This is a genomic window from Pseudofrankia saprophytica, assembly GCF_000235425.2.
GTDB lineage: Bacteria > Actinomycetota > Actinomycetes > Frankiales > Frankiaceae > Pseudofrankia > Pseudofrankia saprophytica.
Window position 1 is genome coordinate 7,578,324 of sequence record NZ_KI912266.1, and the last position, 56,317, is coordinate 7,634,640.

Annotated in this window: 52 protein-coding genes and 1 pseudogene (2 of these 53 only partly in view); 35 read left to right on the forward strand and 18 right to left on the reverse strand. The window is 70.9% G+C overall.

Going from position 1 to position 56,317, the window contains the following annotated elements:
- Together FRCN3DRAFT_RS0231955 and FRCN3DRAFT_RS0231960 are read right to left on the reverse strand one after the other, a co-directional pair.
- Positions 1–79, reverse strand: the 5' portion of a protein-coding gene (locus tag FRCN3DRAFT_RS0231955) for a FadR/GntR family transcriptional regulator (protein ID WP_007508410.1). The gene continues 1,658 nt to the left of window position 1, outside the view; the window shows 79 of its 1,737 coding nt (coding positions 1–79); it begins with the start codon at positions 77–79; its stop codon lies beyond the left edge, outside the window.
- Between the two features lie 121 nt (positions 80–200).
- Positions 201–992, reverse strand: coding sequence for an enoyl-CoA hydratase/isomerase family protein (locus FRCN3DRAFT_RS0231960; protein ID WP_007508412.1), 792 nt, complete (start codon positions 990–992; stop codon positions 201–203).
- Positions 993–1,325: 333 nt separating this feature from the next.
- Here FRCN3DRAFT_RS0231960 and FRCN3DRAFT_RS0231965 point away from each other — a divergent pair, with 333 nt between their 5' ends.
- Positions 1,326–2,096, forward strand: a complete 771-nt coding sequence (locus FRCN3DRAFT_RS0231965) for an SDR family NAD(P)-dependent oxidoreductase (RefSeq protein WP_007508414.1) — start codon at positions 1,326–1,328, stop codon at positions 2,094–2,096.
- A 105-nt stretch (positions 2,097–2,201) separates the two neighbouring features.
- Here FRCN3DRAFT_RS0231965 and FRCN3DRAFT_RS0231970 read toward each other — a convergent pair whose 3' ends face one another.
- Positions 2,202–2,966, reverse strand: coding sequence for a TetR/AcrR family transcriptional regulator (locus FRCN3DRAFT_RS0231970; protein WP_007508415.1), 765 nt, complete (start codon positions 2,964–2,966; stop codon positions 2,202–2,204).
- Between the two features lie 162 nt (positions 2,967–3,128).
- On the opposite strand from FRCN3DRAFT_RS0231970, the gene FRCN3DRAFT_RS0231975 reads away from it, so the two are divergent.
- The 4 genes from FRCN3DRAFT_RS0231975 to cysN are packed head-to-tail and all read left to right on the forward strand — an operon-like array spanning position 3,129 to position 8,232.
- A complete protein-coding gene (locus FRCN3DRAFT_RS0231975; protein ID WP_007508418.1) occupies positions 3,129–4,295 on the forward strand; it encodes a sulfotransferase family protein in 1,167 nt (388 codons plus the stop codon).
- A gap of 16 nt (positions 4,296–4,311) precedes the next feature.
- A complete protein-coding gene (locus FRCN3DRAFT_RS0231980) occupies positions 4,312–5,349 on the forward strand; it encodes a hypothetical protein (RefSeq protein ID WP_007508420.1) in 1,038 nt (345 codons plus the stop codon).
- Positions 5,346–6,293: a sulfate adenylyltransferase subunit CysD gene (gene cysD, locus FRCN3DRAFT_RS0231985; protein ID WP_007508422.1), complete on the forward strand. Its 948-nt coding sequence runs from the start codon at positions 5,346–5,348 to the stop codon at positions 6,291–6,293. The genes FRCN3DRAFT_RS0231980 and cysD overlap by 4 nt, the downstream gene beginning before the upstream one ends.
- 16 nt (positions 6,294–6,309) lie before the next feature.
- Positions 6,310–8,232, forward strand: a complete 1,923-nt coding sequence (gene cysN / locus FRCN3DRAFT_RS0231990; RefSeq protein WP_007508424.1) for a sulfate adenylyltransferase subunit CysN — start codon at positions 6,310–6,312, stop codon at positions 8,230–8,232.
- 65 nt (positions 8,233–8,297) lie between these two features.
- On the opposite strand, the gene FRCN3DRAFT_RS0231995 is transcribed toward cysN, so the two are convergent.
- On the reverse strand, positions 8,298–8,834 hold the full coding sequence (locus FRCN3DRAFT_RS0231995) for a methylated-DNA--[protein]-cysteine S-methyltransferase (RefSeq protein WP_007508426.1): 537 nt from the start codon (positions 8,832–8,834) through the stop codon (positions 8,298–8,300).
- A gap of 53 nt (positions 8,835–8,887) precedes the next feature.
- A complete protein-coding gene (locus tag FRCN3DRAFT_RS0232000; protein WP_269799840.1) occupies positions 8,888–10,366 on the reverse strand; it encodes an AlkA N-terminal domain-containing protein in 1,479 nt (492 codons plus the stop codon).
- Positions 10,367–11,242: 876 nt separating this feature from the next.
- Here FRCN3DRAFT_RS0232000 and FRCN3DRAFT_RS54450 point away from each other — a divergent pair.
- The 3 genes from FRCN3DRAFT_RS54450 (at position 11,243) to FRCN3DRAFT_RS0232015 (ending at position 13,905) form a co-directional block, all read left to right on the forward strand.
- Complete coding sequence (locus FRCN3DRAFT_RS54450; RefSeq protein ID WP_007508430.1) at positions 11,243–11,962, forward strand: hypothetical protein; 720 nt, start codon at positions 11,243–11,245, stop codon at positions 11,960–11,962.
- Positions 11,963–12,299: 337 nt separating this feature from the next.
- On the forward strand, positions 12,300–12,617 hold the full coding sequence (locus FRCN3DRAFT_RS50025) for a helix-turn-helix domain-containing protein (RefSeq protein WP_007508432.1): 318 nt from the start codon (positions 12,300–12,302) through the stop codon (positions 12,615–12,617).
- Positions 12,610–13,905, forward strand: a complete 1,296-nt coding sequence (locus tag FRCN3DRAFT_RS0232015) for a type II toxin-antitoxin system HipA family toxin (protein ID WP_035925444.1) — start codon at positions 12,610–12,612, stop codon at positions 13,903–13,905. The genes FRCN3DRAFT_RS50025 and FRCN3DRAFT_RS0232015 overlap by 8 nt, the downstream gene beginning before the upstream one ends.
- A gap of 54 nt (positions 13,906–13,959) precedes the next feature.
- Here the strand turns inward: FRCN3DRAFT_RS0232015 and FRCN3DRAFT_RS0232020 are convergent, their stop codons facing one another.
- The 3 genes from FRCN3DRAFT_RS0232020 to FRCN3DRAFT_RS0232030 form a co-directional block, all read right to left on the reverse strand.
- Positions 13,960–15,663, reverse strand: coding sequence for an AMP-binding protein (locus FRCN3DRAFT_RS0232020; RefSeq protein ID WP_007508435.1), 1,704 nt, complete (start codon positions 15,661–15,663; stop codon positions 13,960–13,962).
- A gap of 158 nt (positions 15,664–15,821) precedes the next feature.
- A complete protein-coding gene (locus tag FRCN3DRAFT_RS0232025; RefSeq protein WP_007508437.1) occupies positions 15,822–17,105 on the reverse strand; it encodes an amidohydrolase family protein in 1,284 nt (427 codons plus the stop codon).
- 96 nt (positions 17,106–17,201) lie between these two features.
- Positions 17,202–18,575, reverse strand: coding sequence for a thiamine pyrophosphate-binding protein (locus tag FRCN3DRAFT_RS0232030; protein WP_007508439.1), 1,374 nt, complete (start codon positions 18,573–18,575; stop codon positions 17,202–17,204).
- Between the two features lie 53 nt (positions 18,576–18,628).
- On the opposite strand from FRCN3DRAFT_RS0232030, the gene FRCN3DRAFT_RS0232035 reads away from it, so the two are divergent.
- From FRCN3DRAFT_RS0232035 to FRCN3DRAFT_RS0232045, 3 genes are all read left to right on the forward strand, one after another.
- The gene (locus tag FRCN3DRAFT_RS0232035; protein ID WP_007508440.1) at positions 18,629–19,378 is read left to right on the forward strand and encodes a hypothetical protein; all 750 of its coding nucleotides are present in this window, start codon (positions 18,629–18,631) and stop codon (positions 19,376–19,378) included.
- A 64-nt stretch (positions 19,379–19,442) separates the two neighbouring features.
- Positions 19,443–20,549 carry an acyl-CoA dehydrogenase family protein gene (locus tag FRCN3DRAFT_RS0232040; RefSeq protein WP_007508442.1) on the forward strand — a complete coding sequence of 369 codons (1,107 nt, stop codon included), beginning with the start codon at positions 19,443–19,445 and terminating at the stop codon, positions 20,547–20,549.
- Positions 20,550–20,685: 136 nt separating this feature from the next.
- Positions 20,686–21,657 (forward strand): threonine/serine dehydratase, encoded by a 972-nt coding sequence (locus FRCN3DRAFT_RS0232045; RefSeq protein WP_007508444.1) that lies wholly within the window; start codon positions 20,686–20,688, stop codon positions 21,655–21,657.
- A gap of 38 nt (positions 21,658–21,695) precedes the next feature.
- On the opposite strand, the gene FRCN3DRAFT_RS0232050 is transcribed toward FRCN3DRAFT_RS0232045, so the two are convergent.
- The 3 genes from FRCN3DRAFT_RS0232050 to FRCN3DRAFT_RS0232060 form a co-directional block, all read right to left on the reverse strand.
- Positions 21,696–22,523: an enoyl-CoA hydratase-related protein gene (locus FRCN3DRAFT_RS0232050; RefSeq protein ID WP_007508446.1), complete on the reverse strand. Its 828-nt coding sequence runs from the start codon at positions 22,521–22,523 to the stop codon at positions 21,696–21,698.
- 61 nt (positions 22,524–22,584) lie between these two features.
- Complete coding sequence (locus FRCN3DRAFT_RS0232055; protein ID WP_007508448.1) at positions 22,585–23,418, reverse strand: SDR family oxidoreductase; 834 nt, start codon at positions 23,416–23,418, stop codon at positions 22,585–22,587.
- A 159-nt stretch (positions 23,419–23,577) separates the two neighbouring features.
- On the reverse strand, positions 23,578–24,441 hold the full coding sequence (locus FRCN3DRAFT_RS0232060; protein WP_007508450.1) for a mycofactocin-coupled SDR family oxidoreductase: 864 nt from the start codon (positions 24,439–24,441) through the stop codon (positions 23,578–23,580).
- Positions 24,442–24,662: 221 nt separating this feature from the next.
- Between FRCN3DRAFT_RS0232060 and FRCN3DRAFT_RS56705 the strand changes: the two genes are divergently transcribed.
- On the forward strand, positions 24,663–24,833 hold the full coding sequence (locus FRCN3DRAFT_RS56705; protein ID WP_232794217.1) for a hypothetical protein: 171 nt from the start codon (positions 24,663–24,665) through the stop codon (positions 24,831–24,833).
- Positions 24,834–24,904: 71 nt separating this feature from the next.
- On the opposite strand, the pseudogene FRCN3DRAFT_RS57970 reads toward FRCN3DRAFT_RS56705, so the two are convergent.
- Together FRCN3DRAFT_RS57970 and FRCN3DRAFT_RS55505 are read right to left on the reverse strand one after the other, a co-directional pair.
- Positions 24,905–25,069: pseudogene (locus FRCN3DRAFT_RS57970) on the reverse strand (PIN domain-containing protein); the annotation flags it as partial.
- Positions 25,066–25,290 carry a hypothetical protein gene (locus FRCN3DRAFT_RS55505; RefSeq protein ID WP_007508454.1) on the reverse strand — a complete coding sequence of 75 codons (225 nt, stop codon included), beginning with the start codon at positions 25,288–25,290 and terminating at the stop codon, positions 25,066–25,068. The gene FRCN3DRAFT_RS55505 and the pseudogene FRCN3DRAFT_RS57970, both read right to left, overlap by 4 nt.
- 483 nt (positions 25,291–25,773) lie before the next feature.
- Here FRCN3DRAFT_RS55505 and FRCN3DRAFT_RS0232075 point away from each other — a divergent pair, with 483 nt between their 5' ends.
- From FRCN3DRAFT_RS0232075 to FRCN3DRAFT_RS0232110, 8 genes are all read left to right on the forward strand, one after another.
- On the forward strand, positions 25,774–27,840 hold the full coding sequence (locus FRCN3DRAFT_RS0232075; protein ID WP_007508456.1) for an ABC transporter permease: 2,067 nt from the start codon (positions 25,774–25,776) through the stop codon (positions 27,838–27,840).
- Positions 27,837–29,708, forward strand: coding sequence for an ATP-binding cassette domain-containing protein (locus tag FRCN3DRAFT_RS0232080; protein ID WP_007508458.1), 1,872 nt, complete (start codon positions 27,837–27,839; stop codon positions 29,706–29,708). Before FRCN3DRAFT_RS0232075 ends, FRCN3DRAFT_RS0232080 begins: the two co-directional genes overlap by 4 nt.
- 65 nt (positions 29,709–29,773) lie before the next feature.
- Positions 29,774–31,039, forward strand: a complete 1,266-nt coding sequence (locus FRCN3DRAFT_RS0232085; protein WP_007508460.1) for an ABC transporter substrate-binding protein — start codon at positions 29,774–29,776, stop codon at positions 31,037–31,039.
- A gap of 305 nt (positions 31,040–31,344) precedes the next feature.
- Positions 31,345–31,725, forward strand: a complete 381-nt coding sequence (locus tag FRCN3DRAFT_RS0232090; RefSeq protein WP_131803592.1) for a hypothetical protein — start codon at positions 31,345–31,347, stop codon at positions 31,723–31,725.
- Positions 31,726–31,897: 172 nt separating this feature from the next.
- Entirely contained in the window at positions 31,898–32,827 is a 930-nt protein-coding gene (locus FRCN3DRAFT_RS0232095) for a TIGR03619 family F420-dependent LLM class oxidoreductase (RefSeq protein WP_007508464.1), read from the forward strand.
- Positions 32,828–32,832: 5 nt separating this feature from the next.
- Positions 32,833–33,393 (forward strand): nuclear transport factor 2 family protein, encoded by a 561-nt coding sequence (locus FRCN3DRAFT_RS47220; RefSeq protein ID WP_007508466.1) that lies wholly within the window; start codon positions 32,833–32,835, stop codon positions 33,391–33,393.
- 87 nt (positions 33,394–33,480) lie between these two features.
- Complete coding sequence (locus tag FRCN3DRAFT_RS0232105) at positions 33,481–34,278, forward strand: SDR family NAD(P)-dependent oxidoreductase (RefSeq protein ID WP_007508468.1); 798 nt, start codon at positions 33,481–33,483, stop codon at positions 34,276–34,278.
- 8 nt (positions 34,279–34,286) lie between these two features.
- Positions 34,287–35,060, forward strand: coding sequence for an SDR family NAD(P)-dependent oxidoreductase (locus FRCN3DRAFT_RS0232110; RefSeq protein ID WP_007508470.1), 774 nt, complete (start codon positions 34,287–34,289; stop codon positions 35,058–35,060).
- 74 nt (positions 35,061–35,134) lie between these two features.
- Here FRCN3DRAFT_RS0232110 and FRCN3DRAFT_RS0232115 read toward each other — a convergent pair whose 3' ends face one another.
- The gene (locus FRCN3DRAFT_RS0232115; protein ID WP_007508472.1) at positions 35,135–35,656 is read right to left on the reverse strand and encodes a MarR family winged helix-turn-helix transcriptional regulator; all 522 of its coding nucleotides are present in this window, start codon (positions 35,654–35,656) and stop codon (positions 35,135–35,137) included.
- 904 nt (positions 35,657–36,560) lie between these two features.
- Between FRCN3DRAFT_RS0232115 and FRCN3DRAFT_RS47225 the strand changes: the two genes are divergently transcribed.
- From FRCN3DRAFT_RS47225 to FRCN3DRAFT_RS0232145, 5 genes are all read left to right on the forward strand, one after another.
- Positions 36,561–37,844: a cytochrome P450 gene (locus FRCN3DRAFT_RS47225; protein WP_007508474.1), complete on the forward strand. Its 1,284-nt coding sequence runs from the start codon at positions 36,561–36,563 to the stop codon at positions 37,842–37,844.
- Complete coding sequence (locus FRCN3DRAFT_RS0232130; protein ID WP_007508476.1) at positions 37,829–38,590, forward strand: SDR family oxidoreductase; 762 nt, start codon at positions 37,829–37,831, stop codon at positions 38,588–38,590. The genes FRCN3DRAFT_RS47225 and FRCN3DRAFT_RS0232130 overlap by 16 nt, the downstream gene beginning before the upstream one ends.
- A 103-nt stretch (positions 38,591–38,693) precedes the next feature.
- A complete protein-coding gene (locus FRCN3DRAFT_RS0232135) occupies positions 38,694–39,047 on the forward strand; it encodes a DUF4286 family protein (protein ID WP_007508479.1) in 354 nt (117 codons plus the stop codon).
- A 72-nt stretch (positions 39,048–39,119) separates the two neighbouring features.
- The gene (locus tag FRCN3DRAFT_RS0232140) at positions 39,120–40,424 is read left to right on the forward strand and encodes an amidohydrolase family protein (protein ID WP_007508481.1); all 1,305 of its coding nucleotides are present in this window, start codon (positions 39,120–39,122) and stop codon (positions 40,422–40,424) included.
- 47 nt (positions 40,425–40,471) lie between these two features.
- Positions 40,472–41,407: an arabinose dehydrogenase gene (locus FRCN3DRAFT_RS0232145; protein ID WP_007508483.1), complete on the forward strand. Its 936-nt coding sequence runs from the start codon at positions 40,472–40,474 to the stop codon at positions 41,405–41,407.
- A gap of 77 nt (positions 41,408–41,484) precedes the next feature.
- Here FRCN3DRAFT_RS0232145 and FRCN3DRAFT_RS0232150 read toward each other — a convergent pair whose 3' ends face one another.
- Genes FRCN3DRAFT_RS0232150 through FRCN3DRAFT_RS47235 form a run of 3 tightly spaced genes read right to left on the reverse strand, consistent with a single transcriptional unit; the run spans position 41,485 to position 45,076 of the window.
- Entirely contained in the window at positions 41,485–42,387 is a 903-nt protein-coding gene (locus FRCN3DRAFT_RS0232150; protein ID WP_007508485.1) for an enoyl-CoA hydratase-related protein, read from the reverse strand.
- Positions 42,384–43,454 carry an LLM class F420-dependent oxidoreductase gene (locus tag FRCN3DRAFT_RS47230; protein WP_007508487.1) on the reverse strand — a complete coding sequence of 357 codons (1,071 nt, stop codon included), beginning with the start codon at positions 43,452–43,454 and terminating at the stop codon, positions 42,384–42,386. The genes FRCN3DRAFT_RS0232150 and FRCN3DRAFT_RS47230 overlap by 4 nt, the downstream gene beginning before the upstream one ends.
- Entirely contained in the window at positions 43,451–45,076 is a 1,626-nt protein-coding gene (locus FRCN3DRAFT_RS47235; RefSeq protein ID WP_007508489.1) for an acyl-CoA carboxylase subunit beta, read from the reverse strand. Before FRCN3DRAFT_RS47235 ends, FRCN3DRAFT_RS47230 begins: the two co-directional genes overlap by 4 nt.
- 143 nt (positions 45,077–45,219) lie before the next feature.
- On the opposite strand from FRCN3DRAFT_RS47235, the gene FRCN3DRAFT_RS0232165 reads away from it, so the two are divergent.
- Positions 45,220–45,999 (forward strand): SDR family NAD(P)-dependent oxidoreductase, encoded by a 780-nt coding sequence (locus FRCN3DRAFT_RS0232165; protein WP_007508491.1) that lies wholly within the window; start codon positions 45,220–45,222, stop codon positions 45,997–45,999.
- A 323-nt stretch (positions 46,000–46,322) separates the two neighbouring features.
- Here the strand turns inward: FRCN3DRAFT_RS0232165 and FRCN3DRAFT_RS50035 are convergent, their stop codons facing one another.
- Positions 46,323–47,021 carry a TetR/AcrR family transcriptional regulator gene (locus FRCN3DRAFT_RS50035; protein WP_007508492.1) on the reverse strand — a complete coding sequence of 233 codons (699 nt, stop codon included), beginning with the start codon at positions 47,019–47,021 and terminating at the stop codon, positions 46,323–46,325.
- Positions 47,022–47,275: 254 nt separating this feature from the next.
- Between FRCN3DRAFT_RS50035 and FRCN3DRAFT_RS0232175 the strand changes: the two genes are divergently transcribed.
- From FRCN3DRAFT_RS0232175 to FRCN3DRAFT_RS0232215, 9 genes are all read left to right on the forward strand, one after another.
- Positions 47,276–48,763, forward strand: coding sequence for an aldehyde dehydrogenase family protein (locus FRCN3DRAFT_RS0232175; protein WP_007508494.1), 1,488 nt, complete (start codon positions 47,276–47,278; stop codon positions 48,761–48,763).
- Positions 48,753–49,025, forward strand: coding sequence for a ferredoxin (locus FRCN3DRAFT_RS0232180; RefSeq protein ID WP_232794218.1), 273 nt, complete (start codon positions 48,753–48,755; stop codon positions 49,023–49,025). Before FRCN3DRAFT_RS0232175 ends, FRCN3DRAFT_RS0232180 begins: the two co-directional genes overlap by 11 nt.
- Positions 49,022–49,513, forward strand: a complete 492-nt coding sequence (locus tag FRCN3DRAFT_RS0232185; RefSeq protein ID WP_007508498.1) for a nitroreductase family deazaflavin-dependent oxidoreductase — start codon at positions 49,022–49,024, stop codon at positions 49,511–49,513. Before FRCN3DRAFT_RS0232180 ends, FRCN3DRAFT_RS0232185 begins: the two co-directional genes overlap by 4 nt.
- Before the next feature lie 38 nt (positions 49,514–49,551).
- Positions 49,552–50,808, forward strand: a complete 1,257-nt coding sequence (locus tag FRCN3DRAFT_RS0232190; RefSeq protein ID WP_007508501.1) for a cytochrome P450 — start codon at positions 49,552–49,554, stop codon at positions 50,806–50,808.
- Entirely contained in the window at positions 50,805–51,413 is a 609-nt protein-coding gene (locus FRCN3DRAFT_RS56710) for a Zn-ribbon domain-containing OB-fold protein (protein WP_007508503.1), read from the forward strand. The genes FRCN3DRAFT_RS0232190 and FRCN3DRAFT_RS56710 overlap by 4 nt, the downstream gene beginning before the upstream one ends.
- Entirely contained in the window at positions 51,400–52,560 is a 1,161-nt protein-coding gene (locus FRCN3DRAFT_RS0232200; protein ID WP_007508504.1) for a thiolase family protein, read from the forward strand. Before FRCN3DRAFT_RS56710 ends, FRCN3DRAFT_RS0232200 begins: the two co-directional genes overlap by 14 nt.
- Positions 52,561–52,666: 106 nt before the next feature.
- Positions 52,667–53,821: an amidohydrolase family protein gene (locus FRCN3DRAFT_RS0232205; RefSeq protein WP_007508506.1), complete on the forward strand. Its 1,155-nt coding sequence runs from the start codon at positions 52,667–52,669 to the stop codon at positions 53,819–53,821.
- A gap of 117 nt (positions 53,822–53,938) precedes the next feature.
- Positions 53,939–55,153 (forward strand): CaiB/BaiF CoA transferase family protein, encoded by a 1,215-nt coding sequence (locus FRCN3DRAFT_RS0232210; RefSeq protein ID WP_007508507.1) that lies wholly within the window; start codon positions 53,939–53,941, stop codon positions 55,151–55,153.
- 202 nt (positions 55,154–55,355) lie between these two features.
- Positions 55,356–56,317: the 5' portion of an ABC transporter substrate-binding protein gene (locus tag FRCN3DRAFT_RS0232215; RefSeq protein ID WP_007508509.1), read on the forward strand. The gene runs 409 nt beyond the window's last position; only the first 962 of its 1,371 coding nucleotides appear in the window; its start codon is at positions 55,356–55,358; its stop codon lies beyond the right edge, outside the window.

Sequence of the window (56,317 nt, forward strand, 5' to 3'; positions counted from 1 at the left end):
GCGGGCTACGCCGGACTGGCGGCCGCAACGTCCCGGCGGCGGGGACACGTCCCGTGACCGCCGCCGCCGACGGTGTCATCGCGCCGGCCAAGCCTTCGCGAGCGCGTCGCGCGGGCCCACGGGCTGGCTCACGGCGAAAGGCTTGGTCACGGCTACGGGTTGGGTAACCGCGACGGGTTGGGTAACGGCGGCAGGTTCGCTCACAGCGGCCCGTCCTGGGCGAACTGCTTCGGGACCCATTCCGGCGAGCGCTTCTCCATGAAGGCGCGCATGCCCTCGCGCGGCTCCGGCGAGTTCTCCAGCGCGAAGAACATCGTCTGGTAGTCGATGAAGCCGTAGCGCTCGTTGAGCATCCGCTTGACCTGCGTGCGGGCCATCGGCGGCGTCATCAGCACCTGCCTGGCAGCGTTGACCGCCTCCTCGCGCAGCCGCTCGTGCGGGACGACCCGGGAGATCAGGCCGATCCGCTGCGCCTCGGCCGCGTCGAACTTACGGGCCGACAGGAGCAGGTCGCGGGCGACGGCGATGCCGACGTGCGCCGGCAGGGTGGCGGCGTAGGTCGCGTCCGGGATCCCGCGCAGCAGCTCGGGCACCCGGAAGGTCGAACGGTCGCTGGCGACGCAGATGTCGGACATCATCGCGATCAGCAGGCCGCCGGCCTGGCAGATGCCGTTGACGGCCGCGATCACCGGCGCGGTGCTGTCGCGGATGGTCAGGAACGGCAGCATGTGGGCGCCGATGTTCGGGGGCTGCTCGTCACCCGGGTCACTGCGGCCGGCCAGGTCACCGCCGGGGGCGAAGACGTCACCGGTGCCCGTGATGATGAGGGCGGCCAGGTCCGGGTCGGAGTTGACCAGGTGCACGGCCTTCTTGATGCCGAAGTACATGGCCGGGGTGAAGGCGTTGCGCGCGTGCGGCCGGTCGATGTACAGCCACCCGAGGGCGCCGTCCCGCTCGAACCGCAGACCGCCCGCGCCAAGCTCGTCCGCCACTCGTCCTCCTGAGATGTCGACGGCCCGGGCGCCGCACCGCGACCGGGTCAACTGTATAGGGAGACCGGCTCGCCCCAGCCCGGCTTCGCCGGGTCGCCGCCCCTGGCCGGCAGCCCTATCTCCAGCCTCGCCTAACCTGGCCGCACACGCCATCGGTATACCGGACTGGACCGGCGCGCCGTGGACAGCGGACCAAGTCAACTATATTTTCGTAGCCGGAGCCGAGGGTGGCCCAGGGCACGTCACGTCACCGCCTCCTGGCATGGCGTCCGCACGATCCTCGAGACAAGAATTGACTTCGACGTCGACAACGATTCGGACGGAGGGCGCCCGATGAGGACTCCTGCGGAGCTGTTCGACCTGACTGGCCGGGTCGCGATCGTCACCGGCGGCAGCCGTGGCATCGGCCGGGCGGTGGCCGAGGGCCTGGCGACCGCCGGCGCGGACATCGTCATCGCCAGCCGCAAGCTCGAGGCGTGCGAGAAGGCGGCCAAGGAGATCGAGGTGGCCACCGGCCGGCGCGCGCTTCCCGTCGCCTGTCACGTCGGTAGTTGGGACGACTGCGACCGGCTCGTCGAGACCGTCTACGCCGAGTTCGGCAAGGTCGACGTGCTGGTCAACAACGCCGGCATGTCGCCGCTGTACGACAAGCTCTCCACGGTCACCCGGGAGCTCTACGACAAGGTACACGCCGTCAACGCCAGCGGGCCGTTCCGGTTGTCCGCGCTCGTCGGCGAGCGGATGGCGGTCGGCGACGGCGGATCGATCATCAACGTCACCACCGCCGGCTCGCTGCGGCCCGGCCCGCACGACATTCCCTACGCCATGGCGAAGGCGGGGCTGAACGCGCTCACGCTGGGGCTGGCCGGCGAGTGGGCCCCGAAGGTGCGCGCGAACCTGGTGCTGCCGGGCGCGTTCGACACCGACATCTCCAAGGCATGGGGTGAGGAGGCGCAGCGCCGCGCCGCCGAGATGAACCCGATGGGACGCATCGGCGTCCCGGAGGACCTGGTCGGCGTCTGCGTCTTCCTGGCGAGCGACGCGTCCGGCTACATCAACGGCGCCCAGATCCTCGCCGACGGCGGACTGTTCCGCACACTGTAGGCCCGTTCCGCACGCTGCAGGGCCGCGCCGCCGTACGCGCGGCGGGGCAGGGCCGCGCCGCGCGTCGCACGACCGCGCCGCGCGTCGCAGGACCGTCCGGTCCGCTCAGGCGGTGGCGGGTGGCTCACGCGGCGGCGGGCGGCGACCCTCACGGATCGCGTCGGCGAGCTCCCCGATCGCCCAGGTGATCGCCCTGGTGGCCTGCTCGCCGTCGAACTGCCAGGCCGTCAGCAGCCGCTGGTAGGACGGCACGCTCCACAGCACGTCGAGCATGGCCGCGGCCATCCGCCGTTCCTCGTCGCCCCAGTCCGCGGCCGGCCCCGCGACCGCGCCGATGACGGCCTCCCGGCGGACCGCGTCCGCCTCCACCAGTGTCGGCTGAGACGGCGTCTCGTCGCTCCACCGCGTGACCGCGTACGACGGCAGCGTCGCGAACAGCCGCGCGCTGATCGGGCCCATCCCGTCGAGGCTGAGCCCCTCGTAGCTGATCCCCGACTCCTCGCCGAGGCGGCGCATGACGGCGTCGTGCAGCTCCCGCTCGGTGGCGAAGTACCGGTAGACGGTGCGCTCCCCCACGCCGGCGCGCTCGGCGACGGCGCGGAAGGTCAGTCCCTTCCAGTCCCACGTGGTGAACTCGTGCACCAGCTCGGACCCGGCGGCGAGAATGCGATCTCGCGTCCGCGCCGCGCGCTCGCGCCGCAGCGGGCTGTCGTAGCGGCGGCGGCCGCGGCCCGCCGCCGCGTCGTCGCCGACGTCGCCGACGTCGCGGGGCTCCGGGTCGGGCGTCGTCTCCGGTCGCCCGTCGAGCCGGTCGTCACCCACCTGCCCGCCCGCCTCCTCATTGGGTGTTGCCGGGACGCTGGTATTCATGGCACCCTACTGTCACGAAATAGGCCGGGCCAGCCGGCCGACCGTTCTCACCCATACACGGTCCCCACTCCCCCGCGCGGCACCGGCCACCCACCAGGCGGGCGCCGACCGTGCCCACGTATCCGTAGGGCGTGGGAGTGGCCGCGAGAAGGGAGCGCTCACGTGCGATTAGCCGACGGCCTCATCGACGAGGCACGCACCTCGACCGGTCTCGACGACTTCGGCGGTGACTCCTTCCGAGAGGGCCTGGAGCGGGTCACCCAGGCCCTGGAGACCGAGGCCCAGCTCAACGCGACCGGCCAGGCCGCGCTGCGCGGCATGATGCTCGGGGCGCTCCGGACCCGGCTGCACATCGAGCAGTGGTACAAGGACCATCCCGAGACCGACGATGCGCCGATCATCGGGCCGCTCATCGCCCTCGGCCTTCCCCGGACCGGCTCGACCGCGCTGGCGGGCCTGCTCGCCGAGGACCCGGACATCCGGTACCTGCGCCGCTGGGAGGCCACCGAGCTCGTCCCGCCGCCGGCGTCGGTGCGGGAGTCCCCCGACCCGCGGCTGCTGCGCCAGATCGAGGTCCAGTCCCGGCGCACCGAGCTCGACAAGGCTCTCGTCCCGTCCTTCCCCGACGGCCCGCAGGAATGCCACGAGCTGATGCTCCTGGACTTCAAGGTGCACTACTTCGAGTGCTTCGCCCACGTCCCCTCCTACGCCGCCTGGCTGCTGGACGCGGATCTCACCGAGACGTTCCGGTACATGCGTCGGGCACTGAAGTACCTGCAGTGGGGCCAGCCCGCGAAGCCGTGGCGGCTGAAGAACCCCAACCACCTCGCCCACCTGGTCGACATCGACAGAGCCTTCCCCGAGGCCAGGTTCGTGATGACCCACCGCGACCCGACCGAGGTCCTGGTCTCGGTCTGCGACGTCTACGCCAACGTCGCGCTGCGGTTCAACGACACCGTCGACAGGCACTACATCGGCACGCTGAACACCACGGTCCTGGCGACTGGAATGGACCGGACGCTGGCGTTCCGCGACGACGGCAACTCCCACCGGTTCCACGACATCGACTTCAGGGCCATGCAGCGCGACCCGATCGGCGAGATCCGCGGCCTCTACGACTGGCTCGGCCAGCCGGTCACACCGGCGTTCGAGGAGAACATGCGCCGCTGGTGGAAGGAGAACTCCGAGGACCGCGTGCGCGTCAAGCACTCCGACCCCGCCGACTACGGACTCGACCTCGACACCATCCGGCCGCTGTTCGCGGAGTACACCGCCCGTGCGGGGCGTTGGACCAGCCACGGTCAGCCCACCGACGCCGGCACGAGCTAGGAAGGACACGATCTCCATGGCGATAGACCTCAGCGGTGGCCTGCCCGTCGAGCGGGAGTTCTTCTTTCCCTCCCGGCCGGAGAATCCCGAGATGCGGGACTCGGCGAGCTTCTGGGTGACGGACGACAAGGGCGAGATCGGGCTGCCCCGGTTCGGGATCGAGGCCGTCGCGTCCAGCTGGGACACGCACGTCGTCACGCTCAACGTGGTGTTCGCCGACGGCCGGGTGTATCGGCTGCGCAGCCCCGGTGCGGCGCGTTCGCCGTTCAACGCCGCCGGGCAGCCCGCGATCCTGGGGGCCGGCGGGCTGGCGTTCGAGGTGATCGAGCCATACCGGCGGTGGCGGATGACCTACGACGGCCCGGCGATCGAGACGACGTCACAGGCGTTGGTGGAGGGCAGGCAGGACGGCCCGACGGTCGACCTGCGGGTCGAGGTCGAGACCACGATGGCCGTGCCGCCCTGGGAGCAGGGCTCGCTGCGCGCCGACGCGGCCGAGCAGCTGAAGAACACCAGCGACGGCGACATGATGGGCCACGGGCCCCGTATCGAGCAGTTGTTCACCGCGACGGGTGTCGTCGAGGTGCCGGGTGAGGAGAAGACCTTCACCGGATCCGGGTTGCGGATCAAGCGGCAGGGGGTTCGCCACCTGGAGGAGTTCCGGGGCCACACGTGGCAGTCGGCGGTGTTCCCGAGCGGGCGGGGGTTCGGGTACATCACCTACCCTCCGCACCCGGATGGCCGCGAGGTGTTCAACGAGGGGTTCCTGTATCTGGGTGAGGGGAAGCTCATTCCGGCGCGTGTGGTCGAGGCTCCGTGGCTGCGGCGGCTGGTACCGTCGGGCGACCCGGTCCCGGTGGTGTTCGAGTCGGAGTTGGGGATCACCCGTATCGAGGGTGTGACCGTGAACACCACCCACGACACGGTCCACCGGCCGGAGCTGCCGAACTTCCCGGTGCTGTTTCAGGGCGAGTGCAGGTACTCGTGGGACGGAGAGGAGACCTACGGCATGCTCGAACGGTCTACTGTGCGCGACCAGATCCAGTGGGCATGAGCGCGCCGACCGACGGTGGTATCCGGGGCCCGCTCCCGAGCACCACTCGCCTAAGCCACCTGCAGCGCCTCGAGGCGGAGAGCATCCAGATCTTCCGGGAGGCCGTCTCGGAGAGCGAGCGGCCGGTGATGCTGTATTCGGTGGGCAAGGACAGCGCGGTGATGCTGCACCTGGCGAGGAAGGCGTTCTACCCGTCGAAGCCGCCGTTCCCGTTGTTGCACGTCGACACGACGTGGAAGTTCAAGGCGATGTACGAGTTCCGCGACACGCTGGTCACGGACCTGGGCCTGGACCTGTTGGTCCACCAGAACCCGGAGGCACTGGCGCGGGGCATCAACCCGTTCGACCACGGCTCCGCGGCGCACACCGACATCTGGAAGACCGAGGGCCTCAAGCAGGCGCTGGACAAATACGGCTTCGACCTCGCGTTCGGTGGGGCGCGTCGGGATGAGGAGAAGTCCCGGGCCAAGGAGCGGGTTTTCTCGATCCGCTCCGCGGCGCATCGGTGGGATCCCAAGCAACAGCGCCCCGAGTTGTGGCGGTTGTACAACGCGCGCAAGGGGCCGGGCCAGTCGGTGCGGGTGTTCCCGCTGTCGAACTGGACCGAGCTGGATATCTGGCTCTACATCCACCACGAGAACATCCCGATCGTCCCGCTGTACTTCGCCGCGCCGCGGCCGGTCGTCGAGCGCGACGGCACGTTGATCATGGTCGATGACGAGCGGATGCGGCTGGCGCCGGGCGAGGTGCCCGAGCAGCGCGAAGTCCGGTTCCGCACGCTGGGCTGCTACCCGCTGACCGGGGCGGTGGAAAGCTCCGCGACGACGCTGACCGAGATCATCCAGGAAATGCTGCTCACGACCAGTTCGGAACGCCAGGGCCGGGTCATCGACCACGACTCGTCGGGGTCCATGGAGAAGAAGAAGCAAGAGGGGTACTTCTGATGGCGGGTGAGCGGTAGTGGCGCACGCGGCGGGCGACCTCGTCGCCACCGACATCGAGGAGTACCTACGCCAGCACGAGAACAAGTCGATGCTGCGGTTCATCACCTGCGGCAGCGTCGACGACGGTAAGAGCACGCTGATCGGCCGGTTGCTCTACGACTCGAAGCTGGTGTTCTCCGACCACCTGGCGGCGCTGGAGTCCGACTCGAAGAAGGTCGGCACGCAGGGCGGTGAACTGGACTTCGCGCTGCTCGTCGACGGCCTGGCGGCCGAGCGCGAGCAGGGCATCACGATCGACGTCGCCTACCGGTTCTTCTCCACCGAGCACCGCAAGTTCATCGTCGCCGACACCCCGGGCCACGAGCAGTACACCCGCAACATGGTCACCGGCGCGTCCACGGCCGACCTCGCGGTGATCCTGATCGACGCCCGCAAGGGCGTGCTCACCCAGACCCGCCGCCACAGCTACCTGGTCTCCCTGCTCGGCATTCGCCACGTGGTGCTCGCCGTCAACAAGCTCGACCTCGTCGACTACTCGAAGGACGTCTTCGACGCCATCGAGGCCGACTACCGCGCCTTCGCGGAGAAGATCGGGCTGACCGACATCGCCTGCATACCCCTGTCGGCGCTGCGCGGCGACAACATCACCGAGCCGAGCCCGAACATCCCGTGGTACACCGGCCCGACCCTGGTCGGGCACCTGGAGACCGTCGAGGTCGCAGGCGGCCAGGCCGGCGGGCCGTTCCGGCTGCCGGTCCAGTGGGTCAACCGGCCGGACCTGGACTTCCGCGGCTTCTCCGGCCAGGTCACCGGTGGCACGGTCCGCCCGGGCGACCGGGTCCGCATCGTCCCGGCGGGCACCGAGAGCACCGTCGACCGGATCGTCACCGCCGACGGCGATCTGGCCGAGGCCATCGCCGGCCAGTCGGTCACGATCACCCTTACCGACGAGGTGGACGTGAGCCGCGGCGACGTGCTCGCCGCCGCGAGCGACCCGCCGGCCGTCGCCGACCAGTTCGAGTGCCACCTGGTGTGGATGAGCGACGAGCCGATGCTGCCAGGCCGGTCCTACCTGCTCAAGCTCGGCACCCGCACCGTCGGCGCGACCGTCGCCCAGCCCAAATACAAGATCAACGTCAACACGCTGGAACACACCGCGGCCCGCACGCTGGAGCTCAACGAGATCGGCGTCGCGAACCTCAACCTGGACCGGCGGATCGCGTTCGACCCCTACACGGTGAACCGCGACATGGGCGGTTTCGTCCTCATCGACCGGTTCACCAACGCCACCGTCGCCGCCGGCCTGCTGCACTTCGCGCTGCGCCGGTCCGACAACATCCACTGGCAGGCCGTGGAGGTGAACAAGGCGGCGCGGGCCGCGGCCAAGGGCCAGCGTCCGGCGGTCGTCTGGTTCACCGGCCTGTCCGGCGCCGGCAAGTCCACCATCGCGAACCTCGTCGAGAAGAAGCTCCACGACGAGGGCCACCACACCTACCTCCTCGACGGCGACAACGTCCGCCACGGCCTGAACAAGGACCTCGGCTTCACCGAGGCCGACCGCGTCGAGAACATCCGCCGCATCGCCGAGGTCGCCCGGCTCATGGCCGACGCCGGACTCATCGTGCTCACGTCGTTCATCTCGCCGTTCCGCGCCGAACGCCAACTCGCCCGCGGGCTCCTCGACGACGGCGAGTTCGTCGAGGTCTTCGTCGACACACCGCTCGAGGTGGCCGAGTCCCGCGACCGCAAGGGCCTCTACGCCAAGGCCCGCCGCGGCGAGCTCACCAACTTCACCGGCATCGACTCCCCCTACGAACCGCCCATCCACCCCGAACTCCACCTCGACGCCTCCGGCGCCGTCACCCCCGAGGCAAGCGCCGAACAGGTCGTCAGCTACCTCCGCGAGACCGGCCTGCTCACCCCGCCGCCGGCCCCATAGGCGGCGCTCGCGTCACCCGGGTCCGGGGCCGGCCCTTTCGGCCGCCCCGGACCCGAGCCCTGGGCTCACCACAACGTGCGGCGCACGTCCGTCCCGGCCGCGGCCGGGACACGGCTCCCCCCGAACGCCAGCAGGTGCCGCTTGCGGTCGAGGCCGCCGCCGTAGCCGGTCAGGTCGCCGGTGGACCCGACGACGCGGTGGCACGGCACGATGATGCCGATCGGGTTGCGGCCGTTCGCGAGGCCGACGGCGCGCGCCGCACCCGGCCGACCGACGCGGTCGGCCAGCTCGCCATACGAGATGGTCCGCCCGTAGGGGATCTCGCGCAGCCCGGCCCACACGGCGCGCTGGAACTCGGTCCCGCGCGGGGCCAGCGGCAGGTCGAAGGCCGTCAGCTCCCCGTCGAAGTAGGCCCGCAGCTGGGCGACGACGTCGCCGAACGCGGCCGGGTCGCGATCCCCGAACGTCTCCGGCCCGGGACGATGCCGCTGCTGCTCCATGTACAGGCCGGCGAGCACGCCGTCGACGGCGACCAGGGTGAGGTCCCCGACCGGGCTGTCGACCACCGTGTGGGTCACGTGTGCTGACTGGTGGGCACGCATCTTCTTTCCTTCGGTCAGTCGGGCGGGTCAGTCGGATGGGTCGGTCAGTGGGGTCAGTCGGCCGGAAGCCGGTTGATGGGGTGGTCGCCGGTCGCCCAGAGGTACTGGACCGCGTAGGCGCGCCACGGCCGCCAGGGCGCCGAGCGCTTCGTCAACGCCGCGGGCGTCGACGGCAGGCCGAGATCGCCCGCCGCGCGCCGCACACCGAGATCCGTGGCGGCGAACGCGTCCGGGTCGCCGAGCGCGCGCATCGCGACCATCTCGACCGTCCAGGGCCCGACGCCCGGCACCGCCGCGAGCTGCGCCCTCGCCCGCTCCCAGTCGCCACCGACATCCAGCTCCACGTCCCCCGCCGCGAGGGCGGTGACCAGCGCGCCCACGCCCGCCCGCCGGGACCGGGGCATCGCCAGCGTCTCCGGGTCCAGCTCGGCCAGCGCCGACGTGGTCGGGAACAGGTGGGTCAGCCCGCCGTCGGCGTCCTCGACGGGCTCGCCGTGTGCGGCCACCAGCCGCGCGGCGAGCGTTCGCGCGGCGGCCGTCGACACCTGCTGGCCCAGCACCGCGCGGATCGCGAACTCCGCCGGGTCGGTGGTGCGCGGGACCCGCCGGCCGGGGCTCTTGGCGACCAGCGGGGCCAATGCCTCGTCGGCGCCGAGCTGGGCGTCGACCGCGACCGGGTCGGCGTCCAGGTCGAGCAGCCACCGGCACCGGTTGATCGCCGTCGTCAGGTCGCGCAGGTCGGACAGGGCCAGCCGGCACTCGATGTGCTCCGGCGCCGGGCGCAGTGCCACGACGGCATGTCCGTGCGGCAGCCGCAGCGTCCGGCGATAGGCGCCGTCGTGCCACTCCTCGATCCCCGGCACCGCCGTGGCCGCGAGGTGGCCGAACAGGTTGTCCGGGCACAGCGGGCGGCGGAACGGGAGCCGCACGACGATGGTGCCGGCCGTTCTCGTACCGGCCGTTCCGGTGCCCGGTGCTCCCGGCCCGTCGACGGCCTTCGCCCGCGTCCGCAGCTCGCTGGGCGCGAGCGCGAAGACCTCCTGAACCGTCTCGTTGAAGGCGCGCACGCTGGCGAAGCCAGCCGCGTACGCCAGGTCGGCCATCGGCAGCTTCGTGGTCTCGATCAGCAGGCGCGCGGTCTGCGCGCGCTGCGCACGGGCCAGGGCGAGCGGCCCCGCGCCCAGCTCCGCCATCAGCTGCCGTTCGAGCTGGCGGACGCTGTAGCCGAGCCGGTGGGCGAGCCCCGGCACGCCCTCGCGGTCGACGAGCCCGTCCGCGATCAGCCGCATCGCGCGGGCGACGAGGTCCGCGCGCTCGTTCCACTGTGGCGAGCCCGGCACGGCGCCCGGCCGGCAGCGTTTGCAGGCCCGGAAGCCCGCCTGCTGCGCCGCGGCGGCACTCGGGAAGAACCGCATGTTCTCCGGCTTCGGCGGCGTCGCCGGGCAGCTGGGGCGGCAGTAGATCCCGGTGGTGAGCACAGCGGTGAAGAACCAGCCGTCGAAGCGCTCGTCCCGCGCCTGAACAGCCCGCACACACCGCTCAACGTCCATGTACACACGTCTAGCCTGCTCGCCACCCGGCGCCAGGTCTCGCGGAAATACGACATGACGGTGCGGCCACATCTGACACCAGCCGGCCCAGCCGGCCCAGCCGGCCTGGCTGCTGGCTGCTGGCTGCTGGCTGCTGGCTGCTGGCTGGCAAGAATCGTGATCACATGGCCCCAGGTCGTACCCGTGGCCATCCGGCACTCCGCGTGAGGATCTCGTGGGGGCACATGCCCCCGACGCCGTCCTGGTGCGCTGTCCGGCAACGTCCGGCCGCCCTCACCAGGGAAGATCGCCATGTGTGTACTCACATCCGAGTTCCGGCGGGCCGTCAGCTCGGATTCCAGTACACATCTGCTGATCAAGCTCGTGGCGAGGCAGCACTACCGGACCGACTGCCGCGGACAACACACTGGTGCGCTGACCACGAGCGTGTACCGAGGTAGGTCAGGCGGCGTGTGATCGTGGTCGTCCCAGCGCGTTGTTGGCGCTCGCTGCGGATGCGGGCGCGTCCGCGGCATTGGGCGGCCAGGACGGTGGGGTGGCGCTGGGGTGCCCAGCCGCCAGTCAGTACCGCCTTCACCAACGTGCGGCCCTTGATCACCGCCGACGTGCTGCCAGCGTCGTGATTTCGGCAGATTCACGACGACGGCAACACGTCCGCGCGGATCTTTCGGGGCGAACGTCTGAGACCCACAGGACGGGCACCGAAATGACCGACGTCAGCCCATGGTGTCGATCATGAGACGCCACGCCGCGCCTTACACCCCAGATGCAGACACTGCCAGTTGACACTATCTGTACGATAGCTGCAGCGCGAATAGGGGGCGCCAAAATCGACGGGCAGAATGTCGAGGCGATTCGATGTCAGGAAAATTTGACGAAGAGTTTGACCGGCGCGTTCGCGCAGCAAGAGAACGTCAGGATGAGGCGGCTCGGGCCGAGCACCTGCGGAAAGCCGCCGAGGGGCCGGCGCGCGCTCGACTAAAGGAAGAGAAAGCCAGGTTCATCGCGAGCCTGCCACCCGAGCTATCGGACCCTCACGCATATATTCAAGCTAGGGTGCAGAGGGTTCGCAACATCGCAGAACAAACGGCGCATCTAGCTACGGCCGGTGGCGATGCAGGCGTTCCGATTGTACTGACGAAACGTCGGCGGCGGACCGAGGCGATTCTCTCGGGGTGGGTCCTCGACACCTCGAAGACGGGGACGAGAGAATTCTACCCAGTCACGAATGGAGTAAGCACCGACTTACCGACAATAAATGATATCTATCGAACGATCATATTGAGCAGCCACGGAATGCTGCTTGAGCACACCACCGAGACCCGATCTGGCGAAGGTTTTGGTTTTCACCCGTTCTACGCGTACGGGAACCGGAACCCACTACCGCCCCTCTCTCTAATAGCTCCTGAACCGCAAGCCCTTGTCCGGTCGTTCCGGAGTAGCCGACCGATGAGCGAACAGGAGGAGAGTTGGTTTGTGTGGCACATCCGAGACGCCTTTCTGCACCCGACGGTCGTCAGCACCGACTACATCGAAGATATTCTGGTGGAGTTTACTGCGCAGCATCTCGGGAGATAAAGGGCCGACTGGGGTGTCACAGACGGCTGCCGCGATCCTTTGACCGCGCCCCGTACCTGGCCACACAGAGCTGAAATGCGACTCCGCGAGGCTAGTCGCAAAACCCCTCGCGCAAAGCTCGCATACACCGCTCAACGTCCATGTCCACCCGTCCAGCGGGCTCGCCGCCCGGCGCCAGGTCTCGCGGAAAAGCGACATGACAGTGCGGCCCCGCGGTCCCTGGCGGTAGGTCACCGGCCGGGCGACTGTGCGCGTCCATGCACAGTGGAGTCGATGCGCACGTACATGCGCAGAGGAGCCGATGTGCACGGACGCGCACATCGACTAGAGTGTGCACGTGCGCGCACACGACCAGGCCGGAATACGGCTTACGGATGCCCAGAGCCTCGGGCTGTTCGTGCGGGCGGAGCGCCGGCGACGGGGCATGACACAGATCCAGCTGTGCGCTGAGGCGCTGGTAAGCCGTCGGTGGCTCTCGGACATGGAGGCCGGCAAGCCCACCGCCGAGATCGGGCTCGTCTTCCGGGTCATGGACGCGCTGGGTCAGATGTTGCTGGCCGCGCCCATCGTGTTGGGCCCCGACGACATCGACCTGGACGAGGTCCTCCGACGCTACGAGAATCCAGGCGGCCCTCATGGTGACGCCCATGCCTGACGATCGCCTTCTCGTCGTGTTGCTGGGGGGACGGCGTGTCGGCGAGTTGGCAATGGACGCTACCGGCAAGTTCCGCTTCACCTATGACGAGGCCTGGTCGGCCGACCAGAACGCGACTCCCCTGTCCCTGTCCATGCCCGTAGGCCAGCCCGAGCATGGTGACGGTCCGGTGCGGGCCTTTATCTGGGGCCTGCTTCCGGACAACGAAAGAGTGCTGGAGCGGTGGGCGGCGGAGTACCAGGTCTCGCCACGCAACCCGTTCGCGCTGCTGCGGCATGTCGGCGAGGACTGCGCTGGCGGAGCGCAGTTCGTGATTCCAGAACGCGTCGACGCGCTACTCGCCGGCAAGGGTTCGGTCCGGTGGCTCGACGAAGCCGAGATAGCCGACCGGCTGCGCATTCTGCGTGCGGACCCGACCGCGTGGCACGCGCATAGCACGGGGCAGTTCAGCCTCGCTGGCGCGCAGGCGAAGACGGCGCTGCACTATGACGATTTCACTGGGCGGTGGGGCGATCCTGCTGGCGCGACCCCGACCACGCACATCCTCAAGCCCGCGATCAGCGGACTGGACGACCACGACCTCAACGAGCACCTTTGCCTGTCAGCCGCGAGATTGCTCGGTATGTCGGTCGCACACACGGAGGTGCTGTCCTTCGGCGCCGAAAGGGTTATCGCCGTATCCCGCTATGACCGGGTCCAGAACCCCGCGGGACGAGTCATCCGCGTCCACCAAGAAGACATGTGCCAAGCGGCCGGTGTATCGCCGACCATCAAGTACCAAAACGAGGGCGGGCCCGGCCCCGAGCAGATCATCGATATTCTGCGCAGATACGTCCGGCCGGCGGCCTCGGCCGCCCAGCACGTGGACCGGTTCGTCGACGCGCTGGCGTTCAACTGGGTCATCGGGGGAACGGACGCGCATGCGAAGAACTACTCCGTCCTGCTCGCCGGCGCCCAGGCCCGCCTCGCGCCGCTCTACGACGTCGCCAGCGTGCTCGCCTACGACGACGTCTACCTACCAAAGCTCCGGCTGGCCATGAGGATAGGCGGTGAGTACCGCGTGGCGGCGATTTACGGTCGTCACTGGCGCCGATTCGCGACAGCCAACGGTCTGGACCCCGACGAGATCATCGCCCGAGCCCGCCGCATCATCGAGCGAGCCCCCGACGCGTTCGCGACCGTCGCGACCGCCCCGTCCGTCCAGGTCCTGGACAGCGGACTGCCGTCCAGGCTCGCGGACCGAGTCGCGCAGGCCGCGCAGGCTCGCGGCCGCGCGCTCGACCACTGACCCTCCGGGGAGCCGTACGCGGCGCCCACCGACGACGGCGACCGACCGCACGGATCAGGGCAGGTAGCGCTTCCGCAGGGCGTTCTTGGCGATCTTGCCCATGTCGGTGCGGGGGAGGTCGTCGACGATCTCGAGCTGCTCGGGGAGCTTGAACTTCGCCAGGCCGGCGGCCAGGGCGTGGGCGGCGAGGTCGGCGAGGGTGACGGGCGCGGCGCCTTCGGCCAGGCGGATGACGGCGCAGCAGCGCTCGCCGGTGCGCTCGTCGGGGAGGCCGATGACGGCGACCTCGGCGACGGACGGGTGGGTGACGAGGATGCCCTCGACCTCGGGCGCCGCGATGTTCTCCGCGTTGCGGATGATGACGTCCTTGCGGCGGCCGGTGATGCGGACATGGCCGCGCGGGCCGACGACGCCGAGGTCGCCGGTGCGGAAGAAGCCGTCGGCGTCGAAGAGGTCGGCGGTCTCGGCGGCGGGGACGCCGAGGTAGCCGGCGAAGAGCTGCGCGCCGCGGACCAGCAGCTCGCCCTCCTCGCCGGGGGCGCACGGGGTGCCGTCGAACGCGACCACCCGCAGCTCGACGCCCGGGGCTGGGCGGCCCTCGGTGACGGTGAGCTCGTCGTCGGAGTCGTCGAGGCGGGCGTGCGTCGCCAGCGGGAACTCGGTCATGCCCCAGCTGGAGAGCACGCCGCGGCCGCCGAGCTCGGCGGCGACCTCGGCATGCAGGCCGGGTGGCTTGGGCGCGCCGCCGCTGAACGCCGCCCGCAGCTTCGGGAACAGCACCGCGTCGGGGTCCTTCGCCCGGTCGGCGGCCGCGGCGGCGATGTACGCCCGCAGGAACGGCAGGGCCGAGCCGAGGAAGGTCGCGCCGAGCGCCGCCATCGTCCGCGGGGACGCCTCGGCGTCGAAGCTGTCGAGCAGCAGCAGCCGCATCCCGGACAGCAGCGACGCGGAGAGCATGACGGCGCCGCCGATGTGGGCGATCGGGAACGCGATCGGATAGAGGTCGGCGGGCGTCGACGCGACGCCGGAGACGCTGCCGCGGGCCGCGACCGACACCGAGACATCGGTGTGCAGCACGCCCTTCGGGTCCGCGGTGGTGCCCGAGGTGCTGTAGATCCAGCGGGCCTCCCGCGGCCCGGCCGGCGGCGCCGGGGGTGGGACCGGCTCGGACTCGGCGGCCATCGGCAGGGCAAGACTCGGCAGGGCAAGGTGGTCGTTCGGCGAACCCGCCGCCGCGGCACCGGGTTCGCCGAGCGCGATCGCGCGATGGTCGACGAGCAGTACGTCGATGGCGGGTTCACCGGCGTCGACGCGCGCGGCGCTGATCGCGGAGATCATCGCCTCGTGGTCGAAGCCGCGCCAGCGCGGCACCGTGACGAACAGCGAGGTAGCCGCCTTCGCGGTGACGTAGGCGACCTCGCGCTCGCGCAGCGTCGGGATGATCGGGTTCTGGGTGGCGCCGAGGCGGGCGAGCGCGACCATGAGCACCGCCGACTCCAGCGTCGTCGGCAGCTGCCAGCTCACCACGGTGCCGACGCCGACGCCGCGCGCGGCGAGCGCGGCCGCGACCCGCTCGACGGCACGCCGGAACTGCGCGGCGGTCAGGCTCCGGCCGAGATCGTCGAGCAGCAGCTCGGTGTCGGGCGTGGCCGCCGCCCGGCGCTGGACCAGCTCCCAGAAGGAGCTCGCATCCCAGACGGGTGCGGGCGGGCCCGCGTACACGCCGTCGGTCCGCGCGCTTTCCGCCGTGCCGCTCACCCGATCAACCGCCTTCTTCTCGCAGGTCAGCCCAGGCGAGGGGCCCCGCGACCACGGGTTTCCTCGTGTACCCGGAGCCCGTTCCAGGGGTCAGGAAGCCGCCGCCGACGGCCGTCCGCGCGAGGCGGACGACCGTCGGCGGCCGGAATGAAACAGCGTCAGGCAGTAGCCTTCGAGGCCATCTCGGCGAGGGAGATGCCGTCGTGCTTGATCTCGAAGCGGCCCTTGTCGAACGGGCGGATCTCCACGTCGTGGCCGGCGACCTCGGCGCGCAGCGCCCCGACGGTGCTCTTCTCCTTCGGCCGGTGCGCGAACGGGTCGAACGAGTACCAGCGCATCGCGTTCTCGTACGACATCTTGTTGACGTCCTCAGCCGGCACCCCGACCGCGGACCTGAGCAGCTCCTCGCCCGGCCACGGCCAGCTGGAGTCCGAGTGCGGGTAGTCGCACTCCCACGCGATGTTGTCGATACCGATCTTGTGGCGCAGCTCCACACCGACCGGGTCCTCGATGAAACACGTCAGGAAATGCTCCCGGAACACCTCGCTCGGCAGCTTCCCGCCGAAGTTCTGACCGGTCCACAGGTGGTGCATGTCGTAGGTCCGGTCCAGGCGCTCCAGGAAGTACGGGATCCACCCGGTCCCACCCTCGGACAGCGCGATCTTGATCGTCGGGAACTCCTTGAGCACCCGCGACCAGAGCAGGTCAGCCGCCGCACTGCAGATGTTCATCGGCTGCAGGGTGATCAGGACGTCCATCGGGGCGTCGGGCGCGGTGAACGTGAGCTTGCCCGACGAGCCGAGGTGGATCGAGAGCACCGTGTCGGTCTCGACCAGCGCCCTCCACAGCGGATCCCAGTGCGCGTCGTGGAAGCTCGGGTAGCCCAGGGTCGCCGGGTTCTCGGTGAAGGTGATCGAATGGCAGCCCTTCGCCGCGAGCCGGTGGACCTCCGCCGCGGCCAGCTGCGGGTCCCACAGCACCGGCAGGCCCATCGGGATGAACCGGCCGGGGTAGGCGCCGCACCACTCGTCGATATGCCAGTCGTTGTACGCCTGGACGACGCTCAGCGCCAGGTCCTTGTCGTCCGCGGCCGCGAACAGCCGAGCGGAGAAACCCGGGAACGACGGGAAGCACATCGAGCCCAGCACCCCGCCCGCGGACATGTCCTTGACCCGCTCGTGGATGTCGTAACAGCCAGGGCGCATCTCGTCGAAGGCGGTCGGCTCGACGCCGTACTCCTCCTTCGGCCGCCCGGCCACCGCGTTCAGACCCACGTTCGGGATGATCGAACCGTTGAACGTCCACACATCCGAGCCGTCCTCGCGGTGGAGGACCTTCGGCGCCTGATCGGCGAACTTCGCCGGCAGGCGGCCCTGGAACATGTTGGGCGGTTCGACGAGATGGTCATCAACACTGATCAGGATGAGGTCTTCCACGTTCATGCCGAGCCTCCGCTCACGAGCAAGTCCGTCAGAGGCAACGTGTCCTCTTGACAACTGATTGGATCCAATATGCCGCCCATCGGCAAGTAGCCCGAATCACATGGGACCAGCCGGCGGGCTGAGAGTCCAGGCGACCAGCGGGCCGGCCGCGGCGATCAGTTCCTGAGTGGCGGCGTAGTCGACGGGCAGTTCGAGGACGTGCACGCCCGGGGTGGCGAGCGCGTCGAGGAGCCATTCCCGGTGCTGGCTCGACGATCGGGGCGCGCCCCGATCGCCCCAGACCTCGACGACGAGCGTGACACCGAGGCGCCCGGCCCAGTCCAGGCAGGCCGCGGCGACGCCCGCGCGGGGCGGGTGGTCGACCACCGCCACGCCAACGCCGCCCTCGCCGCCAACGCCGCCCTCGCCGGCGAGGGCGGCGGACAGCGCGCCCGCGATCGCCACGCCGTCCCGTCCGGCCGCCGGCACCCGGACGCTACCCAGCCGGACCGTCGAGAACGTCCGGCCGATCCAGTGCGCGGCCGGGCCCGGCTCAGTCCACACGGAGCCGCCCGCCGGCAGCACCGCGGCGAGGTCGGCCGCCGCGCACGCCGGGTTCAGCGGCGCGCCGGTGGCCGCGTACAGCGGGCCCGCGACGGCGGCGAGCTCCCGGTAGAGCGCGGGACGCGGGCCGCCCTCGACGACGGGAACCCGTGCCCGCATCGTCGCGGCGGCGGCCGGCAGGTCGGCGGGGTCGACGGTGACCAGCCGCGCCGGGTCGATTCCGGCGGCGGTGAACAACATGGGGGCACACTCGTCGGCGTCCAGCCCGACGGCGACGACCACCGCGTCCGGGTGCGCGCCGGCGAGCGCGAGGTCGCGTTCCTGCAGGCAGCCGGTGCCGAGATGGTGCGGGCTGTCCCAGCGGAACACGCCCTTGGCGGTGAAGGCGTTGAGCACGCCCAGCTCGCCGCGCGCGGCGAGCTGGGCCAGGTCCGGCACCGCGCCCGCGCGGACGACGCCTCGGCCGGCGAGCACCAGGTCGACCTCGGTCGGCCCCGTGGAACCCGGCCGCCAGGCGGCGCCCGACAACCGCGGCGCGAGGCTCGGGTCGCCAGGTGTCGTCACGGGAGGCCGGGCCGGATCCGGGTCGGTCATCAGGTTGAAGTGGAGGCGGACGGCGACCGCGCCAGCGCCCGCCTTCCTCGCCCGTAGGACGGCGGCGGCGAGTTCGGACGCGTCGCGGGCGGTCACCGGCTCGCCGGGATCCATCCGCCGGGAGAGGAGGGTCAGCGTCTCGCCGTCCCACAGGGCGCCGAGACCGCCGCCCATCGTCCCCTCGGCCTCGGCGAGCGCGAGCGCGCACTCCAGGTCCGGCGCCGGCACGGCTCGGATGCCGGGGATCGCCCGGGCGGCGCCGCCACCCGGGCCGTCGGGCGTCTCGATCACGTATTGGAGGCCCTGGCGGCGCAGCCAGTCACCGACCGTCATGCTCCCCCTTCGATCCTTCCACCGGTGAAAGGTATGTTATATACAATCTGCGTGTGACGACGAACACCAAGGTCTACACCCACGAGTTCATCGACATCGTGGGCACGAACCGGGCGAACTACGTCCACCACATGACCGCGAACTGGAGCCCGATCGCCCAGGAGGAGCGCAACCAGCTCTGCTACGGCGTCTGGGGCGTGATCGGTACCACCGGGCGCTGGCCGCAGGTGATCAACATGTGGGAGGAGGACGGCTTCGACGGCCTCGCGGCCGGTCTCGAGCACGAGACGAAGTCCGCCACCTTCCAGGACCCCAAGCTCGCCAAGTGGTGGCAGGAGGCGTCCGGCTACCGCAGCGGCGGTCTCGACCGGATCGTCGTCCCGGCACCGTGGGCGCCGACCATCGAGCAGCTGTGCGCCGAGGGCGTGCGCGGCGACGTGTACGCCCACGAGCTGGTCAAGGTCCCGCGCGGGACCGCCAGCGACTTCCTGGAGATCGCCGCCGACGAGGCGGCGCCGGTGTACGCGCCGTTCGGCTGGAAGCTCGTCGGCGCGTTCCGCACCGCGCTGGCCGACGAGTCCGAGTGCCTGCTGCTGTGGGGCATCGAGAGCATGCAGGCCTGGGCCGAGCTGGAGAAGGCGGCCACCTTCGGCGGCGAGGCGGTGAACGGCTGGCGCAAGCGGCTGTTCGAGGTCAGCGAGTCGTCCGGCCGTTTCCTGATGCGCGACGCGCCACTGTCGCCGATGCGTATCGGCCGCCAGCCCAGCCGTTCCGACCGGCACGAGGGCTGGACGGACCTGTAGGCACAGGTCCATGAACGTCGCAGGATCTGTAGCCGTCGAGGAAGGCGTCCGGGAGGGGTCTGGCGTGAGCGTGTCGTTCAGCGAGGAACGCGAGCAGTTGCGCGGGGTCGTGCGCGAGTTCCTCGCGGACGTCGCGGGCGAGGAGGCGGTGCGCGCGGCCATGGTCTCGCCCGCCGGCTGGGACCCGGCCGTGTGGCGCGGCCTGGCCGAGGATCTCGGCGTCCTGGGCCTGGGCATCCCGGAGGAGCTCGGTGGTGTCGGCTACGGCTTCGCCGAGATCGGTGTCGTCTTCGAGGAGAGCGGCGCCGCCCTGCTGTGCGCACCCCACCTGGCCACGGTCACCGCCGCGCAGGCGCTGCTCGCCGCCGGCGACGACGCCGCGGCGGCCGACCTGCTGCCGCCGGTCGCCGCCGGGACCGTCGCGACGCTCGCGGTGACCGAGGCCGACGGACGCTTCGAGGAGTCGTCGGTGCGGGCGACCGCCGAGCGCGCCGCCGTCGGCTGGCGGCTGACGGGTACCAAGATGTTCGTGCTGGACGGCGCCACCGCCGAGCTCGTCCTCGTCGCCGCTCGCACCGGCGCCGGGGTGAGCCTCTTCGCGGTCGACGGCGCCGCGGACGGGCTGCGCCGCACCGGCCTGGCGACCCTCGACCAGACCCGCCGGCAGGCGCGCCTCGACCTCGCCGGCGCGCCCGGGCGGCTCATCGGCGCGGAGGGCGGCGCCTGGCCCGCCATCGAGCGGGCGGTGCGGCTGGCGATTGTGGCGCTGGCCGCCGAGCAGGTCGGCGGCGCGAGCCGGGCGCTGGACATGGCCGTCGAGTACGCCAAGACCCGCGTCCAGTTCGGCCGGCCGATCGGCTCGTTCCAGGCCATCAAGCACAAGTGCGCGGACGTCCTCGTCGAGGTCGAGTCGGCCCGCTCGGCGGCCTACGCCGCGGCGGCGGCGGCGCAGCGGCCGGACGACCCGGAGCTCGCGCTGGTCTCGAGCCTGGCCAAGGCCTACTGCTCCGACGCCTACGTGCACGCCGCCGCCGAGAACATCCAGATCCACGGCGGCATCGGCTTCACCTGGGAGCACCCGGCCCACCTCTACTTCAAGCGGGCGAAGAGCTCGCGGGTGCTGTTCGGTGACCCGGTCCACCACCGGGAGCTACTGGCCCGTCAGCTATAGCCAACTCAGCTATAGCCAACAAGGACGGAGGGCCGTCCCACCAGCGGCTTCACCAGCGACGACCCGTCGGGCATTACGCGGCCGCGCGGCACGGTAGGTTTGTGAACAGCCTCAAGCTCCGGATCGGAGTCCCGCTGTGAGCGATACCGCCGCCCGCGACATCACCACGACGGACGCCGTCACCCGCGAGGTCATCGCGTCGGTGGACGAGATCCTGCGGCCGTACATACGGCGGACTCCGGTTCTCGAGATCGACCGGGCCGACTTCGGGCTTCCGCCGGGGCCACTCACCCTCAAGCTCGAACACCTCCAGCACTCCGGGTCGTTCAAGGCACGCGGAGCATTCGCCAACCTGCTGCTGCGCGACGTCCCCGGGGCCGGGGTCGTCGCGGCCTCCGGCGGCAACCATGGCGCCGCCGTCGCGTACGCGGCCCGTGTCCGGGGAGTTCCGGCGCGGATCTACGTGCCGGAGGTCTCCTCGCCGGCGAAGATCGCCCGGATACGCGGCTACGGCGCCGATCTCGTCATCACGGGCGCGACGTATACCGAGGCCCATGGGGCCAGCGGCGTCTGGGCGGCCGAGTCCGGCGCCTTGCCGGTACCGGCCTTCGACCAGGTCGAGACGATCCTCGGCGCGGCGACGCTCGCCGTCGAACTCGAACGACAGGCTGGCCGGACAGCGACGGTGATCGCATCCGTCGGGGGTGGCGGGCTGCTCGCGGGCATCGCCGGCTGGTGCGCTCGCCGAACACGCGTCGTGGGAGCCGAACCCGAGGAGGCGCCGACCCTGACTCGCGCGCTGGCCGCGGGACGCCCGGTTGACGCCCCCACCGGCGGGGTCGCGGTCGACTCTCTCGCCCCGCGCCGGGTCGGTGAGCACACCTTCCAGATCATCAGCCGCTACGTCGACCGGGTGGTTCTGGTGACCGACGACCAGATCCGGCTGGCCCAGGAGATGCTGTGGGACCGGCTGCGCCTCGTCGCCGAACCGGGTGGTTGCGCCGCGCTCGCCGCCGTTGTCTCGGGCAGGTACACACCCTCGCCCGACGAGGCCATCGCCGTCGTGATCAGCGGCGCGAACACCACCGCGGTGAGCTTCGCCTCCTGACCGTCGGCGTGCGCGGCTAGCTCGACCGATCTCGCCAATCAGTCTGGCCGGCGCGCGGTCCTAGCCGCCTTCGCCTCTCTGGCCGCGCGCAGCCGGTCGCGCAGCTCCCGGACGTGGTCAGCGAAGCCGGGCCGGGCGACCGACCATTCCTGGGCGGCCAGCTCCAGGGCGACGGCCTCGTCCGACGACGTGACCGCGAGGCTCGCTCGCAGCGTCTCCTTGGTACGCGCCACCAGGTCGCGCTGGCGGCCGGCGGCACGGGCGGCCAGCGCGCAGGCCTGGTCCAGCAGCTCGTCGTCCGGCACGCAGCGCCACGCGAGCCCGGTGGCGGCCGCCTCCTCGCCGGTCAACCGGTCGCCGCACAGCACCAGCGCCGCCGCCCCCTGCGGCCCGACCCGGTGGGCCAGCCGCCACAGATGGCCGCCGCCGGGGTGGATGCCGACGTCGAGGAAGCGGGGGTCGAACGTCGCCGACGGCGCGGCGAGCACGACGTCGCAGGCAAGCGGCAGGTTCACCCCAGCGCCGATGGCCGGCCCGCCGACGGCCGCGACCGTCGGCACCGGGGCGTTCGCGAGGGCGAGCATCCCCGCGTACAGGTCACGCAGCGGCGCCTTCGGGGTGATCAAATCGTCCAGGTTCCCACCGGAGGAGAACACCGGGGGGCATGCGGCCAGCACGATCGCCCCGGCGCCCGCCGCCAGCGCCGCCGCCACCGCGGCGGCGAGGGCGTCGGAGAGCTCCAGCGACAGCGCGTTGCGGTGCGCCGGGTCGTCGAGCGTCAGCACCGCATAGCCATCCCGGAGCTCGGTCGCGACCAGCGGCCGAGCAACCGCCGCATCCGGGGCCTGCTGGGTTTCTGCCGTCACGGCAACCTCCGACGAGCTCGGCGCGGTGGGACATCGGTGCGGGGCGGCTGGGCCCCGGCGGTCAGAGCGGCAGCTTCCCGTCCGCGTCGAGAAGTTGACCTTCGGCGGCGCGCTGGCCCAGCTGGCCCAGGGTCGAGGCCTCCAGTGGCGCGCTCGCCGGGTTGAAGGTGACGTCGTCGACGGCGATCTTCGGGTGCGCGAGCGCGAAGGCGGTCAGCTCGGCGACCGCGACGCCCACGTCGTCCACGTGCATGAAGTCGGCGGTGACGACGCCGGTGCCGGCCCACTTGGGCAGCACCTCGCTGAGCACCTCACCGGAGAAGTCGCGGTGGATCTCGGTCGGCATGGTCGCGCCGATGGTCAGCCGCAGGAAGCGGTGCTCGGGGTGCTCGAGGCGCCAGGTGCGGATCGAGTGCTCCAGCGCGGCCTTGCTGGCGCCGTAGGCGCCCATGCCCTGCAGCGGCTGGGCGACGTTGGCCGAGGAGACGTAGAGGAACAGCCCTGGCTCGGTCCTGGCCTTCACCGCGGCGGCCGTGACCAGCGCCGGGCCGACGACGTTGGTGGCGAACGCGCCCCCCCAGGTGTCGGCCGTCAGCCTGGTCATCAGCTGCAGCGGGGAGACGCCGACCGGGAAGAGCACCGCGTCCAGCCCGCCGAGCGCCGCGATCGCGTCCTCGACGACCCGGGCGCAGTCGTCCTCGCGGTGCAGGTCCGCGGGGATCGCGACACCGCCGCCGGCCGTGGCGACGACCTCGTCGAGCTGGGCGGCGCGCCGGCCGGCGACGGCGATCTCGCCACCGCGCGCGGCGACCGCCAGGGCGGTCGACCGGCCGACGCCGGACGAGGCCCCGACGACCAGGATCCGACGACCCTTCAGATCGATCTCGATACCCATGCGGCGCGCTCCCTGAGCTGGCGGACGACGGCGTCAGATCGGATACTATATCCAACCATGATCTTGCACGTCCAGCCAGCCCCGCAATGACGCGGGGCGCTGCCCGGCTCGATTCTCACCGTGCCGGGCAGCGCCCCACGCTGCCGCGCTCGCGCTACGTCAGATGGCGCGCTCGCCCTTGAGCATCGAGCCCGCGTCGAGCCGGATGTTGAGGCCGGTGATGTAGCGGGAGTCCTCGCTGGCCAGGAAGGTGATCAGCGCCGACACGTCACCCGGCTCGATGTACGGGATCGGCATCGGCTGCATGAACGGGAAGGCCGCCTCCGCGTCCTCGCGGGTGGGCGTCTTGCCCTCGGCGACGAGGTCCGGGCGGAACGAGCGGTAGATGTCGTCGTTCATCAGCAGGCGGGTGTTGACGTTGGTCGGGTGGACCGCGTTCAGCCGGATGTTGTGCGGGGCCAGCTGCAGCGCGAGCGTCTCGACGTACTGGAAGACCAGCCGCTTGGCGAACGAGTACGCCACGCCGCCGGTCTTGCCCATCGCCTCCGTCGTGTTCTTCATCAGCCCGGCGGTGGAGCCGGTGATGATGACCGAGGCGCCGGCCTGCAGGTGCGGAGCGACGACGGCGACCGTGTTGTGGGCGCCGACGAAGTCGACGTCCATGCCGTCGATGAAGCCCTCGATCAGGGTGTTGTCGGTCATCGGCAGGATGCCGGCGTTCGCGAGGACGATGTCGACCTTGCCGAAGCGGGCGAGGCCCTGGTCGAGCGCGGCCTTCAGCTCCGCCTTGATCCGCACGTCCGCCTTGACCGCGACGATGCCGCGGCCGAGCGCCTCGACCTCCTTGACGGTCTGCGCCAGGTCATCGGCGCTCGCCATCTCGTAGTTGACGGACGGGATGTCCTCACAGATGTCGACCGCGATGATGTCCGCACCCTCGCTGGCGAGCTTGATGGCGTGACTACGCCCCTGCCCCCGCCCGGCGCCGGTGATGAAGGCGACCTTGCCGTCCAACTTGCCCATGTATTTCTTCCTCCTCAATCGCGATCTCGGTCGCGACCGTGGCCTGGGACGCGATCGTGGCGGCTGCGCCTACGACGCCGGTCGTCATCGTAGTTCTCCGTCGGGGAGAGACGCATTCCGTAACGATCCGATGCGGATCGAGGAAAGAGCTGCTAGATGGGGCCAAGCTCCTCATATCAGGGGTACGGACCACCCGCGCCGCTCAAGCGAGGCCTGCGCCGATGAGCGGGGCCCGGGTCACCGACCCACCTGGCCCAGGCGGGTACAGCCGGCGCCGGGTCAACGGGATCGAGGCGGCCGTGCTGCCCCGCCTGGGCACCCCGTCCTGGACACCCCGCGAAGCCCAGCCGCTCGGACCACAGGCGTCCAGCCGCCTCGATCCGCTCTCGTAACCGAAGGGCAAGATCCGTTCAGCGAAGGCGCCTTCAACGGCACGGCGCCGCCTGCCGGTCAGCTCGGCCTTCCGGCGTCCCTCGGGCAGCCGGGCGATTCCGTAACGCGACTCGGCAGTCGTCAGCGCGGTGACGCAGACCTCGCCTTCCGGCTGGTCGTCAATCCATGCCAGCGCGCCGGGGTCAGGGCGCGGGCGCATCATTTCCGAGACGACGCTGGCGTCCAGGACGATCATTTGGGGAGGTCCGCCGCTCTGGGCCGCTCGGTGCGCGGAGGCAGCGGAATCTCGTCGCCGTCGTCCAGATCCGCGAGCATGATCGCGATTCCGGCCCTCAGGTGGTTGTAGGCGCTGCCGTTCCATGACCATCGGAGCGCACAACCGGCGATCACGTCCGCGGGGCGGCTTTGGTGGCCCGGTACTGGATATTCGGCCAGCGGCCGGGCGTGCGTCGTCATATTCGGCCAGCGGCCGGGCGTGCGTCGTCATATTCGGCCAGCGGCCGGGCGTGCGTCGTCCGGGTCGTGGTTGCGGCGGCCGCCACCATTGCCACCGCCGCCGCCCGACGGCGGGCGGGGTCGCCCACGGCGGTCAGGACAGGTTGCCGGGCGGGCGGTCGCGGCGAACCTGTCCACGCTCCGACGATGGACGGTCGGTGGAGGACGGTAAGTCAACCGACGCACACGCCGAGACACTTCCTAGCTTCAATGCGTAACTGGCCCAGACCAAGCTTGACTTTGATGTCGAGGAATGTAACCTTCGTCACACCCCGCCGGCCGACACAGGCAGCAGGCGGCACGCCACTGACCCGGTAACCGGTCCGTCAAAGGAGCAATGTCGGTGAGAAGGCGTATGACCTGGACCCGTCCAGAATTCTCTGACAGTACTGTCGCGTTCTTACGTTAACGGTCGGCCGATAGGGCTGACGCGGAGGAAGCAGCGTGCTTCAGTACATCCTGGCCGGCTTGGCGCTCGGCTCCATCTATGCAATCGCGTCCGCGGCGCTGGTAGTCACCTACGTCTCGGCTGGCGTCTTCAACTTCGCCTTCGGCTCAATGGCCTACGTCGTCGCCCGGTTCTACTACTGGCTCAACTCCGAGCATGGAATGTCGACCGTCTCGGCCGGCTTGCTGGCAATCCTCGTTCTGGCGCCGTTGCTGGGTGTCGTGCTCTACGGAGTGCTGTTCCGGTTCATCCGAAACTCCTCGATGCTCGTCAAGATCGTCGCAACGATCGGCCTGTCGGTGGCGCTCCCCGCGATCAGCGACCTGATTTTCGGCAACCAGGCGATCACGTCCGCGCCTGGCCTGGCGGCGCTGAACGACAAGCCTTTCCACGTCCTCGGGACGGTGGTCACCACCGACCAGGTGATCACCTACGGGTTCCTCGTCTTCGTCGTCGTGGCAGGCACGGCGGTGCTCCGGCTGACCGACGTGGGCCTGAAGGTGCGGGCGATGGTCGACTCCGAGGCGATGTCCTCGCTGTCGGGCACCCACCCCGGTCGGGTCTCGCTCGGAGTGTGGGCGGTCAGCTCCACGCTCGCCGGGCTCGCCGGCGTCCTGGTCGCTCCCACGAACGGCCTGTCCCCCATCGGGATGACGGCGCTGATGTCGGCGGCGATCGCCGCGGTGGTGGCCGCGCGGCTGCGCTCACTGCCCGGCGCGGTCGCCGCGGCGCTGGCGATGGGCGTCATCACCGACGTGATCCAGAAGTACCTGCCCACGAACAGCTCGCTGACCGCGGCCATCGTGCCCAGCGTCCCGTTCGCGTTCATGGTGGTCTTCCTGATCTTCTACATCGTGCGTTCGGGGTCGGTCGACGAGCACGCCGGTGCCGGCGGGCCGCTCGACCAGGCGATCCGGCCCGCGGCGGCGGACTCGGCGGTCACCCCGGCGGCCACCTACACCGCCCCCTGGGAGAGATGGGTCGGGCTGGTCCCGCTGGTCGTCGTGGCCTTCGTGCCACTGATCTTCAAGGGCTCGCCCTACTGGCTGGGACTGACCGCGCTCGGGCTGTGCTACGGCATCACCTACCTCACCTTCACCGTCGCCACCGGCGAAGGCGGGATGCTGTGGCTCTCACAGATCGTCTTCGCCGGTGCCGGTGCGATCGGCGCCGCCCAGTTCGCCACGAACGCCCACCTGCCCGTGCTGCTGGCGATCGTCGTGGCCGGGCTCGTCGCGGCCGTCGCCGGCGCGGTCCTCGGGCTGCTCACCATCCGGCTCGGTGACCTCTACGTAGGCCTCGCCACCCTGACGTTCGGGCTGCTGGTGGAGACGCTGGTCTTCACCCGCGACCGCTTCCTGCAGGGTGGGCTCGGGGTCATCATCGAACGTCCCGGCTGGGCCGTCGACGACCTGAAGTTCGCCTACCTGGCGCTGGCCGTGTTCGTGGTCCTAGCGGCGCTGACCCTGAACCTGCGCCGCTCCACGAGCGGGCTCGCGCTGCGCGGGGTCCGCGACAGCGCGCCGGCGGCGCGGACGCTGGGCCTGAGCGTCGTGCAGGTGAAGGTCATCGTCGGCGCGCTGGCCGCGTTCGTCGCCGCCGTGGGCGGCGCCTTCGTCGCGATGTACCAGATGACGGCCCAGCCGACCTCCTGGGCGACGTACGCCGGCCTGGTGTGGCTCGCCGTGGTGGTGACCCTCGGGGTTCGTTCCATCTCGGCCGCTCTGCTGGCCGGGCTGTCGTTCACCCTGCTCCAGGGGGTGCTCCAGACCTACGCGCCGGCCAGGCTGACCTCGCTCCTGCCCATCCTGTTCGGCCTCGGCGCGATCGGGGTCGCGCGCAATCCCGAAGGCGCCGTCCCTCAGGCCGGCCGACAGCTGCGCCGGCTGCTGACCAGGGCGCTGGCCCGGACCGCGCGGCCGGCGCCGCCCGCCCGGACCGCCCTGGCCGGGATGGACGCGGGAGCCGGCACACCGCCGCTGGCCACGGCCGAAGCATCCGTAGCCCACGTCGGCGGCCCGGTTCGAGAAGCGGCCGCCGCGACGACGAAGGCGGAACCATGACCGGCGGCCCGGCGGCGACGGACGGCACGACTATCCAGACCGATGACGACCAGCCGGCGGGTGCCGAGCCGGTGGCCGCGCAGGCAGCGCCCACACACGGGGCGGCAACGCAGGCGGCGGCCACCCAGGCTGCGGCCACGCGGCCGGCGGAGGGCGCGGCGTCCACGCACCCGGGCGGCGCGGCGTCCACGCGCCCGGGCCCGGCCGGGACACCACGGCTCGCCTGCGTCGGCGTCACGATGCGGTTCGGCGGTCTCGTCGCCGTCGACGACGTCGACCTCTCCGTCCCGGCCGGGCAGATCGTCGGGCTGGTCGGGCCGAACGGTGCCGGCAAGAGCACCCTGTTCGCGGTGGTGTCCGGGCTGCTGCGCCCTACGCGCGGGAAGGTGCTGCTCGACGGTGTGGACATCACCGGCACCAGCGCGCAGGCGCGGGCGACCCGGGGGCTGGCCCGCACCTTCCAGCACCCGGAGCTCTTCACCAGTCTCACCGTTCGTGATCACCTCGTGCTCGCCCACCGGGTCCGCAACACCAAGCAACGGGTCTGGTCCGACCTGTTCACCGCCGGCAGCCTGCTCCGGCCGCGGGCGGCCGAGACCGACGCCGTCGACGGCCTGCTGGAGCTGCTCGGCCTCGGCGACGTCGCCCACCGCCCGGCCATGGGGCTGCCGCTGGGAACCGCCCGGCTGGTGGAGCTGGGCCGCGCGATGGCGACCTCCCCGACCGTGCTCCTCCTGGATGAACCCTCCTCCGGGCTGGACTCGGCGGAGACCGAGCAGCTCGAACGGGTGCTGCGGCGGGCGACCCACGAGCGCGGCATCTCCGCCCTGCTGGTGGAGCACGACGTCGAGCTGGTGATGCGCCTGTCCAGCGCGATCTACGTCCTCGACTTCGGGAAGCTGATCGCCAGTGGCACGCCCGAACAGGTCCGGGCGAACCCCGCGGTGCAGGCCGCCTACCTTGGCGAGGAGCTGACGGCCGCGACCGACCCGGCAGCCGCCGCCGAGGCCGTGGAGGCCGTGGAGGCCGCCGATTCGGCCGGCCAGACCGCCGCCATCCTGGCCGACGAGGCAGGACCGGCCGCCGTCACGGCCCGCCCCGAGGTCGGGGACGGCGACAGCGCCCAGGACGCCGCCGCGGCGGGCGGGGCGTTGCTGACCGTCGACGGCCTGGCCGTGCACTACGGCGAGGCGCGCGCGCTAGGCGACGTCTCCTTCACCTTGGGGGCCGGCACGGCGCTGGCGGTGCTGGGCGCGAACGGCGCGGGGAAAAGCAGCCTCGCCCGCGCCATCTCGGGGCTGGTGCCTCCCTCCGCCGGACGGGTGGTCTTCGACGGCGAGGACATCAGCACCTGGCGGCCGCACCGCATCCGCCGGGCCGACCTGGTCCACCTCCCCGAAGGGCGCGGGGTCTTCCGCGGCCTCACGGTCATCGACAACCTGCGGATGGCCGCCGGGGCCGCCGGTGGGCGGCGAGCCCGGCGCGAGGCGGTGAACCTGGCGCTGGAGATCTTCCCGATCTTCGCCGCCCGGCGTCGCCAGGTCGCGGGGCTGCTCTCCGGCGGGGAGCAGCAGATGCTCTCCCTCGCCAGGGCGCTGGCCACCGCGCCAAAGATGGTGATCGCCGACGAGATGTCCCTGGGACTCGCGCCGAAGATGGTCGACCAGGTCTTCGACGGGCTGGCCCGGGCCCGCCAGGCCGGCGTCACCGTGATCATGATCGAACAGTACGTCCACCGCGCCCTGGACTTCGCCGACGAGTGCCTGGTCCTGCAACGCGGCGTGGTGGCCTGGCAGGGCCCCAGCGCCGACGCCCGCGGCGAGGTCCTGCGCCATTACCTGGGCGACGCCACGACCGCCGACGCCTGAGCCGAACGACGGCCCTGTCCCGCATCCACAGCCGCGACCCACCACCGATGGCACGGGGAGAGAAAATGATCCGCGGGAGAAAACGAATTCTCGGCGTCGCGGCGGCCGGTGCCGTCGCCCTGCTCGTCACGGCCGCCGGCTGCGGTGGCTCGTCCGGGTCGGGCGGCGGCGGAGGCGGAAACGCCAGCGGCCCAGCCGGCAACAAGACGATTACGGTGGGGATATTAACCGACATCACCGGGCCGGCCGCCTCCGGTAACAAGACCAGCGTCGACGGCGTCAAGGCCGGCGTGGTGTACGCGGCGCGCAACGGCTACAACATCAAGTATGTCGTGGGCGACACGCTGACGACGCCGGACGGCGCGCTCTCGGCCGCGCAGAAGATGGTCACCCAGGACCACGTGCTGGTCGTCATCGCGCACTCGGCCCTGGCCTTCACGGCCGCGAACTACCTCACCGCCCACAAGGTCCCAGTGGTCGGGATGGCCGAGGACGGCCCCGAGTGGATCACGGCGAAGAACATGTTCTCCGTCGTCGGGCCACTGCAGCAGACCAAGGTCGCGACGACCATCGGCAAGTTCCTCAAGATGCAGGGCGTCACCAACCTCGCGTCGATCGGCTACTCGGTCTCGCCGCTGTCCTCGGAGGCCGCGCTCTCGGCCGGCGAGTCGGCCAAGGCCGCGGGCGTCAAGGTCGGCTACCTCAACGCCAAGTTCCCGTTCGGCAGCACCGACGTCGGCCCGACCGTGCTGGCCATGAAGCAGGCCGGGGTCGACGCGTTCACCGCCTCCGTCGACCCGAACACCACCTTCGCCCTGATCACCGGGCTGCGCCAGCAGGGCGTCAACCTCAAGGTCGCGCTGTCGCCCACCGGCTACGGCGGTGACCTGGAGCAGGCCGGCCCCGGCGCGCTGAGCGCCGCGCAGAACGTCTACTTCCAGATCGGCTACGAGCCGATCGAGCTGCAGACGGCCGCCACCAAGCAGTTCCAGAGCGACCTCAAGGCCGCCGGCGTCACCGCCGCGCCCTCCTACGCCACGTACAACGGGTACGCCGCCATCGGCCTGCTCGTCCGCGGGCTCAAGGGCGCCGGCGCCAACCCGACCCAGGCGTCGGTCATCACCTCGCTGTCGGGCATTCACGACTGGGACGGCCTGGGTCTCTTCGGCGGCCGCAAGGTCGACATCAACGACCGCGAGAACGTCGTGGGCGGGGCGGGCAACTGCACCTGGATCATGAAGCTCGAGGGCGACAAGTTCACGCCCGTCAAGGGCGCCACCCCGATCTGCGGCGACGTGATCCCGGGCGTCACCGTGGCGCCGCAGTCCTGATCCACGGACAGACCGGGTAACCGGAACCGGAAGTCGGGCTCGGCCGCAACCAGGCGGCCGGGCCCGATCGGTTTCGCCGGCGTTCGGCCGCGTTCAGCGGCGGCGGTGTGATGGGGACGGCTGGGCCCGCGGCCGGCATTGTCGGTGATATGCACCGTCAAAAAGGTAGTCGCGAGCGCTCGACAAGCGCTATACAAAAGAACATCGGGCGGACGGCGGCTGACCGCCGGAATGTCGGCGAACATATTCACGAGAAAGGCGGCGGCGTTCCTTGCCCCGACCGCGGAATTGTCTACCCTGCACGAGTGGGCAATCACGTGGCGAGATGGGCCGGTAACGAGGACGGCGCCCGTGCCGGGCGCCTCGTCGAGGTGGTCGCGTTGCCGCTCGCGCTGCCACCGGTGTCAGCCGTGCGGGCCGTGCGCCCGGCGGGACCGGAACGGGTGTTCGCCGGGGCGGTCGACACCTGGCTGCGGGCGGGTGGCTGGCGGCTCGGCAACCGGGGCGCGGGCTCGGTTGCCCTGCGCGGCGGCGGCGAGGGCGAGCCGGGCTGGCTGAAGGACGCCTGGGAGAACGAGGTGCGCGCGCGGAACTGGCCACCCGGCGCGGTGCGGACCCTGCTGGTCATCAGCTACGACGAGACGCGGCTCTACTGGTGGGCGGCGGACGGGGCCGCCACGCACTGAGCCAGCCGGCCAACCTGTCCCGCCCTGTCCCGCCACGGGACGCGACGCCGACGAGGCGATGACGAGCGCACCGCACCCGACTCGGCGTATGTTTTTTGTAGACAATATACATGATCTTGACCTGATCATGACGGCCGCGCAACCATGACGGCGAGAAACGAAGGAGGCCCGGGTGACGACGACCTCGCGTCCTCGGCTGGCGATCGGCCTGCCCGTCGGGGAGTCGATGTTCCGGACCGACGAACAATACAAGATCATTGACTTGTGTCGCGCCGCCGACGAGGCCGGCGTCGACACCGTCGTGCAGAGCGACCATGTGATCATGGGCGAGCGAACCGACCGGTACCCGTTCGGGACGTTCAACTTCCCGCACGGCTCACCCTGGTTGGAACCGCTCACGCTGCTGTCGGTCGTCGCCGGAGCGACGTCCCGGGTGCGGCTGTCGACCGGGATCCTGATCGCGGGGCTGCGCCGCGCGCCGCTGCTCGCCAAGACCTGCGCGACGTTGGACGCGCTGTCCCGGGGCCGCCTGGAGATCGGCGTCGGCACCGGCTGGCAGCCCGAGGAGTACGAGACCCTCGACCTCGACTTCGACAACAGGGCCCAGATCCTCGACGACACGATCGCCGCCTGCCGGGCGCTGTGGGCTCCCGGCGGCGCCACCGCGGTGGACCTGCCGACGATCGGCTTCGAGAAGATCTGGTGCGACCCGAAGCCCTTCCAGCCGAACGGGCCGGCGGTCCTGTTCAGCGGCCCGCTGACCAGGCGCAACCTGCGCCGGATCACCGAGCTGGGCGATGGCTGGATTCCGATCATGGGCGAGTCGCACGAGGGCGTGGCGGCCGGGGTCGAGAAGATCCGCGCGGCCTGGGCCGCCGCCGGCCGCGGCGACGCCGTCCCGCGGGTGCGCCACACCCTGCCGCTGGTCCGCGGCGAGGGCCGCGCGGTCGACCTCGACCGGACACTCGCCGGAGCGGCGGCGATGGCGGAGATCGGCGTCACCGAGGTCTCGGTGCCGGCCGCGGCGTTCGTCCGCGACGGCGCCGAGGTGGCCGCCTGGATCGGCGACCTCGGCCGGCGCTGGGAGAAGCTGTGGAGCTGAAGGCGATGGAACTGAACGCGGCGGAGCTGAACGCGGCGGAACGGGCGCGGAACGCGGCGCAACGGACGCGCCCGGCCGGGCTGCTCGCCGCCGGCCGGTCGGCCGGTGAGCCGGCGGACCGGCTCGCCCTGCGCGACCTGGTCGACAGCTACGCCGCGGCGGTCGACGCCAGGGACGAGGAGCTGTTCGTCGCGCTGTTCGCCGACGACGCGGTGCTCCAGGTGTGTTACGCGAACCTGGACGAGCCCGCGACCACGGTCACCGGCGCGGCCGCGATGGCCGTGATCCCGCGGGCGTTGCGCGCGCGCTACCCGGAGACGATCCACCTCGTCGGCAACCACCGTTGTCAGGTGGACGGGGACAGCGCGGTCGGCGAGACCTACTGCGAGGCGCATCACCTGCATCTCGGCGCGGACGGCGAGCCCGCCGATCTGCGGATGGTGATCCGCTACGCGGACGCCTACACCCGGGGCGGCGACGGCGTCTGGCGCTTCGCTCGGCGGACGGTGAACGCGCGGTGGCAACAGGTCGGGCCGGTCACCGCCAGCGCCCTGCACCGCCCCTGACCAGCGCGGGCCCGTTCCCGAAGCCAGCCCGTGCCGCCGGCGCCCAGGTCCTACCGGTCGCCCTACGATCTCGAGGAGGAACGCGCGATGGCGCAGGGTCGGCTCGACGGGCTGCGTGCCCTGGTCGTGGGCGGCGGCAGCGGGATCGGCTACGCGAGCGCGCGGCTGTTGGGCCGCGACGGCGCGCTGGTGACCATTGCCGGGCGCACCCAGGACAAGCTCGACGCCGCGGCGGCGCGGCTGAGGGAGGAGGAAGGCCTCGCCGTGCGCACGGCGCGGTGCGACACGCTCGTCCCCGCGGACGTCGAGCATGCCGTCGAGATCGCGGGCGACGGCGAGCGCCTCGACATCGGGGTGACCGTTCCCGGCGGTGGCTCGTTCCAGCCGGTGCTGACCTACGAGCCCGACCAGTTCAGCCAGGAGGTCGACCTGAACGTCCGGCCGGTCTTCCTGCTCATCAGGTACGGCGCGGCGGCGATGACCGGCGGCGGCTCGATCGTGGCGATCTCGTCGACCGCCGCCGTGTTCTCCACCCGCTTCCTGGCGAGCTACGCCGCGGGCAAGGCGGCCGTCGACCACCTGGTCCGGGTGGCCGCCGACGAGCTCGGCGAGCGCGGCATCCGGGTCAACGCCGTGCGCCCCGGCCTGACCAGGACCGGCAGCACCACCGGCATGCTTGGCAACGAAGCGGTACGCGCCGCCTTCCTGGCCGCCCAGCCGATCGACCGGCACGGCGAGGCCGACGACACCGCCGCCGCGGTCCGCTTCCTCGCCGGTCCCGAGTCGAGCTGGGTCACCGGCCAGCAGATCAGCGTCGACGGCGGCCATACCCTGCGCAGCTTCCCCGACGTGCTGTCCCTGCTCACTCCAATCCCCAAGGGCTGACCTACGACATGGACGTTGAAAAGTTACGGACCCTGTTCGACCTGACCGGCCGGGTCGCCATCGTCACCGGCGGCACCCGCGGCATCGGCCGCGCGATCGCGGAGGGCTTCGTCGCCGCCGGCGCGGCCGTCGTCGTCGCCAGCCGCAAGGCCGACGCCTGCGCCGAGACCGAGGCACACCTGAAGGCGATGGGTGGACAGGCCCTCGGCGTCCCCACGCACGTCGGCGACCTGGCCGCCCTGCGCACACTGGTCGAGCAGGCCGCCGCGACCTTCGGCCGCATCGACATCGTCGTCAACGACGCCGCCACCGGCCTCGCCCAGCCGCTCGGCGCGATGACCCCCGGGGCCTGGGGCAAGTCGTTCGACGTCAACCTGCGTGGGCCGGTGTTCCTCGTCCAGGAGGCGCTGCCGCACCTGGCCGCGAGCCCGGCCGCCTCGGTCGTCAACGTCGTCTCGGCCGGCGCCTTCCTGCACTCCCCCGCGGTGTCGATGTACGCCGCCGCCAAGGCGGCGCTCGTCGCGTTCACCCGCTCGATGGCCGCCGAGTACGCGCCGCACGGCATCCGGGTGAACGCGCTCTCTCCCGGCGCGGTCGACACCGACATGGTGCGCGCCACCACCCCCGACTCCCAGGACCGGATGGCCAAGGCCAGCCATCAGGCCCGGCTCGCCCACCCCGACGAGATGGTGGGCCCGGCCCTCCTGCTGGCCGCCGACGCCGGCAGCTTCCTCACCGGCCAGGTGCTGCACGTGGACGGCGGCCTTGTCGTCGCCCGCTGAGCCTCGTCGTCGCCCCGCTGATCAGCGGGCCTGATCGGTGAGCTCTTGATAGTGGGCCTGATCGGTCGGCCTGCTCAATGGGCCGCGTGGAGCTCCGAACGGTCCTGGCGCGGCCAGGGGCGACCCTGGCCACGCTCCATCGCGAGGTTGAAGCGGGCGAGCAGCTGGGCGAGAGTCGCCAGGTCCGCCGGGTCCCAGTCGCCGACCATCTTGGCGATGCCGCCCACCGCCCAGGCACGGTCGGCGTGCAGCCTGGCGAGGCCATGGTCGGTGACGCGCAGCTTGCGGGCCAGGCCGCCTTCCGGGTCCGGGATGCGCTCGACCAGACCGGTGCGCAGCATCGCCGCCGTCTGCCGGTTGATCGTCGAGGTGTCCAGCCCGAAGGCCTCGGAGAGCTGACCGATGGACATCGGACCCTCTGCCTCGATCCGGCTGAGCAACAGGTAGGCGCTACGTTCCAGCCGCTGCTGGGCCTTGGCCGCCTCCGCCCGGGCGGTGGCGGTCATGACCATGTACCGGCTGATCAACATCAGCTCGCGCTCGATGTCGGCGACTTCGGCCAGGCCGTCCGCGTCCGCCGTCGTCTCGGGCTCCATCGCGGCCCCTCCCCTCGCGTGCGCGCCGAAATCCAGCCTACTCGCCATGTGCGCGATACACATTATATGCGCGATACACAAACCAGGCGTTGGACTCGTTGCGATGACTGGGGACCCGTGCCGCACCGGGCGAGCGGGCGCGATGCCATCCCTCTGCCGGTGGCCGCGCCGCTCCCCGCCGACGTGGCCAGCACGATCTCGCTGCTCACGCCCGGCCGCGGCGCGGCCGTGCTCGTCCACGCCGACCTCGCCCGGATGACCGGCCACCACGATTTCTCGACCTCCTTCGGACCCTGCGACGACAGCACGCTCACGCTCTCTGGTTGTCCCAGCCTCCGGCTCTACCCGACCCGACCGAGTCAACTGATTTTCGAATCGCTTCCGCCAGGCGCGACAGAGCGCTCCGAAGATCCGATCGCCTCGGGGCCGGCCCGCGGCAACCCGGACAGCACGACAAGGCGCTCCGGGCCTCCCGGTGGAAGAAGCCCGGCATGGGTCCGGTGGGACCATCTTCGGCAATATCACCGGCTCACGGGCTGACCAGAGACCGACCAACGGTCCCGAACAGACCGGTCCGGCCTCGGCGCACCAGCGGTGTGGTGGGGCGGGCGCAGGCGCCATCGGTCCGTGCCAGGTCAGTCAGACCGGCCGGTCGCGCCTCGTCCCGCGGTGGCGCAAGAGCAAACGTAGACAGCTGACTGGGTCAACTATATTGTTCCCTTCCGGGTCCGAGGTGGCACAGATCATGCTGCGGGGTAGCTCGGCCCGCAGGGCATGACGCCGGCTCGCTCCCGGCAGCAGAAGCAATGTCGACGTCGGCACAGGCCGCTGGGCGTCGTCGGTAACCCCAGCCGTGCCGGTGGAGGTTTCCGTGACAACGGCCTGGCGAGGCAAGGAGCGGAGAATGGCGCAGGAGCCAGGTCACAGCGGCGCGGCTGCCGGCGACGCCCAGGGGGCGGGCGGCCCCTACCGCGGCGTCGCGCAGCTGATGACCATCGACGTGGCGCGCGACCCGCGGCCGGTCTTCAGCGCGTTGAGGGACAGCGGGCGAGTCCAGCGAATGGACGGCCTGTCAGGTCCCGCGGTCGTCGCCACGGGCCGAGCCGCCATCGACGAGATCTTCAAGTACCCGGACGTCTACTCCTCGGCGGCGCACGCCGGAACGCTCGGCAACGTGCGCCCGCTCATCCCGATCGAGTACGACCCGCCGGAGCACCGCAAATACCGCAAGCTCATCAACCCGGTCTTCTCGCCGGCGGCGGTCGAGCGGTGGAAGGAACCGGTGACCCGGCTGGTCCACGAGCTCATCGACGGCTTCATCGACGCCGACGAGATCGACTTCGCGAGGCAGTTCTCGACCCCACTGCCCTCCCAGATCTTCCTCACCCTGCTGGGCCTGCCGCTCGAGGACCTGCCCACGTTCCTGCGCCTCAAGGACGGCATCGTCCGTCCCTCCGTGCTCCTCGGCCTGCCGCCGAACCACCCGGACGTCAAGGCCCACCAGCGCGCGACGGCGCAGGAGATCTACGCCTACTACGACAAGGTGCTCGACGAGCGCGAGAGCGGGCGCAGGGACGACCTGCTCAGCCATCTGCTGGACGTCGAGGTCGACGGCGAGAGACTGACCCGCGACGAGTTGCTCGACATCTGCTTCCTGTTCCTGACCGCGGGCCTGGACACCGTCTCCGCCTCGCTGGAGACGTTCATGGCCTACCTCGCCGAACACCCCGAGCGCCGCGCCGAGGTCGTCGCCAGCCCGGACAACATCGACAACGTGATCGAGGAACTGCTGCGCTACGAGTCGCCGGTCATGCTGGTCTCGCGGTTCGCGACCACGGACACCGAGCTCGCGGGCTGCCCGGTCCACGAGGGCGAACAGGTCTACGTCTTCATCGGCGCCGCGAACCTCGATGAGGAGGAGCTCCCCGACGCGGGGGAGGTCCGATTCGACCGGGCGGTCAACCGCCACATCGCGTTCGGCGGCGGGGTACACCGCTGCCTCGGCTCGCACCTGGCCCGTCTCGAGCTGCGCATCATCCTGCGCGAGTGGCACGCGCGGATTCCGCATTACCAGATCAAGCCAGGGACCAGGCTGGACCTCAGCCCCGGCGTCCGGTCCCTGAACTCGTTCCCGATGCTGCTGGGTGCGGAAACCTCGCGAGGAGGAAATCCATGTCCGGCGAATTAGTGCTGGATGGAAAGGTCGCGATCGTCACCGGCGCGGGTGGTGGGATCGGCGGGGCCTACGCGAGGGGTTTGGCGGAGGCCGGCGCCGCGGTCGTTCTTGCCGACATCGATATGGAGCACGCCGAGGCGGCCGCGAAGGAGCTCGCCAACGCCGGCCACCGCGCGCTCGCCGTGCGTACCGACGTCTCCGACGAGGCGAGCGCGAACGCCATGGCAGCTGCCGCGATGGACGCTTTCGGCTCGGTCGACATCCTCGTGAACAATGCCGCACTCATGGCCGAGATCGTCGGCCAGGGCACGCTCACCACCATGTCGCTCGACATGTGGAACCGCACCGTCGCGGTGAATCTCACCGGCCCGCTGCTGTGTGCCCGCGCGGTCGTGCCCCACATGAAGAATCGCGGATACGGGAAGATCGTCAACCAGTCGTCCGGCGGCGCCTTCATGGCGGCGAACGCCTACGGCATCACCAAGCTCGGCGTCGTCAGCATGACGCTCTCGCTCGCCCGTGAGCTTGCGCCGTTCGGCATCCGGGTAAACGCGATCGCGCCGGGCTATGTGAACACCGAGGCAGGCGCGGTCGCGGCGCCGCCGGCGCTGCGGGCGATGGTCGAGAAGTCCATTCCTTTCCCGTTCGGCGACCCCGAGGACCTGGTACCAGGACTGCTCTACCTGGTCGGCCCCGGCAGTGACTGGGTCACCGGCCACACCCTGAACATCGATGGCGGCTGGATCCCGCGCACCTGACGCGGCCACCGGCTGGACATCCTGATCGGTGTCGGGCGGCCGTCGGCGACAACCGGCAGGCACCCGACAAACGGGCCTACAGACGCCGAGAAACGAGGGGAACATGGCGAACGAAGACCTCCCGCGCTGGATCCTGCACATCGAGTCAAGCCCGGTCAGCCGCGACGCGGAAACCCTGGCCGAGTTCAACCGCTGGTACGACGAAGTGCACATCCCGGAGATGGTGGCCTTCGAGGGATACCTTTCAGGCCGTCGACTCGAGCCGGTCGGCGACGACGGCCCGTATATCGCGCAGTACGTGATCGAGGGCGACCCGGAAGATGTCCTCGGCCGGGTGAAGGCCGCGTCCGCCGCCGGCGAGCTGAAGATGTCCGAGACGCTGCAGATGAACCCGACCCCCAAGATGCGGCTCATGCGAGTTTCCCTCGAGTACACCAAGCCGGACAGGCGGCGCTGAGCGTGTCAGCGCTCCGACGAGCGGCAGATTTTCACACGGTTGGCGTACTGCGGCCGGGAACGGAGGACCTTCATGCAACGTGATGACATGATCCTGATCAGTGTCGACGACCATGTGATCGAGCCGCCCGACATGTTCGTGGGCCGGCTCCCGAAACGGTACGCCGACGACGCGCCCCGGCTTGTGCACCGCGAAGACGGCACCGACGTATGGACGTTCCGGGACACCGTCATCCCGAACTCCGCGCTGAACGCGATCGCCGGCCGCCCCAAGGAGGAGTACGGTCTGGAACCGCAGGGCCTAGACGAGATCCGCCCGGGCTGCTACGACATCCACGAGCGGATCAAGGACATGAACGCCGGCGGGCTGCTCGCCCAGATGAACTTCCCCTCATTCCCCGGCTTCGCCGGCCGGCTGTTCGTCACCGACGACGTCGACTTCTCCCTCGCCCTCGTTCGCGCCTACAACGACTGGCACGTCGAGGACTGGTGCGCCACCTATCCCGGCCGGTTCATCCCGATGACGATCCCCGCCATCTGGGACGCCGAACTGTGCGCCGCCGAGGTACACCGCAACGCGGCCCGCGGCGTCCACTCCCTCACATTCAGCGAAAACCCCGCCGTCATGGGCATGCCCAGCTTCCACGACGAATTCTGGAACCCCCTGTGGGCCGCACTCGTCGACACGAACACGGTCCTGTCGATCCACATCGGCTCCTCCGGACGGATCGCCGTCCCCGCCGCCGACTCGCCACCCGATGTCATGATCACCCTGCAGCCGATGAACATCGTCTCCGCCGCTGCCGACCTGCTCTGGTCCCGCGTCCTCAAGGACTACCCAGACCTCAAGATCGCCCTGTCCGAAGGCGGCACCGGCTGGGTCCCCTACTTCCTCGAACGCGCCGACAAGACCTTCGACGTCCACGCGACCTGGACCATGCAGGACTTCGGCGGCAAGAAGCCCTCCGACGTCTTCCGGGACCACTTCCTGACCTGCTTCATCACCGACTCCCTCGGCCTCGGCCTACGCCACGAGATCGGGATCGACAACATCACCTGGGAGTGCGACTACCCCCACAGCGACTCCGCCTGGCCGACCGCCCCCGAAGGCCTGTGGGCCGACTTCCAGAAATGGAACGTCCCCGACGACGACATCAACAAGATCACCTACCAGAACGCAATGCGCTGGTACTCCTTCGACCCCTTCACCCACATCAAGAAGGAAGACGCCACCGTCGGCGCGCTGCGCGCGGCAGCCGAAGGCCACGACATCAGCATCCGATCCCGCAGCCACCAGATCATCCAACCCCAGGAAAAACTCGAACAGTTCCGCATCCGCGCCCGTGCCGCCGTCGCCGGCACGACGACCAACCGCTAGTGGGCTTCCCGTCGAACTGAACCCGCCGAAAGAGGAGATGGGGCCCTGTGAAGGGATGGCAACTCGTCGAGTTCGGTACGCCACTGCGGCTGGTCGAGAAGGAGGATCCCGAACCCGGCCCGGGGGAGGTCGTCCTCGACGTCAAGGGATCAGGTCTGTGCCACTCCGACGTCATGGAGATCAACAGCCGCGGCGCCGACTGGCTGCTCGGGACGATCATGGGCCACGAGCTGGCCGGCGTCGTCTCCGCGGTGGGGCCCGACGTCACCGATTGGAAGATCGGCGACCGGGCCGCCGTCTGCCCGTCGAACACCATGCGCTGCCCAGGCTTCCACTATGACGGGGGGTTCGCCACGAAGCACCTGTCGCCAGCGGACGACCTGGTCACGGTCCCGCGCGAGGTCGACTGGGCCCTCGGTGCCATGATGACCGACGCCGGTATGACCTCGTACCACGCACTCGTGCGCCGTGGCGGAGCGACCGCTGGCATGAAGGTCGGCCTGATCGGCCTCGGTGGCCTCGGCCAGATCGCCGCCCGGGTCGCCGTTCTGAAGGGCATCGACGTGCACGTCGCGGAGCCGAAGAAGGACGTCTGGCCGCTCGCCGAGCGCCTCGGCGTCACGCACCTCGTCGCCGACGTCGCCGAGTGGGAGAACCAGAACTTCGATCTCATCGTCGACTACGCCGGCTTCGGCACGACGACGGCCGGCGCGCTACGCGCGGTCGGCTTCGACGGAACCGTGGTCCAGGTCGGCCTCGGCGTCAGCGAAGCGATGATCCCGCTCGCAGACATGGTCGGCCGCAAGTCCAAGCTGCTCGCCTCCCGCGGCGGCACCAAGGAGGACATCGCCGAGCTCTACACGTTCGTCGCCGCCGGAGACCTCGACCCCACCGTCACCAAGATTACTTTCGACGACATCCCCCGGGGCCTCGCTGACCTGGCTGCCAACAAGGTCACCGGCCGCCTCGTCGCCCTCATCTGAGCACACGCCGATCCGGGCGCCCCCCGAGAAAGGGGCTTCGGACAATGCCGGCCGGCGACCACGCGGCCGAGGCCTCGTCAGTCTCCGTCTGGCTTCTCTTCCGCTTTCTCGGAAACCTCGGAGACTTCGGGTCCCACCGGGTCGGTGGTTCGGGCGGAACCGCCGGAACCGCCGGAACCGCCGGGGCCGCCGGTCACGGCGGCTTTCACGGCGGCCAGGGCGTCACGGCGGAAACGGGTGGCGGCCTCGGTGTGGGCGGCCAGGGCGGTGAGCTCGGTGCCGGCGCGGATGGCGGCGCGGGCGCCCCAGACGTCAAAGGCACGGTGGACGGAGCGCTTGTTGATCTGGGTCAGCTCGCTGGGGATGCCGGCGACGCGCGCCGCGATCGCGAGCACCTCTTCCTCCAGTCGGTCGGCCGGGTAGGCGCGGTTGGCGAAGCCGATGCGGGCGGCCTCGACCCCGTCGACGGCGTCGCCGGTGAGCATCAGCTCCATCGCGCGGCGCAGGCCGAGCAGCACCGTGTGGTACTGCCAGTCCGGCGGGCTCGCCACCCGGACCACCGGATAGCTGATGCGCGCGTCCTCGGCCACGTAGACCAGGTCGCAGGCGGAGGCGAGCTCGGTCGCGCCGGCGATCGCGTAGCCGTGGATCTGGGCGATCACCGGCTTTGCCAGGTCCCAGAGGCTGAACCAGGTCTCGCCCGCCTGCCGGGCCCACTGGCCGTCGCCCGGCGCCGAGTAGAACGGCGGGTCGGCCATCAGCGGGGACGCAAGGTCGTAGCCGGCGGAGAAACACGGCCCCGCGCCGCGGACGATGCTGACCCGCACGTCCGGGTCGTTGTCGTGCGCCCGCAGCGCGTCGAGCAGCTCGGTGCGCAACGGGGTCGAGATGGCGTTGCGTTTCTCCGGCCTGTTCAGCGTGATCCGGCGGACGCCGTCGGCCGGGGCGTCGACCAGCAGAAACTCGTAGTCGGCGGTCACCGGGCTTTCTCCGCCGCGTCGCCCACCAGGTCGCTGCTCACCAGGTCTCTCGTGCCGGCGAGGTCGGCCATCAGCTCCAACGCCTCCGGTTGGTGTGCGTCGATGATGACGCCGGTGATGCCGGGCACGGCGTAGTCGGCCGCCCAGCGCGCCCGGATCCGGGCCGGCGAGCCGAGCAGGGCGGTCTGTTCCAGGTATTCGTCCGGAACGGTCCCCAGCGCCTCCTCCTTGCGCCCTGCGCGCCAGAGCTCACCGATCCGGTCGGCAGCCTCGGGGAAACCCCGGCGGGCCATCGCGTCACGGTGGTAGTTGTGCGTCGTGCTGCCCATCCCGCCGACATACATCGCGGTCAGCGGGCGCATCGCGTCGAGCGCACCGCGCACGTCGTCGGTGATCCGCACGGACGCGCCGGTGAACACCTCGAACCCGCCGCCCGCGACCCGTTCCTGAACGGCTCCGGGCACACCGTCCGGGCCGAGGCCCATCGGCAGCCAGCCGTCGCACAGCTCGGCGGCGAGCGCGGTGTTGCGCGGGCCGCCGGCGCCAAGCCAGATCGGGATCGGTGCCACCGGATGCATGATCGATTTGAGTGGCTTGCCCTGCCCGAGCGCGCCCGGGCCGGCATAGGGCAGCCGGATCTCCTCACCGTCGTGACGGAGCGGCTCGTCGCGGGCCAGCACCTTGCGCACGATCGTCACGTAGTCGCGCAGCCGGGCGGTTGGCCGTCCCCACGGCTGGCCATACCAGCCCTCGACGATCTGCGGCCCGGAAAGCCCGATCCCGAGGACCAGCCGGTTGCCGCCGGCGAGGGCGTCGATCGTCATCGCCTGCATGGCGAGGGTGGCCGGCGGGCGGGCGGCGAGCTGAACGACGGCGGTCCCGAGCCGGATCCGCTCGGTGTGGGCGGCGAGGAAGGCCAACGGCGTGAGTGCGTCGCTTCCGTACGCTTCGGCGGTCCAGACGGAGTGGTAGCCGAGGCGTTCCGCGTGCCGGACCTCGTCGACGGGCACCGTGAGCCGGGCGGCCCGGTAGAGACTGAGGCGCAGGCCGAGCCTGAGCACGGTCACGGCAGGATCCCTCCCGGCTGGGGTGCGCGGTTCGCGGCCGCCCACTCCCGGCCCTCGCTCAGCGCGAGGCCGGCGAGCAGCGCGTTGCGCAGCTCGCGCGGGTCGATGACGTCGTCGTACGCCAGCCGGGCGCCCCCGGTAATGGATGCCCTGGCCTGTTCGGCCGCGACCCGGGCCCGCTCCTCGGGATCCTCGATCTTGCTTGCCGTCGAGCCGGCGGGCAGTGCGCCCAGCGTGATGGACGGGAAGGCGAGCGTCAGCGTCTGGCCGTCGAACGGGTTCATCGCCATCACCGACGAGCCGAAGCCGAACGCCTTGCGCAACGTCACGTGCAGCTTCGGCACCGTCAGACGGTGCTGCACGGCGTACATCCGGGCCGCGTGGCGCAGGATTCCGGCACGCTCGGCCGCGCTGCCGGCGAGAACCCCGGGATTGTCAGCGAGGAAGACGCAGGGCAGGCCGAAGACGCCGGCCACCTGGAGGAAATGCGCCACCTTGTCGGCCGCGTCGCTGTCGATCGCGCCGGCGAGCACGCTCGGGTCGTTCGCGACGATCGCGACGGCGTGGCCGCCGAGACGGGCGAGCGTCGTGACGACGGATGAGCCGAAATCCGGCTGCACCTCCAGCAGCTCGCCGTCGTCGACGATCGCTTCGAGCACCGGCCGGATCCGGTACGGACGGCGTGGATCGGGCGGGATCAGCTCAAGCAGCTCGTCGACGCAGCGCGGTCCGGTGTCAGAACCGTCCGGGCGGCGCGGCGGCGGCTCGGCGACGTTCAGTGGGAAGTAGGACAGGTAGCGGCGGGCCAGCGCGATCGCGGCGCGGTCATCCGCGACGACGTTGTGGACGACGCCGCTGGTAGCGGCGGCGACGTCGGGACCGCCGAGGTCCTCCTTGGTGATCACCTCGCCGGTGGCCGAGCGGACGAGCGGCGGACCGGCGGAGAAGATCGACGCGGTCGCGGTCATGACGACGAAGTCGCACAGCGGCGCGGTGAGCGCGCCGTGGCCGGCCGAGGCGCCCAGCACCAGGCACACCATCGGCACCAGGCCGGAGAGCTCGACCAGCCCACCCAGGTCGCCGGGCCGACGGCCGGTCGCGCCCTCGGTCACCCGGTGGCCGGCGCCCTCCAGCATCATCACCAGCGGCACCTGCTCCTGACGGGCAAGCTGGGCCAGCCGGTAACGCTTGTCGGCCGCGCCGGTGCCGATCGAGCCACCGAGCACGGTGACGTCCTCGGCACCGGCCAGGGCGGGACGCCCGTCGATCCGCCCGGCGCCGGCCACGAACGCGTCGGCGGGGACCGGCGGGTCCATGGTTGCGCCGACCAGGGCGCCGATCTCGTAGAACGTGCCCGGGTCGAACAGCGCGGCGAGCCGTTGCCGGGCGTTCAGCCGGCCACGCTGGGCCTGCCGGACGAGCCGGGCCTCGCCGCCCATCCCGAACGCCACGGCCTTACGGCGCTCGATCTCGGCGAGCGCCGGACCCCAGCCGTACAGGCCAGGGGCCGGGCCGGAGGCTGGGTGGAGGGCTGGGTCGGGGGCAGGACCAGGCGCCAGGTTGGGCGCCGGGCCGGGGGCTGGCTCGGACGTCGAGTCGGGCGCTTCGTCGGGTGCGCGCACCGGACCACAGTAGGAACCAGGTTTCTCTCCCGCAAGGGGCAGCTCGGGCCTGCCGGACCGTAACGGCTTCTTCCCAGGCCACCACCACTAGAATTTAGTTCCAGCAATCTGGCCAGGACCGGAGCACGGGAGCGAGGAGCGGCGTGGAGATCAGTGGCGCGGTAGCGATGGTCACCGGCGGCGCGTCCGGGCTGGGAGCGGCGACCGCTCGGCTGCTCACGGCGCGCGGGGCGCGTGTCGTGGTCGCCGACCGGGACGACGCCAGGGGCGAGGCCGTCGCCAAGGAGGTCGGCGGCGTGTTCGCGCACGTCGACGTCACCTCGACCGCCGACATCATCGCCGCGACCGAGCTGGCCAGGACGCTTGGCCCGGTGCGCGCTCTGGTGAACTGCGCGGGCATCGGCTGGGCGGCGCGCACCATCGGCCGGGACGGCACCTACGAGTCCGCACACAGCCTCGACGCGTTCCGCAAGGTCATCGAGGTCAACACGATCGGCACGTTCGACTGCATCCGGATCGTCGCGACGGCCATGTCGGCCACCGAGCCGCTCTCCGCCGACGGGGAACGTGGCGCGATCGTCAACACCGCGTCCCTCGCCGCCTTCGACGGTCAGATCGGCCAGGCCGCCTATTCCGCGTCCAAGGGTGGCGTCGTCGGCATGACGCTGCCCGTCGCCCGCGACCTCTCCGTCATCGGCGTCCGGGTGAACTGCATCGCCCCCGGCCTCATCGACACCCCGATCTACGGAGAAGGTCCAGGGTCCGAGGCGTTCAAGGACAAGCTGAAGCGCGACGTCCTCTTCCTGCACCGCCTCGGCACCGCCGACGAGTTCGCCTCCCTCGCCGTCGAGCTGCTCACCAACAGCTACCTGAACGCCGAGGTCATCCGCGTCGACGCCGGCGCCCGCCTTCAGCCCAAGTAGACCGGGCGCACCAGGTCCCCCGCGCACGACGGCGCAGGCAGCCGCTCTCTCGCCGATCTTCATCGACCCAGCGCGAAGGTCCGGTCCACATACCCATTCGGTGATCTTCAACGCGCCCAGAAGATGGACCACCCCATGATCACGATCCGGGTTCGCATAAGTCGGACAAAAAGGTCAACGGCCCGCCAACCCGCATACCCAAACAGCGATCATGGCGCGGGCTTCACCCCCCGAGGGGCAATGATCGCTGGTTGTGTATGGGAACTGGCATTGGCTGACGCCGAGGCCTCGATGGTCACGTTTCGCCGTTCGGTGGACGCCGGTCAGACGGGCGGGGCAGGGGTGGCGGCCGGCTGGTCGAGCACGAAGGCGTCGGACAGCAGGTGGAGCCATTTCGCCACCATCGCGTCGGCGTCCACGGTGGCCGGGTCGACGCCGGCGGTGGCGAGGCCGATCGGGCGGAACAGCCGCCAGCCGAGAGCCACCACCTGCAGGAAGGCCGCGAAGACCCGCGCCTCGTCCTCCGGCACCTCGCGGTCGTGCTGGTGCGCCTCGCGGGAGATGATCCCGGCCACCTGGTCCTGCGCGGGCGAGTGGCCGAAAACATCGAAGGAATAGCCGCCTTCTAGCGCGGCCCAGCCCATGATGCGGCCGATGCTGCCGTCCGACGTCGTCAAGAACATATCGATGACGTCGGCGAGCGCCTCCACGTGTTCCAAACGGTCCGCCGACCGCGCCGCGACGCGCTGGTAAACCTCGCGCAGCAGATCCTCCCTGGTACCGAGGTACTGATAGACGAGGCCGAAGTTCACCCCGGCCGCGTCCGCGATCTCGCGCAGCCGCACATTGGCTGGTCCCTGCTCGGCGATCAGCCGCTGCGCCGCCTCGAGCAGCGCCTCCCGCACCTCCGCGCGGCCGCGCGGCCGGCGCGCGGGGACGCCCGCCTCGGACGCCTCCGAGGCAGCCAAGGCAGCCGACGCGGCCGTGCCCGCGGGCTCTGAGGTGTTGCCGGCAACTCCCACGGGTGGATCGTAAGCCGCCCATCCCCCACCCGGCGCCGCCCGCGGCAGCCTCTTGCGTGGCTCTAGTCACATGGCTATAGTCACCCGACTAGAGCCGACGATGACCCGTCGGGGTCCTCAGAAAGCCTCGTTACGACACGTCTCGAAACACGCGCCAACGAGGCGCGCGGCGTGCCGTTGATTCGCCGTGGCGGCTATTGCGCGCGCCGGCGATTCCTCGTGGCAGATTCATGCTCAGGGACCGGAGTCCACCTGTGGCCGACCATCTCAGTTTTACGCAGCTCTTTATCGACGGGTTACCCGTCGACGGGGCCGCCGAGCCGCTCGGCGTCGAGGACCCGGCGACCGAGGAAACCTTCACCACCGTGCCCACCGCGTCGCTCGCACAGGTGGACGCGGCGATCGAGGCGGCCCGGCGCGCGTTCGAGCGAGGCGCGTGGAGGCGCCAGCCCGCCGGCGAGCGGGCGGCCGTGCTCGCGCGGATGGCCGACGTTCTGGCCGGGCGGCGCGCCGAGCTCATCGAGACGGCGATCCGGGAGACCGGCTCGACGGGCCTCGTCGCGCAGTGGGCCCAGGTCGACATGGCACTGGAGCACGCCAGGGCGCTGCCGGAGCTGTTCGCGACGTTGCCCGAGTGGGAGCACAACGAGCTGCCGCTGACCGAGTCGCTCGACCCGACCGGCCGCGACGTGGTGCTCAGCATCCGCCGCTACGAGCCGTGCGGCGTGGTCGCGGCGATCACTCCGTACAACTTCCCGCTGCAGACGAGCGTGTGGAAGGTCTTCTCCGCGCTGGCGGCCGGCTGTTCGGTCGTCCTTCGGCCAAGTCCGCTGACGCCGCTCACCGCGCTGGCGCTCGGCGCCGCCGCGGCGGAGGCGGGCCTGCCTCCCGGCCTGCTGAACGTCGTCGTCGAGGCCGGTTCGGCCGGGGCGGAGTTGCTCACCACGGACCAGCGGGTCGACTGCGTCTCGTTCACCGGGTCGACCGACGTCGGCCGGCGCATCGCCGCGCAGGCGGCGCCGACGGTGAAACGGCTCCTGCTGGAGCTCGGCGGCAAGTCGGTGCAGTTGTACCTGCCCGACGCCCTCGGGCCGGGCAGGCTCGAGAGCGGGGTCACAGGCGTCTTCGGGTCGATGGCCGGCCAGGGCTGCGCGCTCCAGACCCGGGTGCTGGTGCCCAGCGAGAGCCTGGCGGACGCCGCCCTGCGGGTGGGGGACGTGGCGCGGTCGCTGCGCGTCGGGCACCCGCGCGACCCGGAGACGGTCGTCGGGCCGGTCATCTCGGCGGCGCAGCGCGAGCGGATCGAGCGGCTGGTCGCGGCCGGCGTCGACGCCGGGGGGACGCTGGTCGCCGGTGGCGGGCGCCCGGCCCATCTCGACGTCGGCTACTACGTCGCGCCGACCGTCCTGCTGGTCGACGACAACCGCAACCCGCTCGCCCAGAGCGAGGTCTTCGGCCCGGTCGTGACCATTCAGGGCTACGACGACCTCGACCACGCCGTCGACATCACGAACGACTCGGAGTACGGCCTGTCGGGCGGCGTCTACACCGGCGACCTGAGGCTGGGCCTGAGCCTCGCCGAGCGGATCCGGTCCGGCACGGTGCAGGTGAACCGGGGCGCCGCGAACGCGTACACGCCGATGGGCGGAGTGAAGCAGAGCGGCATCGGCCGTGAACGTGGCGTCGCGGGATTCCGGGAGTACCAGGAGATCAAGCACGTCGTCGTCTCCGGTGCTCGCTGAGGACCTGGCACGCCGAGGACCGGGAGCGGCGACGGAGAACAAGGACGGGAGCGGCGAGATGGAGAACGTGGAGCTCGATGTCCAGGTGGACCGCGAGCTGTGCATGGGGTCGGGATCGTGTGCCTTCCACGCGCCGGCGACGTTCGATCTCGACGACGAGATGAAGGTCGTCGTGCTGGCCGGAGGCGACCCGGGCGCCGCCGTCGACGCCGCCGTCGACTCCTGCCCGTCGGGGGCCCTGCGACGAAGGGAAACGCCATGACGGACAACGTCACGGACAACGTCACGAAAGAAGGCGCGGGTGCGGGCTCGGGTACGGGCTCGCCGGGCTACACGGCGCCCGACCTGGCGCTGCTGGGCGAGGAGCACGTCCGGCGTTACCTGGAGACCGGGGGCGCCGTCGGCCACACCTGGAACGGCGTCACCTGTCTCGTCCTGTGGACCGTCGGCCGGCGAAGCGGCCAGCGCCGCGTGACACCGCTCATCTACGCCCACGACGGCGACGCCTGCGTCGTCATCGCCTCCCAGGGCGGGGCGCCGGTCCACCCGGGCTGGTACCACAACATCGTCGCCGAGCCGCGCGTCGAGGTGCAGCTGCTGGCGGACCGGTTCGAGGCACGGGCGCGCACCGCCGAGGGCGAGGAGCGCGAGCGGCTCTGGAAGCTCATGGCCGAGCACTGGCCGAACTACGACGAGTACGCGAGACGCACGTCCCGGCGCATTCCCGTCGTGGTCCTGGAACGCGCGTGACGAAACCGGGACTCGGACATGACAAGGGCTGACCTGACATGAGCGACATCGTGACGCTGGACCCGCGGCGGATCCGCGAACTGTTCGACCTGCGCAGCGACGTGTACGCGTCCCGGGGTGGCTCGTTCGAGAAGGACCCGTACCCGGACTTTCACCGGCTGCGGGAGACGGGCCCCGTTCACCCCGGCGTCCTCGGGCCGCTCGTCGGCTACCACGGCGAGGGGTTCTTCCAGGGGCTCCCCTTCCCGGAGCTACCGCATTTCTCGGTCTTCGACTACGCCACCTGCCAGGACGTCCTGCGCGCCGGCGACACGTTCGTCTCCCGGCCGACGGCCCCCGGCCCCGAGCTCGACATGGCCGACTCGGTCATGCTCTATTTCGACGGCGACCGGCACCGCCGCTACCGGGCGCTCGTCCAGGGGTCGTTCGTGCCCAAGCGCGGCCCCTGGTGGACCGAGCGCTGGGTCCGGGCAACGGTGGACGCCCTCATCGACACGTTCGAGAGCAACGGGCGGGCGGACCTCAACGTCGAGTTCTGCGCCGCGATCCCCCTGCTGACGATCTGCGGCAGCTTCGGCGTGGGCGCCGAGGACGCGCTGCGCATCCGCGAGGCGGCGACCTCCGACGGCCGCGACCGGGCCGTGCTCGCTGAGATCCTCCTGCCCATCATCAGGGCGCGGCGGCTCGAGCCGAAGGACGACATCATCAGCGTGCTCGTCCAGGCCGAGCTCACCGAGGACGGCACCCGCCAGGCCCTGTCCGACACCGACATCCTGGGCTTCGCCCTCCTCCTGCTGGCCGCGGGCTCGGGCACGACCTGGAAGCAGATGGGCATCACGCTGCTCGCGCTGCTGACCCACCCGCACTCGCTGGAGGCCGTCCGGGCGGACCGGGCGCTGCTGCGCCCGGCGATCGAGGAGTCCCTGCGCTGGCTGCCGACCGACCCGATGTTCTCCCGCTACGCCCTCCGGGACACGGAGCTCGGTGGGGTCGCGATCCCGGCCGGCTCGGTGGTGCACCTGTGCTTCGCGGCGGCGAACCGCGACCCGGCCCGCTGGGAGCGCCCGGACGAGTTCGACCCGTCCCGCCCGCCGGGTGCCCACCTCGGCTTCGGCGGCGGCCCGCACATCTGCCTGGGCATGCACGTCGCCCGGGCGGAACTCCACACCGCCATCGACGCGCTGCTCGACCGCCTGCCCGGCCTGCGCCTCGACGAGGACGCCGAGCCGCCGAAGATCGTCGGGATGTACGAGCGGGGACCGACGTCGGTGCCGGTGGTGTGGGAGACCCGATGACCGAGCAGACGTCGAACGAGCAGGCGCCGCCCGGGTCGACGCTGGTCGTCGAGGCGTTCGAGCGGGTGGCGCCGCCGCTGACCGAGCGGACCGCCGCGTTCTGGACCTCCGGCGCGGACGGCGTGCTGCGGATCGCCCGCTGCCACGACTGCGGGCGTTACCTGCACCCACCGCGGCCGACCTGCCCTGCCTGCCGGGGACGCGACGTCGGGTTCACACCGGTCTCCGGCCGCGCCGTGGTGTGGTCGTGGACGGTGAACCGCTACGGCTGGGTGCCGTCGATGCCGCCGCCGTACGTGGTCGCCGACGTCGAACTCGTCGAGCAGCCCGGCCTGCGGCTGCTCACCAACGTCCTCGACTGCCCGCCCGAGTCGATGCGCGTCGGCCTGCCAGTACGGGTCTGCTTCAGCAAGGTCGGCGACGCGTACATACCGCTCTTCCGGCCGGAGGCCGGCGATAGGCACAGCCGGCCGGAGGCCGGCGATGGGCACAGCCGGCCGGAGGCCGGCGATGGGCACAGCCGGCCGGAGGCCGGCGATGGGCACAGCCGGCCGGAGGCCGGCGATGGGCACAGCCGGCCGGAGGTCGGCGATGGAGCGGGCTGAGGGTCGGGCGGTCGTCAGCGGGGTGGGGCGGTCGCGGATCGGGCGGCGGCTTGGGGTCGATCCGTGGGAGCTGACCGCGGACGCGGCCCTGGCCGCGATCGCCGATGCCGGGCTTACGGCTGACGACATCGACGGGGTGTCGACCTATCCGGGGGCGTTCTGGTCGACGCCGGGGATCACCGGCGCCGGCGTCGATGACGTCCGGTCGATGCTGGGGCTGAAGACGCGCTGGCACACCGGCGGCGGCGAGCTCGCCGGCCAGCTGGGGTCGGTGGTCAACGCGGTCCTGGCCATCGCCACCGGCTTCGCGACCCATGTCCTGTGCTTCCGGACGGTGTGGGAGTCCACCGCGCAGCAGGGCTTCGGCAACCGCGCCGCGACACTGCTGAGCGGCGGCGGCACATCCGGCCAGCCGGTGCGTTTCGGCCGCGAGCTGACGCAGTGGACCACCCCGTTCGGGATCGGCTACCCGAGCCACGCCGCGCTGGACATGCAGCGACGCATGGAGCTGGCCGGCGCCACGCGGGAGCAGTTCGCCCAGCTGGCGCTCGCCGCTCGCCGCTACGCGGCGCGCAACGAGTCCGCGGTCTACCGCGAGCCGCTCACGCTCGACACGTACCTGAACGCTCGGATGATCTCCGATCCGGTCTGCCTCTATGACTGCGACGTTCCGGTGGACGGTTCGGTGGCCTTCGTCGTCTCCAGCGTCGCCCAGGCCGCCGACCCCGCCCGCGCGGTCGCGTTCGAGGCGCTCGGCAGCGCGTCCGGCTTCGACGAGGCGGCGGCGATGATGTGGGCGCGTACCGACCTCAAGCCGGCGGACGTCGACGTCGCGCAGGTCTACGACGGGTTCACGGTCTATGCGATCCGCTGGCTGGAGGCGCTCGGCTTCTGCGGTCGCTACGAAGGCACCGCCTACCTCGACGGAGGCGAACGCATCGGCCCGGACGGCGAGCTGCCGACCAACACCGGTGGCGGCCAGCTCTCCGGCGGCCGGCTGCACGGGTACGGCGGCCTACTCGAGGCGTGCCTGCAGCTGCGCGGCGAGGCCGGCGCCCATCAGCTCGCCTCCGGTCCCCAGGTGGCCGTCGTGACGAGCGGCGCCGAGCAGTTCACCTCCTCGCTGCTCCTCGGCGCGCCCCGATGACCGCCATCCGAGCCACCGCCATCCGAGCCACCGCCGCCCGAACCGCCGCCGCCCGAACCGCCGCTCAAGTCCTTGCCCGAGCCGTCACCCGACAGGAGCAATGCTGATGTTGCCCGAGTCCACGAAGATCATGTCGGCTGACGATCACATGATCGAGCCGGCGCACCTGTGGGTCGAGCGCGTGCCCGCACGGTTCCGCGACGCCTGCCCGCGCATCGTCGAGGTCGACGGCCGCCAGGCCTGGCTCTACGAGGGTGAGCTCACCTACATCCCGATGGGTTCCTGCCGGGCGTTGCCCGGCTTCTCCGAGGCCGGCTACCCGCCGGCGCCGGGCACCGCCCGTTACGACGAGATCCGGCCCGGCTGCTACGACCCCGACGAGCGGCTGAAGGACATGGACATCGACGGCGTGTGGGGCCAGCTGTGCTTCCCCAACTACGCCCGCTTCGCCGGCCACCGGTTCTTCCTGAACGTGTCCGACCCCGAGCTCGCGCTCGCCTGCCTGCGCACCTACAACGACTACCTGCTCGACGAGTGGTGCGCGACCGACCGCGACCGGCTCTTCGGCGCGGCGATCCTGCCCCTGCACGACCTCGACGCGGCGGTCGCCGAGCTGAAGCGGGTGCTCGCGAAGGGCGCCCGGACGATCGCCTTCTCCGAGAACCCGACCGTGCTCGGCCTGCCGTCGGTGCACACCGACCACTGGGACCCGCTGTGGGCGGTCATGAACGACGCGGAGATCCCGGTGTGCATGCACATCGGCAGCTCGTCGCGGCTGATGACGACGTCGGCGGACGCCCCGCCGCCGGTGCTGGTCGCGCTCCTCGGGGTGAACTCGATGATGACCTGCGCCGACTGGCTGTTCAGCGGGATCCTGGAGCGTTTCCCCCGGCTGAAGGTGGTGCTCTCCGAGGGTGGCGCGGGCTGGATTCCCTACATCCTGGAGCGCGCTGAGAAGGCCTTCCATGACAACCGGATCAGTACGGACGTCACCATCGGCCAGGCCGGCGCGAAGGAATCTCGCCCGCCGCGCGAGGTCTTCGCCCGGCACATGTACGCCTGCCTCGTCGACGAACGGTTCGCGCTGCGCAGCCTCGGCGACGTACCCGTCGACAACCTGCTCTTCGAGGGCGACTACCCGCACGGCGACGGCCTGTGGCCGAACAACCGCGCTTACCTGGAGAAGACGCTCGCCGACGTCCCGGCCGCCGACGCCGTAAAGATCGCCGAAACAAATCTTCGCGCCCTGCTGCGCGCCTGACGGGCATTCGACTACTCGGCTGTCGCCATACGCCGTAGCAAAAGCCCGACCACCGGTTGCCCAGTCACCGGCCCATGTCTGGCGCCCTGAACATATACCCGCCCGTTAGGGAGTGGCATGCCGTACAACCTGCTCGCCGGAGTACGCGTCGTGGAGGCGTCGATGTACGCCTTCGCGCCGTCGGCCGGCGCGGTGCTCGCCGACTGGGGCGCCGACGTGATCAAAGTCGTGCCGCCCGGAACCCTGGACCCGATGAACGGAAATCCCGTCGCCGGGCTGCCCGACCGCGAGGTCGGCGTCGCGTTCATGTGGGAGATCACCAATCGGGGAAAGCGGTGTGTCGGCGTCGACCAGCGCACCGACGGGGGCCAGCGGGTGATGGCCGCGCTGGTCGGCTCGGCCGACGTCTTCATCACCAACCTGCTGCCCAGCGCGCGGCGCCGTTTCCGGGTCGACGTCGGCGACCTCACCGCCGTCAAGCCGGATCTCGTCTACGCCAGGGCCAGCGGGCACGGCCCGCGCGGGCCGGAATGCGACGCCGGCGGTTTCGACCACACCGACTTCTGGGCCCGCACCGGCATGGCCCACGCGGCGAGCCAGGTCAGCGAGGAGTTCGTGCCGCAGCCGGGCCCGGCGCTCGGCGACCTCGCCTCCGGCGCGTTCCTCGCCGGCGGCATCGCGGCCGCGCTGTTCCGCCGGGAGCGCACCGGCCACGGCGCGGTGGTCGACGTCTCGCTCCTGTCGTCGGGGATGTGGATGTTCTCGCCCGGCGTGGTCGCGAGCCAGCTCTACGACGTGGACGCGATTCCGCGCAACCGGCACCGCCACCTGCCGAACCCTTTCGTCGCCGCCTACCTGACCCGCGACGGCCGGCTCGTCTACCTGTCCGGTATCCAGACGGAGAAGCACGTCGAGGAGTTCTTCCAAGCCGCGGGGCGGGCGGACCTGCTCGCCGACCCGCGGTTCGCGACGGCGGCGGCCCGGGCCGAGAACGCGGCGGCCTGCATCGGGGTCCTCGACGAGATCTTCGCGGACCGCGACCTGGCGTACTGGACCGAGCTGCTCGGGCGGCTCGCGACGCCATGGTCGCTGGTGCAGACCGCCCAGGAGGCCGCGAACGATCCTCAGGCCCGGTCGAACAACTTCGTGACGACCGTGCGGAAGGGTTCCCAGGAGTACCCGCTCGTGGCCAGTCCCGCACAGTTCGACGACGTGCCACCGGCCCTGGCACCGGCCCCCGCGCACGGCGAGCACACCGACGAGGTCCTGTTGGAGCACGGCTTCACCTGGGACGAGATCATGGGCTTCAAGGAGGCCGGCGCCGTTCTGTGAGAACGGAAACAGAAGCAACTCCCGCATTCCTTTCCCGTACGCCTTTCCTGTACGCCTTTCCAGTAGTTCCGCTCCATTAATTCCGCCCGTCACCATGACAGGAATCGCGCGGCCCCGGCCGGATCGATCCGCTCGGCTGGAAATCCTCAGCCAGCACACGCGGTCTCGTCCGCCCGGGCCTGCGACACAACGGAGGTTCAACGTGCGAAACACCCGAAGACTCGCTTCCACGGCTGCCATCGCGGGCCTTTTATTCACCGCCGCCGCGTGCGGCGGCGGCGATGACGGCGGCAGCGACGGCGGCGCGAAGCCCACGGCGTCGACGCAGGCGCTCGGTCCCGACGCGTTCAAGCCGGGGCCGGACTCGGGCTGGACCAACAACGGCGTCAAGGTCGACCCGGCCAAGCTCGACTGCGCCACCCCGGGCGGCGAACCGGCCCGCGGCGTGACCGACACCGAGATCAAGGTTGGCGGCCTGATCAGCCAGTCCAGCACGAGCGGGCCGATCAACACCGGGATGGACGTCGGCGCAAAGGTCCGGTTCAGTCGCGAGAACGACGCGGGCGGCGTCAACGGACGCAAGATCAACTTTATCGGCGCACGTGACGACGGCTCCGACGCCGCCCGGACGTTGACCCAGGCCGAGTCCCTCGTCGCCGACGGCGTCTTCGCGGCCGTGCCCGCCGTCGTCCGCACCGGCAACTTCCTCGACTCGTTCTGCAAGAGCGGGACGCCGTACTTCGGCTGGGGTGTCGCCGCGCCTTACTGCGACAGCGCCATCGGCTTCGGGGTGACCGGCTGCCTGGTGGCCGAGGCGGACTCGCCAGCACTCACGACCACGTGGGCGATGGCCGCGAGCGGCATTCTCGGCGGCAGCGCGGGCAAGAGCGTGGCGTTCATCGGCGTCGACATCGACTCCGCGAAGAACGGCATCAACCTCGCGGCGAAGGGCGTCAAGGTGGCCGGGTTCTCCGTCCCCTACTCCAAGAACCCGGTGCCGGCCTCCGGGCTCACCGACCCGACGGCGCTCGTCAACGACCTGATGCGCGCCGACAAGGGCGCCCCGCCGGACCTGATCGTGACGATCGTGGACTTTGCCCCGGCGCTCAAGCTCATCGACGCGCTGCGGGCGGCGGGCTACCAGGGCAAGATCCTGACACCGCT

Coding starts and splice junctions, on each gene's coding strand:
- FRCN3DRAFT_RS0231970 (WP_007508415.1), bottom strand. CDS start 2,966: ATGAATACCAGCGTCCCGGCAACACCCAATGAGGAGGCGGGCGGGCAG.
- FRCN3DRAFT_RS0232210 (WP_007508507.1), top strand. CDS start 53,939: ATGCCGTACAACCTGCTCGCCGGAGTACGCGTCGTGGAGGCGTCGATG.
- FRCN3DRAFT_RS0232205 (WP_007508506.1), top strand. CDS start 52,667: ATGTTGCCCGAGTCCACGAAGATCATGTCGGCTGACGATCACATGATC.
- cysD (WP_007508422.1), top strand. CDS start 5,346: ATGAGCGCGCCGACCGACGGTGGTATCCGGGGCCCGCTCCCGAGCACC.
- FRCN3DRAFT_RS0232140 (WP_007508481.1), top strand. CDS start 39,120: ATGCAACGTGATGACATGATCCTGATCAGTGTCGACGACCATGTGATC.
- FRCN3DRAFT_RS0232190 (WP_007508501.1), top strand. CDS start 49,552: ATGAGCGACATCGTGACGCTGGACCCGCGGCGGATCCGCGAACTGTTC.
- FRCN3DRAFT_RS0232080 (WP_007508458.1), top strand. CDS start 27,837: ATGACCGGCGGCCCGGCGGCGACGGACGGCACGACTATCCAGACCGAT.
- FRCN3DRAFT_RS0232135 (WP_007508479.1), top strand. CDS start 38,694: ATGGCGAACGAAGACCTCCCGCGCTGGATCCTGCACATCGAGTCAAGC.
- FRCN3DRAFT_RS0232110 (WP_007508470.1), top strand. CDS start 34,287: ATGGACGTTGAAAAGTTACGGACCCTGTTCGACCTGACCGGCCGGGTC.
- FRCN3DRAFT_RS0232060 (WP_007508450.1), bottom strand. CDS start 24,441: ATGGGCAAGTTGGACGGCAAGGTCGCCTTCATCACCGGCGCCGGGCGG.
- FRCN3DRAFT_RS54450 (WP_007508430.1), top strand. CDS start 11,243: ATGTCAGGAAAATTTGACGAAGAGTTTGACCGGCGCGTTCGCGCAGCA.
- FRCN3DRAFT_RS0232185 (WP_007508498.1), top strand. CDS start 49,022: ATGACGGACAACGTCACGGACAACGTCACGAAAGAAGGCGCGGGTGCG.
- FRCN3DRAFT_RS47225 (WP_007508474.1), top strand. CDS start 36,561: ATGGCGCAGGAGCCAGGTCACAGCGGCGCGGCTGCCGGCGACGCCCAG.
- FRCN3DRAFT_RS47220 (WP_007508466.1), top strand. CDS start 32,833: ATGGAACTGAACGCGGCGGAGCTGAACGCGGCGGAACGGGCGCGGAAC.
- FRCN3DRAFT_RS55505 (WP_007508454.1), bottom strand. CDS start 25,290: ATGACGACGCACGCCCGGCCGCTGGCCGAATATCCAGTACCGGGCCAC.
- FRCN3DRAFT_RS0232085 (WP_007508460.1), top strand. CDS start 29,774: ATGATCCGCGGGAGAAAACGAATTCTCGGCGTCGCGGCGGCCGGTGCC.
- FRCN3DRAFT_RS0232115 (WP_007508472.1), bottom strand. CDS start 35,656: ATGGAGCCCGAGACGACGGCGGACGCGGACGGCCTGGCCGAAGTCGCC.
- FRCN3DRAFT_RS0231980 (WP_007508420.1), top strand. CDS start 4,312: ATGGCGATAGACCTCAGCGGTGGCCTGCCCGTCGAGCGGGAGTTCTTC.
- FRCN3DRAFT_RS0232015 (WP_035925444.1), top strand. CDS start 12,610: ATGCCTGACGATCGCCTTCTCGTCGTGTTGCTGGGGGGACGGCGTGTC.
- FRCN3DRAFT_RS0231995 (WP_007508426.1), bottom strand. CDS start 8,834: ATGCGTGCCCACCAGTCAGCACACGTGACCCACACGGTGGTCGACAGC.
- FRCN3DRAFT_RS0232055 (WP_007508448.1), bottom strand. CDS start 23,418: ATGGGTATCGAGATCGATCTGAAGGGTCGTCGGATCCTGGTCGTCGGG.
- FRCN3DRAFT_RS0232105 (WP_007508468.1), top strand. CDS start 33,481: ATGGCGCAGGGTCGGCTCGACGGGCTGCGTGCCCTGGTCGTGGGCGGC.
- FRCN3DRAFT_RS0232200 (WP_007508504.1), top strand. CDS start 51,400: ATGGAGCGGGCTGAGGGTCGGGCGGTCGTCAGCGGGGTGGGGCGGTCG.
- FRCN3DRAFT_RS0232025 (WP_007508437.1), bottom strand. CDS start 17,105: ATGAACGTGGAAGACCTCATCCTGATCAGTGTTGATGACCATCTCGTC.
- FRCN3DRAFT_RS56705 (WP_232794217.1), top strand. CDS start 24,663: ATGAGCGGGGCCCGGGTCACCGACCCACCTGGCCCAGGCGGGTACAGC.
- FRCN3DRAFT_RS0232030 (WP_007508439.1), bottom strand. CDS start 18,575: ATGACGGTCGGTGACTGGCTGCGCCGCCAGGGCCTCCAATACGTGATC.
- FRCN3DRAFT_RS0231965 (WP_007508414.1), top strand. CDS start 1,326: ATGAGGACTCCTGCGGAGCTGTTCGACCTGACTGGCCGGGTCGCGATC.
- FRCN3DRAFT_RS56710 (WP_007508503.1), top strand. CDS start 50,805: ATGACCGAGCAGACGTCGAACGAGCAGGCGCCGCCCGGGTCGACGCTG.
- FRCN3DRAFT_RS0232130 (WP_007508476.1), top strand. CDS start 37,829: ATGTCCGGCGAATTAGTGCTGGATGGAAAGGTCGCGATCGTCACCGGC.